This window comes from Bacillus sp. AFS015802, from assembly GCF_002561455.1.
Classification (GTDB): domain Bacteria; phylum Bacillota; class Bacilli; order Bacillales; family Bacillaceae_B; genus Rossellomorea.
On sequence record NZ_NTUP01000006.1, the window covers coordinates 1 to 46,623 of the forward strand.

The window sequence follows — 46,623 nt, forward strand, 5'->3', positions numbered from 1 at the left end:
TGAGACCCCACAGGGCTTTAGCCCGAGGAGGCTCACCGCCAGCCCCGCGGAAAGCGGGCACCTGGAGCGGAAATCAACCACTACTCACTACATACAAAAGCGACAATGTTTACGTAAACAGCCAAATGATAAATCCGAACGATTTCGATTTTCAAAAAAGAATGTCGAGTGATCGTTCGGATTTTCTTTTAATTTTTCGTTGTACTCTGGATAATATTCTACGGTAGGCAGTCATTTCAATGCTGAGTAGGGTACATCAAGGTAAATGAAAAGGAATAAAATGATGGGAAATGAAATGACCCAGCCTAGAATCGGATTCTTATGATGGATGATGAGTACAGTGAACATCATAAGATTGAAGAGGATATCCCAACCATAATGCCAACCGTTATGATATGTCATCATCCCGAGGACATGGGAGATCCCTTCTGTGAGTCCATAGACACCTGTCCAGAGGAGAATCCAATATAGCTTCCCTGAAGTAGAAGAAGGGAGCCTCCCTATAAAGATGGCGATTGTCACAGTATATTGAACCGCCATTTTGCTTAACGAAATGATGGTGTGATTTAAATGTAAAGAGTCTCCAAGAGGGGTGGCAGGACGGAATTCCCACATTGAATAATTAAATAGGAGAAACTGTGAAAGTAAATCCCCAATAATGAAAAACAATAAAGTGGGATAATAGCTGTAAAACTTCTTCCAATTTCCAAATCTCCACCCTAATATAACGTATATCAGCAAAAAAATTAGTATCATGTCATATCCTCATTCGTCCTTTTCCTTTAGTTTCGGGTTTAAGCTTCGTTTTATTCTGATGGATGAATACCTATTTTTAGAAGAATGGAAAAGAGGAAGGAGGGAAAAATAAGATCAGCAAAGGAGATGAGTTTTATATGAAGCGAAAAGCACAGTACGATGCAGCTGAGAAGAACAACCAAACTCCGCTTAAAAATAAGCAGGAGACTGAATTTTCGGCTGAATTCACTCAAGGTGAAGATCCGGCGAAAGGAAAGAATCGAAATTCTGCAAAAGGCAAAAAGGGCAGAAGTTGATGAAAGACAAAAAACAGTCCTATCGTGAAGAATTCGGTCAGGAATTCGGGGATGTCAATGCAGCCAAACTCCTCGAAGTGACACAAAAACAATCGAAAACAAAAGAAAAGAAGAAAAAATGTTAAGNNCTTAACATTTTTTCTTCTTTATCATTGAACAAGGTGACGTGCGAATTCAAATACGGTTGATTCCCCAGACGCCGGTTCAAAGTAGGCCAGTACGTATTGTTCCTGCCCATCTGTTGAACGAATCGTTTCAAGAAGGGTGTGCTTATACAGCTCTTTTTCATTCAGATTCAGATCTGAAAATGCTTCACCTGGGATGTGTGGGGAAGCCAAGAGGCTTTGATAGATGGAAGAACGTTCTTCCTTCGTAAGTTCGTGTGTCCACCACGGTTTTCTAGGCTTGTACCGTTGATTCTCTAAATAGTCGAGTTTCATCAGACCCTCGATTACTGAAATAGGGAAGCTTGTTTCAGTAGAAAGGAATTCAAAAAGGCGTCTGAATAAATCTTCTAATTGATGACCGATTCTTGACCACCCTCGGTTTTCCCAATAGGAGCCGAATGCCTGGAAGAAATCGAATGGCGTTTCGAAGCATTCGGTCACCAAATATTCAATCGTGCGATCCATGCGGTGATCGTTCCAATACTTCTCCAACACATCTTCCACCTGTTTGATCCGAACGATATCGTCGAAAGACAATACGTTATTCCCCAGAATCTCATAAGGGGAATGGTCCATATACGTATATTGATGATCATTGGCACGAATTCTTAATCCCGTCCCGCGAAGCATCTTGAGAAATCCTAATTGAAGCTCTTCAGGTCGCAGTTCAAATACGTCATTGAACGTTTTTCGGAATGATTGGTAATCCTCTTCAGGCAGCCCTGCGATTAAATCCAGATGCTGATCGATCTTTCCACCGTCTTTCACCATGGTGACGGTTCTTGTCAGCTTTTTATAATTTTGTTTCCTCATGACAAGGTCATTCGTTTCATCGTTGGTTGATTGAATGCCGATTTCAAAACGGAATAATCCCCGTGGGGCATGTTCGTTCAAGAATTCAATCACTTCGGGACGCATGATATCTGCCGTGATTTCAAATTGAAATACGGTACCTGGTACATGCTCGTCAATAAGGAATTGGAACATTTCCATTGCATAGCTTCGGCTTATATTGAAGGTGCGATCGACAAACTTAATGGTTTTCGCTCCATGTTTCATCAGGAATCGGATATCTTCTTTTACCTTTTCACGGTCAAAATAGCGTACACCTACTTCAATGGAAGAAAGGCAGAACTGACAACGGAAAGGACAGCCCCTGCTTGTCTCGATATAGGTCACCCTTTTCCCGAGCTGAGACAAATCTTCCTGAAAGCGGAAGGGGGAAGGGACATCCCTCAGATCGATCTTATTTTGTTGAGGCTTGATGACGGGCTTACCGTCTTCTATATAGGCGACTCCATGGACCTTGGACCAATCCTTATCACCATCAAGCTGATCTAACAATTGTTTGAAGGATTCCTCGCCTTCACCAATAACGATGAAGTCTACGTCTTCAAGTCTCTCCAGCCAATATGGAACATCATATGTTACTTCAGGACCTCCGAGGACGATCGTTATCCCCGGCATGATTTTCCGAAGGATCTTGATGACTTTGATGGTTTCTTCGATATTCCAAATGTAGCAGCTGAAGCCTATGATGTCAGGTTTTTTTGAGAATAAGTCCGTAGCGATGTTAAGGGTTGGGTCCTTAATGGTGTATTCTGCGAGCTCAATGTCATGTTCTGGCTCCGCATAAGCCTTTAAACAGCGAATGGCTAAATTCGTGTGAATGTATTTTGCATTTAACGTACTTAAGACGACTTTCTTCATTATAATCTCCTTTATATTAAACTCGTCTGACTATTTCAGCCGACCGAATTTTGGTGTCCATATTTTCATATGACATAAGTTGTTCGTACAACATAATAAACCAGCCTGATTATCATTTTATCTAAGCTTGAGGGAAAGCTCAATGTTTGTATAAAATGAATTTAAATTTATTGTAACTAATAGAAGGAATTTCAGGAAAAGTTACGAATAATATAAGATAATATAAGTTTTTTGAAAATTGTGTTGAATAAAAGTGCTTCTTTTCCTAAGAGAATAGATTTTCATGAAAAAGGGACTGACCCGTGTTTAATGGGGTCAGCCCTTTCTAGTGAGGTTTATCTTGTTTTCATTTCTCTTTTTGAGAGCAGTTTCTGTAATCTTGTTGATTTAAACTCGATGATCGGTTGAGTGATGCTTGTAAAGAATTTCGTCGAGAAGATCATCGTGAGTACAAAGGACACCCCGAGTAAAAGTACCAGGCTGGTGTCAGGATCAATCGTGTCCTTAAGGTGGCTTTCACGGAATAACCGTATGAGAAAACCATGGAGCAGGTAAACATAGAGCGTGTTTTTCCCCCATTTAGTGAAAAACTGCCTCTTTGTAGGCACAAAGGTAAAAAAGCTGAAAATCATCACGACATTTAATAAGTAAACAGCTGCCCTGACTACCATGCTGATGGCGCTGTTCCATTCGAAATCTCCATAAGGTTTGGAACCAAGAAGCCATTTGTCTGAGAATTCAGGGATAAAATACATGCCTAAAAATACAATGACAAATAATGAACCTGCCACGATACGGGCTTTACTCGTTTTGAAATATTCGAAGTGCTCCTTTTCCATGTAGTAACCCATCAGGAAAATAGGAAAGAACACAAATGTTCTGGACAAACTCAAATAATTTGAAATGACATCGGCAAATCCCACAAGCAATCCAAGGGAGAAAGCCACTGTCAAGCCGATACCAGGCTTGAATTTAAACCACTTGATGAATGCATAAAGCAATGCATTCCAACAGAACAGGCTGATGAGGAACCATAGGGACCAGTGTGGATTAAGTGGATCCACCTCGAATGTTGATTTTTGATATAGGAAATAGTAATACACCGTGTAAATCAATTGAAATACGATGTAAGGGAGTATCAGCTTCTTGGCGAGCTTTTGGATATACCCTTTTTTATAGAATCCCTTTGCGAAGAATCCTGCCACAAGGATGAAAGCCGGCATGTGGAAGGTGTAGATTGTTTTATACAATGAAAGGATAAAGGGATCGCTTTCAATATAAGACCTTATAATATGTCCAAATACCACTAAAAAAATCAAAATGAACTTGGCATTGTCGAAGTAATAGTCACGCTGTTTCATATCTTCACCATCTTTGAGAATAGTTTAATCCTAATTCATTCTTACCCTAGGATACAATGAGCAAAACATGATTTCACTGTTAATTATCACCAAAAGTATGGGAAGCTATGCGAATTCTATAGGGCCAGGGGCCAATGGTCGCCTTTTAAAATAGTAGGGGGATGAGGAAATGACTAATAGTAGTAAATTGCATGAAGAACGGAATAAGGAACAATGTCATCCCATAGATAGGGAAATTTGCTTAGCGTCACCCATGCCGATGCTCGTGATCAATAAAGAGTTGAAAATCGTCCATGCCAACGGTGAGGCATGTGAGACCCTGCAATCCGGTCATGAAGATGTTGTAGGCAAGCTGTTCAGTTCCTATTTCTCTTCTGTACCCGCTCCGATTGTCGCTCATTATAAAGAAGTAATGGAAACGGGGAAGACGCTTGAAGATGAAACCCTGATGAATGTTCATGACAAAAAAATCATCCATGTCGAACTATTGCTGAAAAAATCGACCATTTCACCTAATGCTTATTTATATTTCAAGGATGTAACGGAACTAAAGGAGAAAGAACGAAAAGATCATATGAATGTGCATCTGCTCTCGAATATATTTCAGAATGCTTCAGAGGGCATCGTCCTCTTCGATATCGAAGGAAACATCAATGATGTGAATCAGGCATTCAGTTTACAAGTGGGCCTCGATAAGGAAGAAATCACGACGAGGAATATCAGTTCTTTCATACCTGAGAACGCGCACTATAAAATTGATAAAATCAAAGAGTTGATTTCTCAAAACAAAAAAGCCCGTGGTGAAATCCCGATCAAGAAATCACATAATATTTCGATCGTGGAATTTACTACAAGCCCCTATGTCCACCACAAGCTTCACATGGCGATTCTCAGAGATGTAACGGAAAAGAGGCAGATGGAGATCCAGCTGAAACGAAACGAAGAATTGTTCAAGGGACTGTTTGAGGAAGCGATCGATGCCATTGTCTTATGGGATCAGGACGGCAGGGTCCTTAAAGCGAACTCCTCTGCTCTGAAAATTTTCGAATGCACACTTTCTGAGCTTCTTTCCAAAAAAATACGGGATTTTGTGTATCCTTTAGAAAGCCAAAAATTTGATTTGGTCATGGAACAATTGAATAGAAGCGGGGCTGTAAGGGATGAGGTATTGTTCCTCATGCCGAACAATCAGCTGAAACATTTGGAATTCACCTCCAAGCTTCATTCCGTTGATGGCTATAACATGACCATTTTCCGTAATGTCAGTGAGCGGTATCAAATGGAGAAGGAGCTGCGTGAAAGCGAGGAAAGGTTCCGCAAGATATTCGAAGGCTCATTGGACGGATTGCTTCTGACCAATCACAATTATGTGGTCGTGGATGCGAACCCCGAAGTGAGTCATATCATTCAGATGGAAAAAGACCAGCTCATAGGTAAAGATGTACGGGAAATATTGAATATTGAGCCCGGTGAGGAGACGTATGATGATTATTTGAAGCAATTAAAAGAGGAAGGACAGGCAACCTTTTTAAAAACGTTATCTTACAGGGACAAGGTTCAATATGTGGAGTTATCTTCGAAATATAATTTACTCTCTAACTTGAATTTGACCATCATCCGCGATATTACCGAACAAATTGAAATGCAGGAACAACTAAGAAAATCGGATACATTAAGTGTGGTAGGGGAGCTGGCCGCGGGGATCGCCCACGAGATCAGAAACCCGATGACCGCCTTGAAAGGTTTCATCCAGTTGCTTGAAAACAGTGTCGGCAAAGATCATGAAATGTACTTTAATGTGATCACTTCTGAATTCCAGCGTATTGAATCGATCATCACGGAGTTTCTCGTACTGGCAAAACCACAGGCAATCCAATATCAGGAAACGGATTTAATCAAGATCATGAAAGATACGGTCGAATTATTGAGTGCCCAGGCGGTCATGCATAACGTTCAGTACGAGGAGAGTTACGAGGAGAATCTTCCTACAATCGTCGCTGAGCCCAATCAGTTAAAACAGGTATTCATCAACGTCATCAAGAATGCGATTGAAGTGATGACAGGAGGAGGCGTCATTTCCATCAGCATCCGGGAGACATATGATGAAATGATCCATATCGAAATCAAAGACCAGGGAGGCGGGATCTCAAAGGATAAGATCAAGAAACTCGGGGAACCTTTTTACACAACGAAGGAAAGAGGGACTGGACTTGGTCTTATGGTAAGCTTTAAAATTATCAAAGAGCATAAAGGCAGTGTTCAGGTTGAGAGTATTGTTGGAGAGGGAACCATTTTCCACATCTATCTGCCTAAATCATAAAGGAGTCATGTATGATGACCATTCAAAGTATTGTGATGAAGAGTCCCATTGGGAATTTGAAGCTATCAGCGGATCGTACCCAATTACTTTCTGTACAGTTCGTGGAAGAAGAAGCCTGCACCAATACGGAACACCCCATCTTAATGATGGCGAAGGAACAGATGTGCGAGTTTTTTAAAGGGGAAAGGAAGGCATTTGATCTTCCTTTGAAGATAGAAGGAACAGCTTTTCAAAAGGAAGTATGGAATGCCCTTCAACGGATCCCGTACGGTGAAACCTGCTCTTATCAAGATTTGGCCCATGCGATCCAGAGGCCGAAAGCAGTGAGGGCTGTGGGACAGGCGAATAAAGCCAATCGTTTTCCCATCATCATCCCATGTCACCGCGTCATCGGGAAAAATAAGACGCTTACGGGTTATGCAGGTAAGCAAACAGACAAGAAAGAGACGTTACTGTCATTAGAAAAATAAGTGAAAACAGGCATCTCCCTCTTGGAGAGTGCCTGTTTTTTTCGTTTGTTATGAAAACAGGTTGAAGAAATCAGGTGAGTAAAAAAAGAATTCTGAAAATAGTCATTGATTTATCTAACTACTTAGATTACTATCTAATTAGATGATAATCTAAGTAGAGAGAGGAAGGAAGATGTTTGCAATTAAATAAGCAGGTAGCTTTTCATAAAACGATGGGTGATCCGACCCGAATCAAGATCGTCTATTTACTGGCTGAAGGGAGCTTGCACGTGGGAGCGATAGCGGGAAAGCTAGGACTCACTGCGCCCACCATCTCCCATCATCTTACGAAACTGAAAGAATGCAATCTTGTTTATTCACGGAGAGAGAAGAACACGATTTACTACCACCTAAATAAAAAAGTCTTGAGTCATCATGGGGATGTTCTTCATCAATTCGCTCATGAAGAGGAAGGGGAAAATGTGATGTCAGAGAAGTTATTGAAAGAAAAACAGAAGGTTAAAAATAATTTCCTGGAGAAGAATGGACGAATCAAAACGATTCCTTCTCAGCAAAAAAAGAAATTATTTATATTGGAACATATGGTGGAAGGGTTGAAGGTAGGAGAAAAGTATAAGGAAAAAGAGGTGAATGAATATATTCAACAATTTCATGCAGACTATGCCACCCTCAGAAGAGAATTTATCATTCATCAGTTCATGTATCGGGAAAACGGCATATACGAAGTAAACCCAAGGGAAATGTGGGCGTCATCAAAACTAAATGAATAAATCAAAAGAGGAGCAGGGAGCCTGCTCCTCTTTTGATTCTATCCGATTGCCTGTTGAATGCTTTCTTCAAAGTTTGGATACAGCACTCCATTTTCTGTGATGATACCCGTAATCAACTCATGAGAAGTAACATCGAAAGCCGGATTATAAACAGGGACATTTTCTGGTGCAATCAACGTTCCACCTAATGTGGTGATTTCTTCCCGGTTCCTTTCTTCAATCGGGATCTCATTTCCGCTCTGGATGGAAAGGTCGAAAGTAGAGGACGGAGCAGCCACATAAAAAGGGATATCGAAGTGCTTACACAGAATGGCAAGCATAGACGTTCCGATTTTATTGGCGGTGTCCCCATTGCGAGCGATGCGGTCCGCACCAACGATGACTGCTTCCACCCCTTTTTCTTTCATGGTATGAGCCGCCATGCTATCCGTGATGAGGGTGACATCCACCCCTGATTGCTGCAGTTCCCAAGCAGTCAGCCGTGCTCCTTGCAGGACGGGCCGTGTTTCACATGCGTAAACCTGAAACGCTTTTCCTTTTTCCCTTCCTAAATGAAACGGGGCCAATGCGGTTCCATATTTACTCGTGGCAATGGAACCGGCGTTACAAATGGTCATTACTTTTTGTTTTTCCTTCAATACGCTCAGTCCGTATTCTCCGATCAGACGGCATACTGCCTCATCTTCTGCATGAAGTTGGATCGCTGTATGAATCAAATTGGTTTTGGCTTCATTAATGGAAGAAATATGCTGCAATTCCGTCTCAAGCCGGTTCAAAGCCCAAACAAGGTTGACTGCTGTAGGGCGTGAACAGGAAAGGTATTTTTTGTCCCTTTGAAAAAGCTCCATGAATTCAGCTAACGTATTGACTTCATATCGGGAGGCTGCCTGGGCTAATCCATAAGCGGCCGTAATGCCGATAGCCGGAGCACCTCTCACCTTCAAAGTGATAATAGCATCATAATATTCTTCTATGGTCTCAAGTTTAATATATTCCACTATGTTAGGCAGTTTCTGTTGATCAAGAATAAGTAAATAATCTTCATGCCACTCCAGTGAAGTAGGAATTGTAAGGGTTTGTGCCATGATAGTCTCCTTTTATTCATTAAGAATGGGATTGCAATAGGGAAATGAGTTCTTTGATTGAATGTATTTCTTTACGTTTTATGATGAGTTCTTTCCCGAGGGCCAAGCATGTACGCTTGGCCTGTATTCTTTGTTGTTTATCAGCGATACTTTCTAAATCTTCAACATGGGCAAGGCCGATCGTCCTTCTGATGCATTCACAACCTGCAAAACCGATACTGTCCTGGAAGCTCTTCTCCAATACGTATTCCAGGTAGCCATCTACTTTCGTATAAGCATCTCCGCTTTCCTTCCAATGGTTAGAGAAGGTAGTGGAGAAGACGTTCCAGGTATTCTCGATATGATAAAGAATCGTTTCCTTCCGTTCACGATTTGAAACCGCCTGGAAAATTAGGTTACTGATGAATTGTCCAATGTCAAAGCCAATCGGTCCATAAAAGGCGAATTCAGGGTCGATCACTTTTGTTTGATTTTCATCCACAAAGATGCTTCCGGTATGAAGGTCCCCATGGAGCAGGGCTTCCCCTTCGGTCAGAAAGCTTTTCTTCAACTTTGCCACTTCGAGCTTTACAGTGAAATCATCCCACAATTGTTGAACATCCGAGGTTAACTCTTCCTCGAATTCATTGGTTTCACTGTTGAAAAAAGGATCAGTGAATACAAGATCTTCTGTGATTTTGCACAGCTCAGGGTTTGAGAATTCTTTCACGTATTCCTTTTTCTTAAAAGGATGAAGAGCATAATCCGATGTGAAGTACAGGGTATTGCCTAAAAATGTCCCAATGTCATGGGAGAGCTGTGGATAGTTTTCCCCTTTTATCAGGCCTGCCCTCGCTATCGTCAGTGCACTCAGATCTTCCATTACGGTGATCGCAAGTGCAGGATCAGAGTAATATACTTCAGGAACCAGGTCCCCTACAAAGGATCGTTGAAGTTTGAGTGCTTCCGCTTCGATTCTTGCCCGTTCGATGGTCAATGGCCAGCTTTCTCCAACAACCTTTGCATAAGGAAGTGCCTGCTTAATGATGATTCCTTTACCTGTTTCACCCTCTACTACATGAAATACAAGGTTCAGGTTACCATCACCGATTTCTTCACATGTCAGGAGTGTTCCATCTTCAAAAATTCTTAAACGAATGGCCAGCGCAATGGCCGACTGTTCAGTTAGTGGTTGGTACGTGTTCAGTTTAGTGATTGCCATTTTCGTTCCCCCTTTTCGTACACCCTTATGAGTACGGTGTTATGGAGGCTTTTCTGCGGCATAAGAAAAGCCTCTTTCCATGGTCGAAAGAGGCTTGAAGAGTATGTCTTCATCGCCTCTTATCTCTCAGAAAGAATATCTTTCTGTTGGAATTAGCACCGTGCCTTACTGGATTAGTCAATCCGGCGCTTACTGCGCCCCGTTTTACAACGGTATTATGGTCGGTTGCTGGGCTTCATAGGGCCAAATCCCTCAGCCAGCTCTTGATAAGAGTTGCGTACACTATTTAATTAAACTTTCAGAATGTTTCATTTGAATTGAATGGTACCATTGAAGTATTTTCCATGTCAACGGTTTTTGTGAAAAAATAGTATTCCTAATAAAAATCGGGTCTTCGATCCTGGAATATCGGTATCTGTTTCCGCACTTTTTCTACTTCATCTAAATTGACTTCAGCTGAAACCAATTCTTCGGTCTGAGAGCCCTTTGAAAGTATTTCCCCCCATGGACCAATGATGAGGGAACAACCGCCAAATTCATTGTTCGGGTCGCTGCCCACGCGGTTACAGGCAACTACGAAGCATTGATTTTCAATTGCCCGGGCCCGTAAGAGTGTCTGCCAGTGATCGATTCGTTCTGCTGGCCACTCGGCTACGACAAAAACCACCTTGGCTCCCATTAGTACATGCTTCCTGAACCATTCAGGAAAACGGATGTCGTAACAAATCAATCCCGCCATCTCCGTTTCATGAAGGGAGAACATGCCATCTTCTTGTCCAGGAAGTAAATAATGATGTTCATCCATCAATTTGAAAAGGTGTAGCTTAGAATACTGTTTGACCAATCTGCCATTGGAGTCCGCTACTAAAAGTGTATTGCTCACTCCATTCTGTGTTCTGTTTGCAACGGAACCACCTACAATGTGAATGGAATGCTTCTTTGACAGGGAGGTCAGGAAAGAAGAGGAATCCCTTGCTCCGTCATCGGCGATGATGTCCATTCGGGTAAGGTCATATCCGGTCGTCCAAAGCTCAGGCAGTACTAGCGTATCACAGCCGTCGTCGCTTGCTTTTTTTACCCATTGCTCTACTCTTTTTTTGTTTTCATCAGGATTGCCGAACGCTATATCCATTTGTGCGAGACCAATCTTGTGCATCATTTCTTTCACCTCATTATAGACTTTTGGAATATATTCCTTTACATTCTTTATTTTCCGTTATATCATTTGTGACTAGAATTTGAAAGTAATTAATTTTCAAAAAAAGGTAGTGGATGAGCATATGAAAACCTTTCGTAAAGCAACACGTTTAGATTTATTACCGGAACAATTTTTCGCATCCCTTGCAGGGACAGTGAATGCTGTTGTGAAAGACGGACATGATGTCATTAATCTGGGACAGGGAAATCCGGATCAGCCGACTCCGCCACATATTGTGGAGAAACTGACTGAAGCTGCTGCTTCCCCGTCCAATCATAAATATCCTCCCTTTCGCGGCTTATCGTCATTCAAAGAAGCGATTGCCGCCTTCTACCACAGGGAATACGGAGTAGAAGTCGATCCGGAGACAGAGGTTGCCGTGCTATTCGGGGGGAAGGCGGGGCTTGTGGAGATACCACAATGTTTATTGGACCCTGGTGATGGTGTATTCGTTCCTGATCCCGGTTATCCGGATTATTTATCCGGTGTAGCCTTAGCAGAAGCCCGCATGATCAAAATGCCCCTCCGTGAGGAAAATGGATTTCTCCCTGATTATCGGGAACAGTCACTTGAAGAACTGGAAAATGCCAAGTTAATGTTCCTTAACTACCCCAATAATCCTACTGGTGCGATTGCGACAAGTTCATTCTTTGAAGAAACAGTGGACCTTGCCAATCGCCACGATATATGTGTGGTGCATGACTTTGCTTATGGAGCGATCGGGTTCGATGGACAGAGGCCGATCAGCTTTTTGGAAACAGAAGGAGCCAAGGATGTCGGAATTGAAATTTATACGTTATCGAAAACGTATAACATGGCTGGCTGGAGAGTCGGATTTGCAGTGGGGAATAAGAGTGTCATAGAAGCGATCAACGTCCTCCAGGATCACCTGTATGTGAGCCTTTTCGGTGCCATCCAGGAAGCTGCGACCACCGCCCTGTTAAGCTCTCAGGACTGTGTAAAAGCATTAGTTGAAACGTATGAAGAAAGAAGAGACCTATTAATCTCCGGACTTCAGGATATTGGCTGGGATGTATCAGCTCCACAAGGCTCCTTCTTCGCCTGGCTGAAGGTGCCTGAAGGATTTACATCCGTGGAGTTCTCCACCTATCTGCTTGAAACAATCAAGGTCGCTGTTGCACCGGGTGTAGGCTTTGGAGAATTCGGAGAGGGATATGTACGTGTAGGGCTTTTAACCACAACTGAACGGATCAAAGAGGCGATTTCCCGGTTAGAAAGTTTAGAATTATTTCACAAAAGGGATTGACATCAGCTTGAATTGGTGCAATAATCCAACTGAATTAAAAATAATGAATTCTTATCAAGAGCAGGCGGAGGGACCAGCCCGATGAAGCCCGGCAACCGACTTATTTTAAGCACGGTGCTAATTCTTGCAGCTATATGGCTGACAGATAAGAAAGAGTGACGAAATCAAACCTCTTCTTATCTGGAAGAGGTTTTTTTGTTTGCTTGGGCTAATTGAATCAACTTGCGGCTAAGAGATTTTTTTCACAAGGAGGAATCTGACAATGAGTGAAGTGATAGCAACCTACCGACTAAAGGGAAAGAGTGGTTCGTTTGAGAAGAAGGCTGAGGGAATGGCCTTGGGACTCACAGTCGGGTCATGGACGGACTTGCCCCTATTAGAGCAGGAACAGTTGAAAAAGTACAAGGGAAGAGTCGTCGCCGTGAAGGAATGGGAAGACAAAGACGGGCATAGGGGCGAGGTGCAGATCGGGTATCCCGATCATAATTTTTCCAATGATATCCCGGCAATTCTTACAACCGTATTCGGGAAGCTTTCTCTCGATGGACAGGTGAAATTGGTAGATTTAGAGTTTTCGAAAGACTTAAAAAAGTATTATCCGGGTCCGCGATACGGAATCGAGGGGATCAGGGAGCTGACGGGGGTGCATGGAAGACCGCTGTTAATGAGCATCTTCAAAGGAGTGATCGGAAGGGATCTCACTTACCTGGAGAATCAGCTGCGAGCCCAGGCCGAGGGTGGAGTAGATGTAGTAAAAGACGATGAAATTTTATTTGATAGTGCACGGACACCCTTTTCCGAGAGGATCAGCTTAGGGAAAAAAGTGCTGAATGGAGTGTTTGAGGAAACGGGTAAGAGAACGCTTTATGCCGTAAATCTGACAGGCAGAACCTCACAATTGCGTGACAAAGCGAGAAGAGCAAGGGAGCTTGGAGCAGATGCTCTTTTATTCAATGTCTTCTCCTATGGTATCGATGTTCTTCAGGAATTGAGAGAGGATCCTGAGATTTCATTGCCGATCATGGCTCATCCTGCCTTTGCCGGGGCCAGTGCAGCATCTCCTGCATATGGTGTGAGCTATGCTTTATGGCTTGGGAAATTATTGCGGATGGCGGGAGCTGATTTCTCATTATTTCCTTCCCCATACGGTAGTGTCGCACTGGAAAAGAGCAGCGTTCTATCCATAAGCAGAGAGTTAACAAAGGATGATGATCATCTGAAGAGAACACTGCCAGTACCATCAGCAGGCATCCATCCCGCCCTTGTTCCGATACTGGTGAAAGATTTCGGTATCGACTGTGTCATCAATGCAGGGGGAGGCATCCACGGTCACCCTGACGGTGCAAGTGGAGGAGGTAGAGCATTCGTTCAAGCCATCGATGCCGTTTTACAAGGAACATCCCTGAGTGAGGCAGCCGGGAACCATGATGAACTTCAGAAAGCGCTGTCCCTGTGGGGAGAGGGGGTAAGGGTATAGTGGCTCACCCAATCATTTTCTGTGATTTTGATGGAACGATTACAGAAACGGATAATATCATCTCATTGATGAAAGCCTTTGCCCCTCCGGAATGGGAACAGGTTAAAGATGGCATCTTAGATCAGTCGATTTCCATTAAGGAAGGGGTAAGCAAGCTGTTTTCACTCATTCCTTCATCACAAAAAGATGAAATGATCCAGTATCTGTCAAATACAGCGGTCATACGTGAAGGGTTTAAGGAATTTGTGGACTATACAAAAGAACAGGGGATTCCCTTGTATATCGTGAGCGGGGGAATGGACTTCTTTGTTCAGCCTTTACTAAAGGAATATGGACCTTTTAACGGCATTTACTGTAATGAAGCAAGCTTTAACGATTCGACCGTCACGATCCATTGGCCACATCCATGTGATGATCACTGTGAAAATAACGGGTGTGGATGCTGTAAGCCCTCCATCCTGCGAACATTATCCCTAACAGAAGACAGTGAAGTGATTGTAATAGGGGACTCAGTTACAGATATTGAGATGGCAAAGCTTGGGGATACGGTGCTGGCAAGAGACTATCTTGCCAGGACGTGCGAAGAACAGGGGATCTCCTATCATCCCTTTGAAACTTTTTATGATTGTATAAACCTCATTGGAAAAGGAGTGACGACATGAATTCCTATCAAGCCGAATGGGAAGAGCTTGCTGATATCAAACGAGAATTAGCGGAGAGGGACTGGTTTATGGGGACGAGTGGAAACCTGGCGATCCGGGTGGATTCTTCCCCTGCTGCTTTCCTGGTCACGGCAAGTGGAAAGGATAAGCGCAAGCAAACAAAGGAAGATTTCCTCCTCGTCAATGACCAGGGTGAGGCCATCGGAGAAACCCATTTGAGGCCATCAGCTGAAACGCTTCTTCACAGTCATATATTCAAAGGGAGTTCAGCAGGGTGCAGCCTGCATGTCCATACGGTTGCCAATAATGTGATCAGTGAATTGTACGGGGATACGGGTGTCATCACATTTAAAAACCAGGAATTGATAAAAGCATGGGGTAAATGGGAAGAACATGATTCCCTATCCATCCCAATCATCCATAATCATGCACATATCCCAACCTTGGCAGATGCCTTTCACCCTTTCATTAAAGAGGACAAAGGGGCAGTTCTCATACGTAATCATGGGATCACTGTTTGGGGACGCACGGGATTTGAAGCCAAGAAACTTTTGGAAGCTTGTGAGTTTTTGTTCCAATATCAACTTACTCTTTTATCTTTGACCAATACGAAATCCATTCTTAAAGGAGGAGTCATAGTATGACAACGATTAAGATTCAGGGGAAAAATCAATTTATTGAAAATCAGGAAGAGGTAGTAAACTATTTAAATGAACAAGGAGTCATCTATGAACATTGGAATATCGAAAAGCTGAACGAAGGATTGAGGGACCGATATACTTTAACCGAAGAGGATAAAGCGGAAATCCTGTCAACCTTTAAAGAGGAGATAGAAGATATTTCAGAGAGGAGGGGTTATCAAGCATGGGATGTGATCTCCCTTTCCGACAGTACACCAAATCTTGAGGAACTATTAAAGAATTTCCAACAGGAGCATCATCACACCGATGATGAAGTCCGCTTTATCGTCAATGGACATGGAGTGTTCGTCATTCAAGGAAGTGACGGGGATTTCTTTGAGGTCCACCTGAACCCGGGTGACCTCATCTCAGTACCCGAAAATATCCGTCATTATTTCACCTTAAGCGATGATAAAAAGGTAGTCGCAGTACGCATTTTCGTCACCCAGGAAGGCTGGGTTCCAATCTATTAACCATCTGTCAGGATAGACAAAAGTAAAACTTTTGTCTATCCTTTTATTTTTGAGATGGGGGGATTTTGGCGAAAAATGTCTAATGCAGCAATAATACTAGTTATTTTGTCTTGTTTTGCGAATCTATTTACTTTTCTGATAATATTTGCAATAATGCTCAAGTAACGATTTTACTTAATAAAGACTTAGGAGCTTAAAAAAGGAGTTTAGTAGAAATGGGTCGTCTATTAAAACAAAAATGGCTATTATTGAAAATCAGTCACAAGCGCTCGGAAATGATATCACTGGGAGAAAAGTTGGGGTTGTGTGCCCAGGAAACAATCAAATGCAGCCAGCAATTGGATCAGCTTTTGAACGACTATGAAAAGTGCACGAATCATGATGTATCACCCCCTTTGCAAGAATCATCAAGCGAATTCGGGCAATACATTAAGAGCTTATTGAAACGAACTGCTTCCTGACCACTCACCAAGAATCCCTCATCATCCAGGCATAAGAGAGAAAGAATCTCCGTTCAATTCCACATTCACTTCTATACAAACAATCTAATTTGTCGTTACTTCAAAAGCAAAGGACGGTTCGTAAATAGCGAATCGTCCTTTGCTTTTAACCGTGGAGCAGTCTCTTTAGGTTGACAATGAAAGGATTTATTTGTATAATATTTTGAAACTGAGATATATATTTTTAAAGGAATGAGTCCGATGACTGAAAAACAAGATACAAAACAATCATTAAAGCTGTTCATTGTCCTGTCCAGAGCTTTTAAAGCCTTAAACGAAGAGATAAATAAAAACATTCAGGAAAACGGTTTAAACCCCACTGAATTTGCCGTTATGGAGCTTCTTTATCATAAGGGGGATCAGCCTCTCCAACAAATTGGAGGAAAGATCCTGTTAGCTTCGGGCAGCATTACCTACGTAGTGGATAAGTTGGAAAAGAAGGGATATCTTAAACGTGTTGCCTGTCCAAAGGACCGTCGCGTGACATACGCCCAGATCACGGAAGATGGCAGAGGGTTAATCGATGATATATTCCCGAACCATGAGAAACGGATACACGAATTAATGTCTGCATTATCTCCCGCTGAAAAAGATGAAACGATTCTAATGCTGAAAAAGCTTGGACTATCCATTAAAGATCTGTCCTATTAGGCTCTGCCCTTTTGCCCTGTCTGTAATAGATGGGGCTTTTATTTTTTGGCTCTTTTCGTAAAGATTGTTGTTTTGAACAATTTGTCTGTCTGGGCTCTGTCAACTGGTGTGTGCTGGATGGTGAGGGGAACTGCTTCGCTTGCAGCAAGCGTACGGCCGAGCCTCCTCAGCTTCGCTTCCGGGGTCTCTGCACGCCCGTTTTTCCGCAGGAGTCTACGCAGTTCCTCACACCATCAATAATAGATTATCGTGACAGAGCTGAGTAGTGATAATAACCTATCGATAGAACAGGAAATCTACTATAGAAGCAAATATCGATCGCTCAACACTTCAAAAAAAGCTGCGGTTAAAACGTGCAGGTATCAATATTTATCTATTTTCAAAAACTCACGCTTAGCACGTTGATTGGAGCGGAAGGTGCTCGACTCCTGCGGGAACAGCGGGAAAGTTGAGACCCCACAGGGCAAAGCCCGAGGAGGCTCAACTCACGCCCCGCGGAAAGCGAGCACCTGGAGCGGAAATCAACCAGCACTTTCCACTTGAAGCAACAAAGTTTACGAAAACAGCCTATTTTTTATAAAAGTCATTTATTATAAATTCGATACTTTTCATAAACAGGAGATTTAGAATAAGAAGTCGAATAACTATAATCGGGATGAATTTAAGAGGAGGCACAATTTATGAAGTTTGAGGAATTTACATATGAAAGACCCAATCTGGAAGAGATCAAGCCTGTTTTTGAGAAGGCCCTCCAGAAATTTAAAGCTGCTTCGGATGTCTCTATACAGGTGGAAGCCATCAAGGAAATCAATGACATTCGCCTTAACATCGATACGATGCAGAATATTTGCTATATCAGGCATTCCATCGACACAAATGATGCCTTTTATAAACAAGAACAGGAGTACATCGATGATATGATACCCGAGGTTTCCGGCATGGTGACAGAATACTATAAGGAACTGGTGAATTCCCGGTACCGTGAGGAATTAGAAGCTAAGTGGGGAAAACAGTTGTTTTCTCTTGCGGAGAGTGAGATCAAGACTTTTTCACCTGAAATCATCACTCTGCTTCAAAAAGAAAATAAGTTGTCATCTCAATATACCAAACTTATGGCTTCCGCGAAGATACCGTTTGAAGGCGAAGATCGGACATTGGCCCAAATGGGTCCATTTACTCAATCCGTTGATCGCGGGACAAGGAAAGACGCGGCACTTGCCACCGTGTCCTTTTTTGAAGAAAATCAAGAAGAATTAGATCGTTTATTCGATGAGTTAGTCAAGATCCGTCACCAGATTGCAACTACATTAGGGTATAAAAACTTTGTTGAATTAGGCTACTATCGTATGACGAGAACGGATTATACACCGGATATGGTAAAGGTATTCCGCGATCAGGTGAAAGAGCATATCGTCCCTCTTGCAACAGAGCTGAAGGAAAGGCAAGGGAAGCGGATTGGAATCGACTCCATGAAGTTTTATGATGAAGGATTCAAGTTCACATCAGGAAACGCAGCCCCAAAGGGAGATCCTCAGTGGATCATCGATAATGGCAAGAAAATGTATGAAGAGTTATCACCTGAAACAAAGGAATTCTTTGATTTCATGATTGAACGGAATCTCATGGATTTAGAAGCAAAGAAAGGAAAAGCTGGAGGAGGGTATTGCACATATATTGCAGGGTATGAAACGCCTTATATCTTCTCGAATTTTAATGGGACGTCCGGGGATATCGATGTATTGACCCATGAAGCGGGCCATGCATTCCAGGTTTATTCAAGCAGGGGATTTGATATCCCGGAATACATCTGGCCAACATACGAAGCGTGCGAGATTCATTCCATGAGTATGGAATTCTTCACTTGGCCCTGGATGAATTACTTCTTTAAAGAGGATACGGATAAATATCAATTCTCTCATTTGAGTGAAGCCCTGCAATTCCTTCCATATGGAGTGGCCGTAGATGAGTTCCAGCATTTTGTGTATGAGAATCCGGAGGCGACACCTGCTGAACGTAACGCAGCATGGAGGGAGATCGAGAAAGAGTACCTGCCCCATAAGGATTATGATCATGTTTCATATTTAGAAAATGGAGGGTTTTGGCAGCGTCAATCCCACATTTATAATTCACCATTTTACTATATTGATTATACACTGGCTCAGATCTGTGCATTTCAGTTCTGGAAGAAGATGAACGTTGATCGTGAAGAGGCATGGGATGATTATGTTGCCCTTTGTAAACTGGGTGGAAGCCGTTCGTTCACATCTCTTGTGGAAGCGGCGCACTTAGACTCACCATTCCGGGAGGGGACAGTCGAGAAAGTAATTGAACCAATTAGACAATGGTTAAATGGAATTGATGATACATCCCTATAAGAGAAGCCAGGCAGCCGCATGCATTGTGGCTGCTTGTTTTTTTTGCCCTGATATCCGAGGACGGAATCTCAAAGAATAATCTTCTTTTGCTTCTGATTTCCCCTGCTTGTACATAAGGTGAAGTAGAAGGTGTCAGAGGTGATGGAATGAAAAGAATGAGTGGGTCGTTTCAAATAGCTGCGGTTTATGTAGGAACTGTCATAGGAGCGGGATTTGCCACGGGGAGGGAAATTGTAGAGTTTTTCACCCGGTTTGGTTTTGTCGGGTTTATAGCCATTTTATTGAGTGGATATTTATTTATCACTATGGGAACCAAGATCATGCTCAAGTCCCATGATATTAAAGCGAAGTCTTTTGAAGAATTCAACGAATATTTATTTGGGAAATGGCTTGCGAGAATCATGAATATTGTGATGATGATCATGCTGATCGGGGTTTCGGCGGTCATGCTTTCAGGGGCAGGGGCGGTATTCGAGGAGCAGCTCCTATTATCCAGGCAGTTGGGCATATTGTTAACCATCGCTTTAGGTTTCTTTACGATGATGGTAGGGATCAAAGGTTTATTTGCTGTGAATACATTTGTCGTTCCCCTTATGATTATTTTTAATTTGTTCCTGATGGTTTATTCTGTTCGCCATGCTGAATTCTTAGATGCCTTTCTGATGATCCCCCATGCTGAAGATGGATGGAAATCGGTCGTGGCCCCATTTTCATACGTAGCCTTCAATCTCGCCATGGCACAGGCTGTTCTCGTACCAGTTGCCGGTGAAGTGAAAGATAGGGAAATCATTAAATATGGGGGATATCTTGGTGGGTTTTTTCTTACTCTTATTTTGATTTCCAGCCATATTACCCTGGTCATGATCCCAAATGTAACCCATTACCAGATTCCCATGGCTGTAGTGATGAAGTCATTTGTTTCCGGCTTCTACTTGGTGTATATCCTGATTATTTATGGGGAGATTTTCACTTCTGTCATTGGAGGCGTGTTCGGCCTCGAGAAGCAGTTAAGCAATTATTGGAAGGGCTCTTCAGTATTGACTTTTACCGGGATATTCCTGATGATTTATTCTTTAAGCTTTTTCGAATACAGCGAACTCTTATCTTATCTGTACCCTTTATTTGGTTACATGAGTTTGGTATTTATCATTCTTCTGTGGATGAAACCGAATAAATAATCCTGATAGAAGAGTAAAAATAGTGTCGGATGCCCATGTTAATAGGGACTAAATAATCAAAAGGAGTGGCAAATATGACACAATCCAAACACGAAAAAGAAAGACAGTGGAATGTAAGGAAAGAAGAGCAGCATCCCCATGGCAAAGTATCTTCATTCAAGGAACTGTCAGAAGGAAAAAAAGAAAAACAATAAAATAAAAACGGATGCCATGGCATCCGTTTTTATTTGGAATCATCGTGATGATAAGAATCTTGGGTTTTGTATTGTTCAGGAAAGTATTTATTCCGCACTTCATCCTTATCCCAATCCTTCTTCCCGCAAGCTGCAGCCAGTTCGTCGAGATGCCTCATGATGTACTGCATATCAAGATTCTGGAGGCTGTCATAGTCGATCCCTTCCAGAATATAATCCTTAAATGTCCACACCAGCCCCTTCGTTTCACCGCTATTATTTTCACTGATCATTCTCAGTGAACGCAGGATTTCCGCAATGATGGATATATCCTGTTTCCCGTAATGCCTTAATTGATAAAAGCTTTTGTATAAATAGTCGACAAAGGTAGGCTGTTCCAAAATGACACGCACATTGTTCTCATCATCTGTCAGATAAGAGCTCGGTAGTTTGTGTTTAGCAAGCTTTGAAAGGATGATCCCGATTTCTTCTATACAGTTCTTGGCTGTGTTGGGATCATTGATGGCAGGGGAAATGGCTCTCAGGGCTATTTCCACAAGCTTCCGGATCCCGAGTTCAATGTCTTCCATCGGCTCTTTATCAGGACCCACTACAAGGTACCCCAGGAAATCTTCTCCGTCAACGTCCTCATTTGTGGTCCACACCGTCATGACAGGCGTTCCCTCAAGTAAATATTCCCCCGGTGTTTTCACCATGCGAATGACGCACTTGTCCTTCACGGCTTTCTTGATCATCCCTTCTATATCAATCTGTTGCATGTACCCCGATTCTTCACTGTACACATTAATGGGTTCGGTTTCATCAAAGAAGGACTCATTGAATGTCGATGGTTCTTCTTGTATGGCATTTTTTCTGTATAAGTAGCTATGATCGATCTTATTATTCGTTTTAATGGTGATGTTATGGATTAAATTGCTTACCTTCACCCAATTGGACACATGGTGAACGAAATAAACGAATACAAATAAACAGATGATCGCCACTATGCCTGCAAACGCGGAGGAGATATATAATTCCTGACCGGATTCATCCTGGAGAAGGACCAGTAAGGTGATGCAATAGACCACACCGGACACAAAGATGGCAAGGACCCGTTGAGTCGGCCGATCGTTGATGAAGTTCTGTAAGGTCCTGGGTGAATATTGGGACAGAAACGTAGTAAGGACCACCATGATGGTTGAAAAGGTAATGGTCGTCATGGTCATGATGGATGATGCGATCGTGCTGATGATCGTCATGGATAAATTGAAATTTGAGAACAGTACCTTAGGGAATATTGGATAGTCATGCTGACTTAACCACCAATCGAAATAAAAGGTGGCGAGGGAAAGCAGTAAAGAGATAAGCGAGAACAGAAATGGAACAAACCAGAAGCTTTTTTTCGCTTTGTTCAGTATATGTATATTCAGATTCATGACAGGGCTCCACCTTACGAAACAGTATGCTATAAGAATAACCTCAAAGCCGTTACCGTAAACCTTTCTATTTAGTTACACATGAAAAAAGGAGGAGGGAGGTCCTCCACCTTGTTAGAAATGTTAGATGATATTTATGCTTCGACGATTTTATAATTTTTGTGGTTGACCACCGTCTTTTCTTCCAATTCAAGATCACGGTAATTCTTCATATAAGTTAAATCGACAATAACCGAATTTTCATTCACTTTTTCAACGATCCCTTTTAAACCTTGCTTAAATTCAATCACATTTCCGATTTCTGCTTTTTTCATCTAAGGTCGCTCCTTTTTGGCAAAATTCTACAAACAATTACTAATATTTTGACGTAAAGTCATGAAAAGGTAAAGAGTTTTCTAAAAATTCCATTTGAAAATTATCACTTGAGCTTATGATCACTTTGAAACTACAATAGAAGAAGTGAGGATGGAGGTTTAGTTATGAGTGAATCAGAGATTCTTGAACAGCTTCAATTATTGCGTACAAAAGAAGTAGAGGAAATAAGGGTGTTGAAAGAAGACTTTCTTGCCTTTCGATCCGTACTGGTGAAACAGGATGATTTTAAACAGTTCCGTGGAATAGCCCAGCAGGGTGGGAATGTCCTCTTTCGATATCTTGATACACCGAGAAGCTGACAGTGGGGGAGAAAATCCTCCACTTTTTTAAACCTTTGTTCCGAGGGGATCATGGATCACGGCCGCCTCGCTAATATTCATTATATGAAGTGGCCCCTTCATTTAGTATTGAAGGGTGAACGGCCGGTGGTAAGCATTACCTGCTGAAATTCTGCTCATTCATTGTTATCTTATGGGGGAGCACTATTTAGGAGGTAGAAATATGATTAAGAAAAGCTTGATGATAGGAATTGCAGCACTTTCTTTTGTTACATTCTCTACTCAAACATTTGCTGCAGGGGCAGTACACACTGTAGAAAAGGGTGAGTCCCTATGGGATATCGGTAAGGAGAAATCTGTATCCGTCATTCAACTAAAGAAAAAAAACGATCTGAAATCCAATGAAATCTACCCGGGTCAAACAATAAAGATCCCTGAAAATAATATAACGCCTGAAGATCGGGAGCTACTTGCGAAGCTTGTACATGCAGAAGCCAAAGGTGAACCATATGCAGGTAAAGTCGCTGTCGCAACGGTTGTATTAAACAGAGTGGATTCCGCCGAATTCCCTGATACTATCAAGGATGTAGTCTATCAGGTTTCAAATGGCTATTATGCTTTTTCACCAGTGCAAAATGGAGAAATCAATCAGGAACCCTCACAGGAAGCAAAGGATGCTGTTCAAGAAGCGCTTGCTTTCAGGGGGCAGGGAAAAGGCTCTCTCTTTTTCTATAATCCTGTCACATCTACAAGCGACTGGATCACAAGCAGAGATACCCTACTGACGATTGGAAAACACCGCTTTGCAAAATAATGGATCAGCATCAGATTAGTCACAATAAATGAGCGCTCGTACACTTTTTCCTTTTCTCTATGCGGGTTTAATAGTAAAATAGAGAAAAGAAAAAGAGGTGATGTTGATGAATGGGACCATAGTGGCTCAAATAGAAGTGGTACGGTGGAAGATGATAGAGTCCGGCATTCGCTTTGGGCTTAGCAGTCCGACCACCATTCAATTGAGTAAAGAACTGGATGCCTTGATCAATATTCATCAGCGTAATGATTCAAAAAAAACAACTCACAGTAAAATCATTCAATAAATAAGAAGGGTTAACCTCTGGAATCTTCTCTCTTATAAAGAGAGAATTTCAAGAAGGTTAACCCTTCTCTACATATAAAGAAGATTGAGTATTGATTGAAAAGGGTACCCTTCTATAGAAGCAATTGATAGCGATCAAGGGAGATGAAAAGATTGAAGAATTCTATTGTGTGTATTACAGGTGGAGCGAATGGAATAGGGAAAACCCTCGTGGAGGAATTTGCCAAACATGGCGCAACTGTTGAATTTATGGATATGGATGGGAAGAAAGGAAGAGAGCACTCCCAAAGGCTCAATGCAGAAGGATATACGACCAGGTTCCATGAAGTGAATGTGGGTGTACCACAGGAGGTAAAAGACGTTTTCAATAGAATAAAGGAAGATCATGGAGTGTTGGATGTGCTGATTAATAACGCAGGTGTATCCAGATTCATGTCCTTCTGGGAAATGGAGCCCGATGATTGGAACGACATTCTATCATCGAACTTAAGCAGTGTATTTTATTGCAGCCGGGAAGCGGCCGAGTTAATGAAAGATCGGGGAGGCTGCATCATTAACATGGCTTCCACCAGGGCTTCCATGTCTGAACCTGATACAGAAGCCTACTCTGCTACAAAAGGGGGAATTGTCAGCCTGACGCATTCACTGGCCATCACCCTGAGTGAAGCTGGGATCCGGGTCAACTCCATCAGTCCGGGGTGGATTCAAACGGAAGATTATGACTCATTGAGAGACATCGACCATCGTCAGCATCCTTCGGGCAGGGTAGGGAAGCCGGAAGACATTGCGAGAGCATGTTTATTCCTTTCTCACCCTGACAATGATTTCATAACGGGGGAAAATCTCGTTGTTGATGGCGGGATGACACGGAAGATGATCTATGAGCATTAATGGGTGCTGTCCCGGGGTTCACGTTACCGGAATCTATCCCTTTCGTAATACGAGAATATTGATGAATCCGATGATTAGAACAAATAGCAAGCTGATGAACATGTCTGCTTCATCCTCCCATCCTCTTTTTTTCTAGGATATGGGAGGGTTGTGGAAAGAGTTCAGGATTTTTGATAAGGATTTGTAAAGATCTATTTTTATGGCAGGAAAAGGGGTCGATCACACACCGTGCTGGTGAGAGTGATCGGCTTTTTTATATAAAAAGGGATAATTTAACAACATGATATGGTAGAATAAGTGTGAAGTATTGTTTGAAAATTAAAATTATATAGTTAACGTGAATGAGGGGGAAAAAGGATGAATCGATTGGATTCAATAAAGAGAGAAATGAATAAAGTATTAGTGGGGAAGGACAAAGAAATCGACCTCTTGCTGATCGCGTTGCTTCAGGAAGGACATGTCCTATTGGAGAGTGTGCCGGGTACAGGTAAGACTTTGCTCGCGAAAACGTTCAGTCATTGTATTGACGGTGGATTCAAAAGGATCCAATTCACTCCTGACGTGTTACCGAGTGATGTGACAGGCATACAATTTTTCAATCCGAAAACACAGGAATTCGAGTTAAGGACAGGCCCCGTTGTCACGAATGTGTTACTGGCCGATGAAATTAACCGGGCCACTCCGAGAACGCAGGCAAGCTTACTGGAAGTGATGGAAGAAAAGCAAATCACCATCGACGGGGAAACCGTCCCATTAGAGCCGCCATTTATAGTCGTTGCCACTCAGAATCCCATTGAATCCCAACAAGGGACATTTCCACTGCCTGCCGCACAGCTGGACCGTTTTTTGTTGAAGATTCCGTTTACGTATCCTACTTTTGATGAAGAGAGAGGAATATTAAACCGCTTTAAATCAACGGAGCCTTTGAATACAGTCAATAAAGTATTAAGCTTGGATGAATTACAATCTTTGTCCCGTCTTGTCAAAGAAGTACATATCTCGGAGGATATTGAAACCTATATCCTTCAAATTACGAGGGGTACAAGAGAACATGAATGGGTTGAGGTGGGTGCAAGTCCACGAGCCAGCCTGGCGCTTCTCAAGGCTTCCCAGGCACAGGCATTTATAGAAGGCAGGGATTTTGTGAGACCACAGGATATCGTGTCGGTTGCCCCTTATGTGTTGCAACATCGAATTCAATTGACGATTGAGTCGTCCTTAACAAGGACATCTGAAGAAGTCATCGAGCAAATAGTGAACACGGCTATGACTCCTGTTGAAGCGAGGCAAGCTTAGTGAATTGGAAGAGAGATATAATCGAAGATCCCTATATATCCTTGACGCTTGTCGTCCTTGTCATAGTCGGAGCAGCAAGTTTTTATGTGCAATCCTATGTCGGATTAGGTATTTTCTTATTGATGATCCTTTATTTCAGGGTGCATCAATGGTATCTGTCGAAGGTTGGAGAAGGCATCAGCGTTGGGAAGACGATGAGGAGATTAAGGCTGCATTGTGATGAGGAACAAAAGTGGGAATTTCAAATCCATAATAAAGGAATGTCCATTTTTGGTGCGACTTTAAAAATCACGTTTAAAGATATAGTCATTCCCACCATGCACACCTATACGACAGGCGTGGAGGACAGCATAGAGGTGTCTATTCCATTTTCCATCCGAAAAAATGATGAAGGAACCATCTCTATACCCGTTATAGGAAAAAGGAGGGGGTTATGCAGGATTACCAAGATGCAGATAGAAATCCCTCATTTATTTGGAAGCGGAAAAGTTCTTTTGGATTTAGTGGATAATGTCCCGTCTACCATTATTGTATTTCCTGATACTTCCCCTGTTAAAATGGAAGAACAAAAGCTCACATGGAAGCAGGGGGATGTCCCCATTCAACATTCATTATTTCATGATGTTTTCCACCAGATCGGGACCAGGGATTACGTTCAAGGGGACCGGTTCCAGGATGTTCATTGGAAGGCGACTGCCCGGACCGGGAGCCTTCAAACAAAAATTTATGCGCCTGCAACCCAAAAAGAGTGGATGATAGCGATCAACGTTTCCGATCGCTATGCCATTACAAATCAATTGGAAGAGATCATTATGTATGCTTCTTATATGATGAAACTTGCAGTAGAACAAAATATCACTTTCTCCCTTGTCTTAAACGTGAGGTCGCAGGGGTTGACCCCTTATTATTACCTGCCGCCGGGAACGGGAAGGGTGCCCAGGCAAAAGGGAATGGAGCTGCTTTCTACGCTATCCACGGATGAATTTACGATCCCATTCCATATTGTCCTTAAGCATTTATCCCTTCGCAGATTAGTTCCTTCTGTTTTTATTACAGCAGGTATAATGGGAAAACAAGAAGAAGCGTTATTGTCAAATATAGAGAAGCAGAACATACAAGTCTATAAGTTGAGATTAGAACAAAAACAAGGAGTCGTCACATTATGGAATTCTTCGCTGAAAGTTCCTTCCTGACCAAACATAAACAAATGCTCCTGGTGAAGTGGGGGCTATTAATCGGTATTGATATTTTATTCGCCTTATTGACCATGACATTCTTATTTTCAAAAGGTGTAATGTTAAACAGCTATGTCCCTTCTCTTTTTATGACATTTATCATCGTGATGGCGTTTCTGACATTAAGCGTGTTAAAACAATCGTTATATAAACTACTAATAGCACCACTCATCATTTCACTTGGCTTAAGTATCTACTTCTTTTCAAGCGCCTGGTGGGCGATATTGGCAGTTTTGGTTTTTTTACATTGGAGGATCACGGCCCATACCCAGAATGATGATTCATCCATTGAAGTGAGCAGTGGGTCCACTCTGATATTTTTAGTTATTGCGTCGGGTTCGTTATTGAGCGGGTCATTAAGGGATTTGGGTAATACGTATATCATCTATGGCCTGTTATTTGTTTTACTCTCTATCATCATCACGTTCACCCCGATGCAAAGAATGCTCAGTGAAGTGGGTAACGGTTCCAAAAAAGTACTCTTGAAACCTATTGGCCTGTGGTTATTGGTAACTTTGGCATGCGGTTTACTGGCAGTCATCAGCTCATTTGTAAGCAAGGGGATCTATTGGGGAGCAGAAAAGATATTCTGGGTGTTCTCGTTCTTGGTAGATCCGATTTATAATCTGCTAATCAAGATACAAGAATTTATCAGTGGCTGGGATGACCCTCAAAAGGGGGAAGGGAATGATGTTCAAAAGCAGGATTTTGGTGAATCTCAAACGTACGAGTTTAGTCAGGGGTTATCATTTTCATGGGTCAATGAAGTTCTATTGGGTTTGTTTGTTATAGCAGTCATCATTTACTTGGTAAGGAAACGAAAGTCTTCCCTGCAGTTAACAGTTGATGAAGGGAGTTCTCCTGCATTCAGTACTCAAAAAATCATGGATACTAACGATGATGAAGAAAAGGATGAATACTCCTATTCACAAGCACGGGACGCAATCCGGCTAGCGATGGAGAGTCTCGAGGAGGAAGCCTACAGGTATGAAGCCGGCAGACTCCCGAATGAGAATGTTCAGATATGGTTCAACAGAATCGGACTAGGTGGGTCTGAAGCATTTTTCTCTCTTTATGAACGTGTTAGATACGGGCAATTCGTTCCAAGTCAGGAAGAAGTCAGTGACTTCACCAGGCAAATAGAAGTCCATATGGGTGAATTGAAAGATCGGAAAGAAAAATAGAAGAAGCCAATGCTTACAGGCGCCGCTTACCTGTCTAGCATTGGCTTCTTTAATTTTTGTTGTGTAGGGTATGATATATGAAAGGAGGGGACGTCTATGTTATTTGAATTACGGGATGTGCACTTTAAAGATATTTTACATATTAAGGGGATGGACATATCTGAGCACAAGACGACCTGCCTGGTCGGGGAAAGTGGTGCCGGTAAATCCACGCTGTTGAAATTATTGAATAAAATGAATATACCAGACAGCGGACAGGTCTATTATAAGGAAAATCCCTTAGTGGGTACCGACCCTGTGAAACATAGGAGAGAGGCGGTCATGATTTCACAGGCACCTCTCCTGTTCGGTGAAACGGTGGAAGAGAATCTTCAGAAAGGGCTGATTTTTTCAGAAAAGCCCCTGGCAGGTCGCGAGGAGCTCATGAAGGTCCTGACCATTGTCAAGCTGGATAAGCCTTTGGATGCTTCTGCAGAACAGCTGTCTGGAGGAGAGAGACAGCGTTTGTCCCTCGGCAGGGTGCTATTGATGAAGCCTGCTGTCTATTTATTGGACGAGCCTACTTCGGCTTTGGATGAAGAAACTGAGATCGAAGTGATGAAAAGTTTTATTGAGTGTGCAAAAGGACACGGGGGGACCATCATCATGGTGACCCATTCTACAAATGTGGCAGAGCAATATGGTGAAGAAATCATTACCATTTCCAAATAAGGGGGGAATGAAGGTGGATAAAGGAATCATCGACATAGAATTATGGAGGTTTATTGCAGCATATGTTTTTGTCCTTCTCTTGTTATTCATCGTGAAATGGAGGGGGATATCCAGGGAAAAGCAGATCATCCTCGCTTCCTTCCGGATGACCGTTCAACTAATCCTCGCAGGTTACATCCTTACATATATCTTTGATCATCCGAGCCCATGGCTTACCTTGAGTATCATATTGATAATGGAGGCATTTGCGATCAGGAATATATTCAAGCAGGTTAAGTATGACATGGATCCTAAACTGAAAGGGATCGCGTCCTTATCTTTATTCATAGGGACACTGATCAGTTTGTTCTATTTCAATATGGTTGTCATCCATTTCTCCCCGTGGTTTGATCCAAGATATTTCATTCCGATCGCGGGGATGATCGTTGGGAACTCCATGACGGGTATCACACTGGGAATTAACACACTATTGGGTGGATTAAAAGATCAACGAGATAAAGTGGAGGGGGCCTTGATGCTGGGGGCAACCCCGAAAGCAGCATCCAAGACCTATGTGGATAATGCGTTTGATTCTGCCATCCTGCCTACCCTTAATAATATGCTGGGTATGGGCATCATTTTTTTACCCGGGATGATGACAGGGCAAATTCTTTCGGGAATCAGTCCTTTGGTGGCCATTGAATACCAGATTGCGATCCTGTTAGGGATAGTCGGGAGTGTTGCGTTGACGGTGGTCCTGTTTATTTTATTAGGATATAAGCAATTATTTACAAAAGATGCCCAATTGAATATCTAATCCCGTTTATATAGAGCTTCCCCGTTCTAATCTAGTTTCTAAGGCATATGATAGAGAAAGAATGATAGGAAGGGGAGAGTTCTATATGAAGTACGAAACAGAGCAGGCCCTGCGTGTGAAAAGCCTGGTCATGGATGTAATGGAAGAGTTAATGAAGGATGAAGGGGAAAGAAGCGCCCAGGAATTGAAGCAGCTCTCAGAATTATTTTCCAGATGTATCTGTGATTTGGTGAATGTGTATACAAACACCTCGGAAGATCATGAGATGACGTTAAAAGGAACCGTGATCAAAGCCAAAATCGGCTATAATCTAATGAAACCCTCATCAAAAATGGTAGGAAAAGAATAGTATGTCAAGGAAGAAACTGACTCATACTAAAGATTCCATCCCTTTATTGGATTGGTGTCTGCTATGGTCGGTTTTTTGTTTGTCACTGACAAAAAATCAGCAAATTTTACATAAATAGGTTCATAACAGTGGCAAATTAATGAAATACTAAAAAAATCAAGCTTTACAATTGTGTATCTCTTCATTGCATGCTATTCTTTTTTATTGAACAGCTTTATAGGAACAATGGATTAATCACTAGAAATAGTTGACGTTTTCTTCATAATCCATTACTTTTATGAAGCAACCAAAAACAAGATAAATTAAGGAGTCGATTCACATGGCACAAAAAACATTTACAGTTACAGCTGAAACAGGAATTCATGCTCGTCCGGCAACTCTACTAGTTCAAACGGCAAGCAAATTCGACAGCGATGTACATCTAGAATACAAAGAAAAGAAAGTTAACTTAAAATCAATCATGGGTGTTATGTCTTTAGGTGTTGGTAAGGGTGCAGAAATCACAATCATTACTGAAGGTAGTGACGAAGAGGAAGCGTTAAACAGCTTACAAGAAACATTGAACAAAGAAGGTTTAGCTGAGTAATGTCAAGTCTCTTAAAAGGAATTGCGGCATCAAATGGTATCGCCATCGCGAAAGCGTATCGCTTAGTTGAACCTGACCTAAGCTTTGAAAAGAAAAACGTAGACAATGCTGAACAGGAAGTAACACGCTTCCAGGAAGCCATTGCCACGTCTAAATCGGAGCTTGAAGCGATCCGTGATAAAGCGAGAGTTGATTTAGGGGAAGACAAAGCCCAAATCTTTGAAGCGCATCTTCTTGTCTTAAGCGATCCAGAACTACTTACACCAATTGAAGACAAAGTCAAATCAGAAAATGTAAACGCTGAATTCGCCCTTAAAGAAACAGCGGATATGTTCGTTTCCATGTTTGAATCAATGGATAATGAATACATGAAAGAACGTGCGGCAGATATTCGCGACGTGACAAAACGTATTCTTTCACACTTGTTGGGTGTACAAATTGCGAACCCTAGCATGGTGACTGAAGAGGTTATTGTGATTGCAGAGGACCTTACTCCTTCTGACACGGCGCAATTGAACCGTGAATTTGTAAAAGGATTCACAACTGATATCGGTGGAAGAACGTCTCACTCGGCCATCATGGCCCGTTCAATGGAGATTCCGGCTGTAGTGGGGACAAAATCCATTACTTCCTCTGTTGAAAATGGTGACATGATCATCGTTGACGGATTAAATGGAGAAGTACATATTAATCCGACTCCGGAAGTGATCGAACAGTATAAAAAAGAGCATGCCCGTTATGAAGAACAAAAAGCCGAATGGGCAAAGCTTGTAAACGAACCGACGGTATCCAAGGATGGGGAGCATGTTGAACTTGCTGCCAACATCGGGACACCTAAAGATCTTGAAGGGGTGAAGAATCACGGCGGTGAAGGTGTAGGTCTGTATCGTACAGAATTCCTATACATGGGTCGTGACGAATTACCTTCTGAAGACGAACAATTTGAGGCTTATAAGGCTGTATTAGAGGGTATGGAAGGGAAACCTGTAGTGGTCCGGACTCTAGATATAGGTGGAGATAAGGAACTTCCTTACCTGAATCTGCCTAAAGAAATGAACCCGTTCCTTGGGTATCGTGCGATCCGTCTTTGTTTGGATGAGCAGGATATTTTCCGTACTCAGCTTAGAGCGCTATTAAAGGCAAGTCCGTTTGGAAACCTGAAAGTCATGTTCCCGATGATTTCAAACCTTCAAGAGTTCAGAGAAGCGAAAGCCATCCTTGAAGAAGAGAAAAAAGCTCTTCTTGAAAATGGGACAAACGTAGCGGATCATATTGAAGTGGGAATCATGGTCGAGATTCCTTCAACTGCTGTCATGGCAGATGTATTTGCCAAGGAAGTTGATTTCTTCTCGATCGGAACCAATGATCTGATTCAGTACACAATGGCTGCCGACCGCATGAACGAGCGTGTTTCCTACTTATATCAACCGTATAATCCTGCCATTTTACGCCTTGTGAAAATGGTGATTGACGCGGCTCATAAAGAAGGGAAATGGGCAGGTATGTGTGGAGAAATGGCTGGAGATGAGATTGCAGTACCGATCCTTCTTGGATTAGGCCTGGATGAGTTCTCTATGAGTGCTACATCCATTTTACGCGCACGTTCTCAAATCCGTCAGTTGAACCGTGCTGAAATGAAGGATCTTGCTGAACAGGCACTGCAATTAGACACCAATGATGCAGTCATTTCACTCGTGAAAAAAGCTACATCAATGGAGTAATTTTATGTTTATATGGTGGAAATGAGGGTAATATATTTGTGAAGAATAAGGCACACCCTTTGGGCCTATTCATTCTCATTTCCCCCTTTTTAGTGGATTGAAGGAACGTATGGTTCTTTCAATCCCTTTTTCTTTTTCACCGGATACATCCAGTGAATGTTTAAAGGGGTTCTGCCATTCCATTAACACCCCGTAGTCACAGGATTCTTCATCCTCAAGATACCCTTTGACTGCTGTTAAGGGTGTACGTCCTGTCTGAAGAAGGAATGTAATGACGGGATCCTTATACTCTCCGCTCGTCAATTTCTCTATATATTCTTCAATGGAGAAATGTTTGGCCACTTTATGATAGGTGGGAATCCGACCTCCTCCAAGCAGCCTGTCCAATTGTAAATGAACCACAATCTCGAAACTTGCGTTCATCAGAACCTTCCCAAGCTTAAATCCCCTAAACTCAGGGTCGATACATAAATCCACCACATACAATGTATCTCCATTTTCATTGTGAGTCCTTATGTATCCATGGTCAGTTATATCTTCCCACGTATGCTGCGGTTTTAATGGATCGAAGTCGACGATTAAACTGGTCATACTACCAGCAAATTTCCCGTCTATTTCCACACATAATGCACCAAGAGGAAAATGAATGAGATGATGGGCAAGCTGGTCTTTGTTCCACAACAGCTCTGATGGGAAAGGCGGTGGAAAAGCACACCTTTGGAGAGATATCAGATCATTGAAATCTTCTTTGCTGTAATTTCGGATGACAGCTTTATGAATATGGCTGTTTCTGAAGACATATTGTTCTTTCATATACATGTTAGAACCTCTTCTCTCAGAATTCACTTGTTCATTATACGTTATGAAAGCGCTTTTTTAAAGTGTTTTACTGAAATAACTTTTACTCTAAAGAAAAAAATAAAATTTTTAAAAAGATCGGTTTATCATTTTGAAAAGCGGGTATTCTATAACTAAGCATGAAATTGGAGATTAATTTCTCACTAACACCCCCTTTTCCTTTTTTTGAACTAGCCCAGTTAACTGTGCTAGTTCTTTTTTTTGTCTGAAAATAAGTCGATTGAATAGCACTCAAGGAGAAGATGAATAATAAAGGTATGCTCATCCATCAAAAGGATAAGCAGTACATTAAAGGGGTGCTGAACAGTGGCAAAACGGACAAAAAAGAATGATCCTCAACAGAAAAATAAAAAAGGCTTCGATTCTTCCAAGATCAATGCGGAATTTGCCAATGAGATAGGAAGCGCGGCAACAAATAAAATCCACAACGACAAAGCAAAAAAAGAAAAAGCATCTAAAAACAACGGTGAATATAAAGGGTAAAGAAGAAAAAAAGGGACGGACCTTGCTTAGCAAGGTCCGTCCCTCTTGTCAGGGTTGAATGAAGGATTCGATACGGTCAAGACCTTCTGAGAGCTCTTCAAGAGAGCAGGCATAGGATAAGCGGAAGTATCCTTCGCCGAGTGGGGAGAAGGCATCCCCGGGAACGACAGCGACCTTTTTCTCTTGGGCGAGGGCCAACGAAAAATCAAAGGAACTCAAAAGAATCCGATCCGGAATCTTCACGAAAAAGTAGAAGGCACCATCAGGTTTGACAATTCCTTCAAATCCCATCCCCACCAAACGGTCGTATACAAAGTCCCTTCGTTTTTTATATTCTTTCTTCATGTCTACCGCATCATCTTTTCCAATCGTAAGAGCTTCATACGCTGCTTTTTGTGAGACGGAAGAAGCACAGGATACATTGTACTGATGAACCTTCAGAAGATGTTTGGAGATCGATTCCGGAGCGAACACGAGCCCGATCCTCCAACCGGTCATGCTATGTGATTTCGATAAACCATTGACGACGATGGTTTGTTCCCTTAAATATTCAGCAATTGAATGGTGGGATCCGTCAAAGGTAAGTTCACTATAAATCTCATCAGCAAGCACAAAGATCTTTCTGTTTCTAAGCAAGTCGGCAATCTCTTTTAACTCATCTTTAGATAGGCTTACCCCGGTTGGATTGGATGGATAAGGCAATATGACACATTTTGTTGAAGGCGTTAAGCTCTTTTCAATAAGAGAGGCATCCAGTTTAAACTCATTTTGTGTGATATCGATATGTACGGGATTAGCACCACAAAGTGTAATGATCGGCTCATAGCCAGGGTATACGGGGCCCGGGATCAGGCAGTCATCGCCTTCAGAGAGGATGGTTCTAAGGATGACATCGATCCCTTGAGAGGCGCCATTTGTGACTATGACTTCATTTGCAGGGTTATAATGAAGATTATATTTTTCTTTTACATAGGAAGACGCTGCTTCCCGTAATTCAGGAAATCCTGCATTATGGGTATAGGAAGTGAAGTCATCATCAATGGCAGCCTTACCCGCTTCTTTAATATGTTGAGGGGTAGTGAAATCAGGCTGACCGATCGTAAGGGAAATCATTCCGTCTATCCCTGCCACCATGTTGAAAAACTTTCGTATACCTGAAATCTGGATATCCTTGACACGAGGGTTAATATACTGTTCCAATACGTACACCTACTTTAACAATTTGATTCATATTTTACCATTAATCCTCTCTTTTACGTAGTGATTTTGTTTGGATACGGGTGAAAAAGGGAAATGAAAAAAATAAAAATGTCAGTTAGGGAGAGCCGTATGATTCGAACGAGTATAGTCATGGAAAACGGGGAGATCGAACAGGATGTTCCCTTGTCCAGAATTAAAGAAAAACGTGTTAAATGGTACTGGGTGGACTTTTCGGAACCGACCCCCAAGGATATTCGGTTACTGAAACTTTATTTCCGCTTCCATCCACTTGCGATAGAGGATTGCCTGGACGATTTCAGCCAGCGTCCCAAGCTCGATTTTTATGATCAGTACATATTTGTCCTTCTGCACGCCATTCATCAGGAAACGCTGAATTCCCATGAAGTGAATATGTTTGTGAACTCCAGTTTTATCGTCACCTTTCATAAACAGCCTGTCCGGGAATTAAATCACCTATGGGATAAGGTCCACCAGGAGGGCGATCAACTCAGTCCTTTTAAAATCATGCATGGAATCGTTGACAGGTTGGTGGATGATTATTTTCCCCTTGTATATCGCATCGAAGATCGGCTTAATACAATTGAAGATCATACAAATGAAGAAGCGGATAGTGATTTGATGGATGAACTATTCGATATTCGCCATGATATGTCCAAGTTACGGAGAACCCTCGTCCCCATGCGTGATTTATTATACAGAATCAGTAATTCCGGCAGATTGAACGCATTGAAAGAAGAGCAGCTCTATTTCAATGATGTGTACGATCACTTAATCAAACTTGTCGAGATGCTTGAATCATACCGGGAATTCTCATCCGATATACGGGATAATTATTTATCCATTAACTCGGATAAAATGAATAACATCATGATGACCCTGACCGTCATTACGACGATTTTCATGCCTCTTACCTTTATTGCAGGTTTATATGGGATGAACTTTGTTTACATGCCTGAGTTGGATGAGAGAAGCGGGTACTTCATCGTTCTCGGGGTTATGGGCGCGATTGCACTGGTTATGTTCGGTTTCTTTATGAAGATCGGCTGGCTCAGGTTCAGCTCGAAAAAAAGAAGGAGAAAGCGAAGGCTCCTTCGCTTGAAATGAATAAGGCAAAAAGCAGTGACTTCATTGGAAGCCACTGCTTTTTTTTAAATATTATCCGTCCTTAAGCCAGCCTTTTTCAACGCCAGTTTCAATCCATTCACATATTTGTGCATGTATTTGAGGGGAGATGCCTTTTATCCATGCATTGCGGTTTAATACCTGATGTGCATGAATCTCATGCTCCAACCATGATCTTCCTTCGGTCGAAATATTCAAAAGAAGGGGTTGAATATGATCAATGATCGTAGCATAAAGGGCTTCATTGGTCTTTCCTTCTTCAAATTCCTCCCATAGGGAACGGTATTGATCACTTATCTTTTCAGGGAGCAACCCAAAGATCCGATCGGCTGCAAGATTTTCCCGTTCGATCTTGTCTTTATATCCTTCTGCATCGAAAGCGTATGTATCACCTGCATCTATCTCCACAATATCATGCAGAAGCAGCATCCGGATGGAGGTGAAAAGGTCTGTTTCCTTCTTTCTTTCATACACTTCAAATAAGGTCATGGCCATCAAACACACATGCCAGGAATGTTCGCCACTATTTTCTCTTCGGCTTCCGTCACTTACGTACGTTCGGCGCTCGATGGTCTTTAATTTGTCCACTTCTTTTATGAAATTCATCATTTCAGCTAACAAGGCACACCCTCCAAGATTCACTTTCTTTATGTATTCATTATGAGTACAGCTAAGGAATACTGCAACTGATTCATGAGAGATTTCACATGTAATTGCGTTAAAATTGTAGATTTTTTCGTGAAAAAACGTTATATTGGTTGAGGACAATAGAAGAAGAATTGGGAGTATATTTTATTTCCCGAGAGGTTCTAGCACAACCCTCTATAAAAAACTAAGGAAAACGGCATCCTTAGGTGTCGTTATTTTTTTGTTGGTGGCAATTGAAAGCCTATATTATAGAGTCCTACAGAATCTCTTTCTTCTTTTCATGGCAAACGAGCCTGCAGAAAAGAAAGGAGAACCTTTTATGAACACAGAGAAAGCGTTAGTCGTATTCAGCGGAGGTCAAGATAGTACAACGTGTTTATTTTGGGCAAAGAAAGCATTCAAAGAAGTGGAAGCAGTGACATTTAACTATGGTCAGAGACATGTGGCAGAGCTTGATTGCGCAAAAGAGATTGCGGAAGATCTGAACGTACCTCACCATGTATTGGATATGAGTTTATTGAACCAGCTGGCACCAAGTGCATTAACACGGGCTGATGAAGAAATCACCCATGAGGATGGTGAATTGCCTTCGACTTTTGTTCCGGGAAGAAATCTATTATTCTTGTCGTTTGCAGGGGTACTCGCAAAGCAGATTGGAGCGAAGCACATCGTCACGGGAGTATGTGAAACAGATTTCAGCGGGTATCCGGACTGCCGCGATATTTTTGTGAAATCGTTGAACGTTTCCCTGAATCTATCCATGGACGATCAGTTTGTGATCCATACCCCTCTCATGTGGATCAATAAAGCCCAAACGTGGGAAATGGCCGATAGCTTAGGGGCCTTCCAGTATGTAAGGGAAAACACCCTCACTTGTTATAATGGAATAAAAGGCAGTGGGTGTGGAGAATGTCCCGCTTGTGAACTCAGGCAGAAGGGATTAGAAGATTACGTAAATAAAAGATCAGGAGGAGAGGGCCGATGATTCAACAGATTTATCCTACCCCCGACCATCCTTATGAGTTTGAGTTAAATAAAGACATGCATTTCGCCGCAGCGCACTACATTCCCCACCCGGATGCAGGAAGCTGTCAGGAGATCCATGGTCATACGTATTTCGCAAACATTACAATCGGGGGAGATCAGCTCGACGATTCAGGATTCCTAATAAATTTCCAACATATAAAAAAGTTGATCCATAAACGGTTTGATCATACATTGATGAACAATGATGAAAGATTTTCCTCAGCGGGGGGCAATGTGTTTCCAACTACTGAAGTTGTGGCAAAGGTGATGTGGGAGATCATCCAGGCGCATTTAGATACACTTCCTCACCGTCCTAAATGCCTTCAAGTATTTTTGAGAGAAACACCTACAAGTTATTGTCTATACAGACCAAAGGGGAAGAAGTCATGAGGAAAATCCCCGTTTTAGAAGTGTTTGGCCCTACCATACAAGGGGAAGGGATGGTCATCGGTCAAAAGACAATGTTTGTTCGGACTGCCGGATGTGATTACAGCTGTGCATGGTGTGACTCTGCCTTTACATGGGATGGCTCTGCCAAAGAGGATATCGTGCTTATGTCAGCTCGTGAAGTATGGAATAGATTACGGGAAGTGGGAGGGGAGAGATTCTCTCACGTAACGATTTCCGGAGGGAACCCTGCTTTATTAGCTCACATGAAGGAGTTCATCGACATCTTGAATGATAATGGTATCGATTCTGCCCTTGAGACGCAAGGGAGCCGGTGGCAGGATTGGTTTTATGATATTAGTGATCTGACCCTTTCCCCAAAGCCGCCAAGTTCAGGAATGGAGACCGATTTTGAAAAGCTTGATGAGATCGTGCATCGATTAACTGAAAATCGCTCACAATTCAGCCTGAAGGTGGTAGTCTTTGACGATCAGGATTTAGAATATGCCACAGGTATCCATCAACGCTATCCTGGTGTCCCATTTTATATTCAAACAGGTAATCCGTCTGTTTCTGAAGGGGACACAGTCAAGCTGGTTTCAGATTTACTGATGGACTATGAAACACTCATTGAAAAAGTGTGTGAAAGAGAAGATTTAAATCATGTTCGTGTACTTCCTCAGCTACATACTCTTGTATGGGGGAATAAGCGGGGAGTATAAGATGAAAAGCGATTGATGGATTCTACTATTCAATCGCTTTTCTTTTTTTGTGTGACATGTTAAGAACGGGAGCCTTCATCTTCTTGGTTCCTGCTCTTTTGCCCTTCTATATAAGAGAGCTCATCAGGTTCGTCCTTACCCTCCACATTCTTTCCAAGGGCAATCAAGGGAATGTTGTTCTGGGCAGGAAGGATGTGGTCACTGATCTCGTCAAAATCAGGCAGTCTTTTGCTTTCGAAATCTGGTCTATCCGTCATATCATCACCTCCTTCCCTTAGTATGTATAGTGATTTTCATTCTACTCACCCGGAGTCCAATCGTGTCAAAGGTCGTCTTCCTATCATAGGGATCCGACTTTTTTCAAAGGGGTGTGTAAAGAAGGTCCGTAATTGTCGATATAAGGAGGGAGGGCAATAATGTAGGGAAGGGCGAAGAATATTGAATCAATCTAATGGAATACTTTTGGAAAGCGGAACAAATGAACTTGAAATCGTTGAATTCGAGGTTCAAAACAATAAATTCGGTATTAATGTCATAAAAGTGAAGGAAATCATTCAGCCGACAGCGGTCATACCGATTCCTCATTCACACCCCCATGTAAAGGGGCTCGTTCAATTAAGAGGAGAGGTGCTCCCCGTTGTGGATATGGCAAGGGTACTTGGTGCGGAAGAAGAGGAAACAGCAAAATCCAAGTACATTGTTGCCGAATTCAATCAGCAGAAGGTTATTTTTCATGTCCATAACGTCACGCGGATCCATCGGATTTCATGGAATCAAATTGAAAAACCTTCTGAAATGTATTCAGGGGTTCACTCAGGGATCATAGGGGTGATCAAAAGGGAGGAATCCATGATTCTTCTGTTGGATTTTGAGAGCATCATGCTTGAGATCAACCCTGAAACAGGTATCCGCGTAGATCAAGTGAAAAAATTAGGTCCGAGGGAGAGAAGGAATAAAAGAATCGTTGCCGCAGAGGATTCACCTTTACTCAGGAAGCTTCTGAATGACACCCTGAGAGAAGCGGGATATGAGGACGTGGAATTTTTTGAAAATGGGGCAGATGCCTTCCGTTATTTAGAATCCCTTGCAGAGGGAGATCTGGAACTGAATGAAAATGTACATCTTGTTCTGACGGATATTGAAATGCCACAAATGGATGGCCATCATTTGACCAGACGAATCAAAGATCATGCCAAGCTTAAAACTCTCCCTGTCATCATTTTTTCATCTCTTATCACGAATGATTTGAAACATAAAGGGGAAATGGTAGGGGCGGAAGCTCAAATCAGCAAACCGGAGATCGCGCAGTTGATTTTAAAAATCGATCAGTATGTTCTTTAATGGTCCTATGAGTAAAACAAAAAAGGGGTTTTGACCATGGTCAAAACCCTTTAGAAGATATATGCGTTACTGTACTAAAATCATCGGGTATCAAAAGAAGCTGTCCCCTAATTTTTTGAATACGGGCTTTTGATAATGACTTTTTCCGGTCTTTCGAATCTGGTCGTTATGATCCGACATTCCTGTATACCGTTCCAAGATCCCTTTAGCCTGCTGCAATCCCATTTTACATTTCGGGTTTCTTGACCCCTGATCGAGTGAGCCAAGATGTGGAAGCTCTTTGAAATCCTCTTTGGATGGTGGGAGATGAAAGGTATATTCTCCACAATCAATCAAGACATCGGATTGCTGTTGACTATTCTTTGGATTGTTGGAGAAATGAAGCCCGACTTTCTTCGCCTTGCCTTCTTTGATCATTTTCATTAAGGCTCGTTTTTTTAATGAATATAAGTATTTTGGGTTACCTGCTGTTTTCGCATGACGATTCACAGTGAAAATAGCTTGAGAGAGGGTAATGACGGATGTGGAAGAAGGGGTGGATTTACTAGTGTTTCTCAAGTTATTGGCTCCTTTCTAATGTAATCACCTCTATTATACCCCCTTTTCCTATGTTTGGAAAGGTACCGGGGGGAGTTTATTGATAAAGGTAATGAATTGTGTAAATATTCTTCTGATTTGATAAGTCGGGGTATCTGGGGGGAACCTCATAAAGGCTCAACCTGAACAATGTAGGGGTTACATTATTAGGTGAGCCTTTTGATTATCGACCGGGGTATATATTGATATTCTCCGTCACGTTATACGGTGAAGATTGATATCCGTTAAAACCATAGGGTTGTGGGTATCCACCAGGATAAGGGTACCCTCCGTAAGGCGGATATGGCGGCGGGTAGCAGGCTGGGCCGTAGCATGGTCTGTTGAAAAGAAAAGGACTGATGGCCAATCCTGCTAAACCGCCGGCTAAGAATGGTAATCCAAAGAATGGGAAGAAACGCTGGTCGCCTCCTCTATAGGGTGCATAGCTTCGATATGGATAATATGCGTGTTGATACATAAATGAAAAAACCTCCTCTCTCTATTTAGTCTATGGTTCATACTCAGCCTGTGCGCCTGTCTCATATAGATTGGGCGGAGGAACTGGATGGGTCCGACATCAGGTAAGGGGAGTAGAGATAACAGATAATATTCTTACAAGAATGTAGGAAAATCATGGATGGAATAGTAAAATGGAATCAGGACGCATGATGCAGATAAAATCAAAAGCATAAAAGGATGACGGATCCATGAAATGGACAGATAGTACCACCACCATCAGTCAAGATCAAAAGTTCGTCGACACTGTGGTGAAGGAATTAATTTTAGATCATATTCACGATATGATTTTCATTATGAAAGTCGAAGAGGGAAATAAATTCAAATATGTATATGTAAATGAATCAGCTAAAAGATATACGACGATCCGACAGGAGGATATGGGCCGATTGTTGGAGGATGTGATGCCGGTAGAATTGGCCGTGGACTTAAAGGGGAAGTATTCGGAACTGGTCGTAACGGGTGAACGCATCAGCTATCAGGATTCATTTTATGTGAACGGAGATAAGGTGATAAATGAATCGATCCTGACACCGATTAAAAATGAAAATGGACAAGTAGATTACGTTGTTTCCATCACGAGAGATATTACACCATCCATTGAGGAAAAGAAAAAATTGGTGAAAGCGAAGGAACGATACAAATCAATCATTGAACATAATCTTGATGCCATCTTCATTCTGGACTCACAAGGTATCATCCGGGAGTCGAATGGAGCAGGCTGTTCTCTTTCGGGATATTCAAAATCAGCACTGGCCAATTTGAATATATATGATCTATTCCACCCCCAAAATAAGAATGTGTTAGGAGATTCCCTTTATCAAACATTACTGGGTAATCCATCTTCGATTGAATATTGTATCTTAATAAATGAAGCGGGTGAAGAAAAAATTACTCAATTGAAAATGGTCCCCATCGTGGTAAAGGAAAAGTGTGACGGGTGCTATATCATCGCAAAAGACATCACGGCGCATCATCAACAAAATGAAATGATCAATTATATGGCTTTGCATGATCAATTGACGGGTCTATTGAACAGGAAGGCATTGGATGATCATATTCCATTAATCATTCACAATATGGAAGAGAGGGGAGTGGAGCTCTCCCTTTTATACCTCGATCTGGATCGGTTTAAATTTGTGAATGACACATTGGGCTTAAAGGGAGGGGATCGATTCCTGAAAAAGATAACGGAGCGCCTGGTCACCCTGACAAATGAGGAGTGCTTACTGTACAGACAGGGTGGGGACGAATTTATCTTCCTTTTGAAGAATTGCAGCTTTGAAGATACGAAGACAAAGGCAATAGAAATCCTGGCATTATTTATCGATCCTTTTACAATGGAGAAACAGGAATTTTATATTTCTCCTTCCATCGGCATCAGCCGCTATCCTGCAGACGGCTATGACTCCAATTCCCTCATTCAAAAAGCCGCACAGGCACTGTTTGAGGTAAAAGAAAAAGGAAGGGCGCATTATCGCTTTTACCAAACCCATATGAAATCAAGTTTTCCAAATTATATCATTATGGAATCGCATTTGAGAAAAGCAATAGAAAAGGGCGAGTTGTACGTGCATTATCAACCCCAGGTCAATTTATCGACGGGAACAATCGACAGCTTCGAGGCATTAATCCGGTGGAATAATCGGAAGTTTGGCTTCGTTTCTCCTGCCCAGTTCATACCCCTGGCAGAAGAAACGGGGCTGATTCATCAAATCGGCGAATGGGTATTGGAGCAGGTATGTATCCAATTGCAAAAATGGAGAACCAAAGGATACAGGTCTGTGCGGGTGGCAGTCAACATTTCCCCCAAGCAATTCCTGCAGGAGCAATTAGTGGACACAATCGATTTCTATTTATCCACGTATATGATACCCGCTTCCTGCATAGAAATTGAAATTACGGAGGGAGCCATGCAGGACACCCAGCAAACCTTGAAAATGCTGAAAAAGCTAAAAGATCTTGGCGTGTACATTTCTGTTGACGATTTTGGCACAGGTTACTCTTCTCTTCATTATTTAAAGCGGTTTCCCATCGACATCCTGAAGATCGATCAATCCTTTGTCAAGGAGATTGGAATGAATCAGAAGGACTCTGCCATAACGACAACCATCATCCATCTGGCCCATAGTCTGGGGCTTGAGGTCATTGCAGAGGGAGTCGAGCGGGAAGGTCAGGTCGATTTTTTGAAAGAGGCGAACTGTCAGAAAGCTCAGGGTTACTTCTTTAGTAAGCCGATTGGCCCTAAAGAGATCGAGCAGCAGCAATTTGTCCTTATGTAATTGGAAGGGTGCCGCAGAACAGAAACTTTTTGTTGACTCAAAGGGTGATCCGGCTAAATGTTTGACAGAGTAATTCCTATGACTTATTTTAAAGTGAGGAGTGTAATAGGTTCATAGAAGGATAGAGTAAGGACATTTTCCTGTGATGAACCACAGTTCCGAATGCTTTTTGAAGGAGAGGGATTATGAAAAAGACAAAACGTATGGAAATCCTCTTTCTCCCTACCGAAAGAGGAACGGTTAAAGTGTATGTATTCGGCTTTAAATCTCCTCGATCTTTAGGACAGGTAGTTGTTTCATATAATGATGTTTCAGTTGAAGCAAAAGGATATAAGAGAAATAAAACCATTATTAAAGCGCTCGCTCAATTACACGATCTCATCGTGAATAATCCGGATGGTTAGCCTTTCAGACTGATTTTTAAGAAAATNNATTTTCTTAAAAATCAGTCTTTTTTTACGAATAAAATGGCTGTGATGCATCTTTATATGATAAAATATGAGTGAGTATTCATTCATTACTAGGGGGAGTTACATATGGGAGAAGAGCAAGTTGTAATTGTAACGGGCGGTTCGAATGGTATGGGGAAATATATGGCAAAGCACTTCGTAGAAACCGGTGCAAGCGTCGTCGTAACCGGGAGGAATGAGGAAAGGCTTCAATCCGTGAAGGAAGAGTTTTCATCCCTAAAAGGAAAGATCGAAGTATTTCAAATGGATGTAAGGGAACAGGAGCATGTAAAAGCGATGGTTGAATTCACGGCAGAAAAATTCGGCAAAATCGATGTACTCATCAACAATGCAGCTGGAAACTTCATATGTCCTGCAGAAAAGCTTACTCCAAATGGATGGAAGTCCGTCATCGATATCGTCCTGAATGGAACATTTCTATGTTCGCATGCCGTCGGTAACTATTGGATCGAACATAATCAAAAGGGATCCATCATTAATATGGTTGCCACTTACGCCTGGAATGCCGGTGCAGGTGTCGCACATTCGGCAGCGGCAAAAGCCGGGGTTTTATCGTTGACAAGAACCCTTGCTGTTGAATGGGGGCATAAATACGGTATTCGTACGAATGCGATTGCCCCTGGACCTATCGAACGGACCGGTGGGGCAGAGAAGCTTTGGATCTCGGTGGAAGCAGCCAAAAGAACCATCGACAGTGTACCATTAAAACGTTTGGGGACGCCTGAAGAAATTGCTGGCCTTGCCTTTTTTATAGCCTCTGATAAAGCGGCCTACATTAACGGAGAATGCATCACCATGGATGGGGGTCAATGGCTGAACCAATTTCCTTTTTGATTAAAATGAGTACCGAGGACGAGTTTTCTTAAGAAGCTTTCCCCGTTCCTGTCCAAGAGGCAGGACAGGGAAGGCTTTTTGGTTTTTCTCTTTCTGTTCCGGTGAATAGTTGTGTTATAATTATGCAAAAAACATGAGTGATGGTGGGGGAGTGCGAATGGATGCATTAGAGATATTGACCAATATAGAGAACGTGATTCCGTACTTTCAACCGATTTTCAGTGCAGACGAACATAAAATCGTCGGATATGAGGTGTTGGGGAGACTGATGACCGGGGATGGCGTGGCAGAAAGTCTCGGTCCATTTTTCGGGGATGAGGAGATACCCGAAGAATATAAACTTGAAGTGGATGAGCGTGTCACCCGTCTGGCCCTGGAGAAATTTATAGAAGAGAACCAAGAGGGTTACATATTCCTAAACCGTGATGCAAGATTACTTATGCTTGACCACGGAGAATCCTTTCTTGAACTTCTTCTGGAGTATGAAAAGAAAGGGTTGGATTTAAACCTGACGGTAATCGAACTGTCTGAAAAATCGTTTGTGGGGGACTTTGATCAACTGGTTCACCTTCTCCTGTATTACAAAACCTATGGCATAAAAATTGCCATCGATAATATTGGAGGGAACAGCGGCCAATTGGACCGGCTTTCACACTATTCCCCGGACATTTTGAAAGTGGATTTATATCAACTCCGTAATGATGCGGGAAATAAAGTATATAAAGATATTTTATACAGTTTATCGATGCTTGCCAGAAAAATCGGGGCATCCCTTTTGTTCGAAAATATCGAGATCAATTATCAGCTCCAGTTTGCCTGGTTGAATGGCGGCCGGTACTATCAGGGCTTTTATCTAAAGCACCCCTCAGACACCTTCCTGAAGCCGGATGTATTAAAGGAGAAGTTGAAAGAAAAATGTCAGGACTATATACGATATGAAAAGAAGCATCTGGAAGCAGGCTACGAATTTGCAGAAGTCCTTCATAAAGAAATCAGTCAGACGTTGATGTTGACCAAGAAGCAAACGGTGGATTATGATGATCTTCTTTTTGAGATCGCCAAGCATTTTACGGATAAATGCTTTCGGTTATATATGTGCGATGAAAATGGGTTCCAAGTCACGAGTAACGTGGTGAAATCCGGTGATAAATGGATGATCGAACCAAATTACAAAGGAAAGAATTGGAGCTGGCGTCCCTACTTCCTGGAACATATTATCCGTATGAGAATCGATAAAAAAGGTTTACTTTCTGATATATACAGTGACATCGATTCAGGTGAATCGATCCGCACGTATTCCTATCCATTCGGAAATGGACTTTATCTCTTCATGGATCTCTCCTATGAATTTCTATTTGAAGAGGAAGGATTGCTTTTTTAGGATGCTTGCCGGGCCTGAGCGAGCCGCCT

The 46,623-nt window shown here is 42.1% G+C and carries 50 protein-coding genes, 1 pseudogene and 3 riboswitches; of the genes and pseudogenes, 37 read left to right on the forward strand and 14 right to left on the reverse strand.

Annotated features, from left to right (window positions below; translation table 11 throughout):
* Nucleotides 1-231 precede the first annotated feature (231 nt).
* Nucleotides 232-756 (reverse strand): hypothetical protein, encoded by a 525-nt coding sequence (locus CN378_RS03980; RefSeq protein WP_098350641.1) that lies wholly within the window; start codon nt 754-756, stop codon nt 232-234.
* Nucleotides 757-893: 137 nt separating this feature from the next.
* On the opposite strand from CN378_RS03980, the gene CN378_RS22520 reads away from it, so the two are divergent.
* Nucleotides 894-1,052, forward strand: coding sequence for a hypothetical protein (locus tag CN378_RS22520; protein ID WP_098350642.1), 159 nt, complete (start codon nt 894-896; stop codon nt 1,050-1,052).
* Entirely contained in the window at nt 1,052-1,177 is a 126-nt protein-coding gene (locus tag CN378_RS22840; protein WP_257140988.1) for a hypothetical protein, read from the forward strand. Before CN378_RS22520 ends, CN378_RS22840 begins: the two co-directional genes overlap by 1 nt.
* Nucleotides 1,178-1,201: 24 nt before the next feature.
* On the opposite strand, the gene CN378_RS03990 is transcribed toward CN378_RS22840, so the two are convergent.
* Both CN378_RS03990 and CN378_RS03995 read right to left on the reverse strand, forming a co-directional pair.
* Complete coding sequence (locus CN378_RS03990) at nt 1,202-2,929, reverse strand: B12-binding domain-containing radical SAM protein (protein ID WP_098350643.1); 1,728 nt, start codon at nt 2,927-2,929, stop codon at nt 1,202-1,204.
* A gap of 335 nt (nt 2,930-3,264) precedes the next feature.
* Nucleotides 3,265-4,290, reverse strand: coding sequence for an acyltransferase family protein (locus tag CN378_RS03995; RefSeq protein WP_098350644.1), 1,026 nt, complete (start codon nt 4,288-4,290; stop codon nt 3,265-3,267).
* 169 nt (nt 4,291-4,459) lie between these two features.
* On the opposite strand from CN378_RS03995, the gene CN378_RS04000 reads away from it, so the two are divergent.
* The 3 genes from CN378_RS04000 (at nt 4,460) to CN378_RS04010 (ending at nt 7,850) form a co-directional block, all read left to right on the forward strand.
* Complete coding sequence (locus CN378_RS04000; RefSeq protein ID WP_098350645.1) at nt 4,460-6,610, forward strand: PAS domain S-box protein; 2,151 nt, start codon at nt 4,460-4,462, stop codon at nt 6,608-6,610.
* A gap of 14 nt (nt 6,611-6,624) precedes the next feature.
* Nucleotides 6,625-7,080, forward strand: coding sequence for a methylated-DNA--[protein]-cysteine S-methyltransferase (locus CN378_RS04005; RefSeq protein WP_098350646.1), 456 nt, complete (start codon nt 6,625-6,627; stop codon nt 7,078-7,080).
* A gap of 176 nt (nt 7,081-7,256) precedes the next feature.
* Complete coding sequence (locus CN378_RS04010; RefSeq protein ID WP_098350647.1) at nt 7,257-7,850, forward strand: DUF2087 domain-containing protein; 594 nt, start codon at nt 7,257-7,259, stop codon at nt 7,848-7,850.
* Between the two features lie 38 nt (nt 7,851-7,888).
* On the opposite strand, the gene mtnA is transcribed toward CN378_RS04010, so the two are convergent.
* The 3 genes from mtnA to CN378_RS04025 all read right to left on the reverse strand — a co-directional run bounded on the left by mtnA (nt 7,889) and on the right by CN378_RS04025 (nt 11,295).
* Complete coding sequence (mtnA, locus tag CN378_RS04015) at nt 7,889-8,935, reverse strand: S-methyl-5-thioribose-1-phosphate isomerase (RefSeq protein WP_098350648.1); 1,047 nt, start codon at nt 8,933-8,935, stop codon at nt 7,889-7,891.
* Between the two features lie 19 nt (nt 8,936-8,954).
* Complete coding sequence (gene mtnK, locus CN378_RS04020) at nt 8,955-10,136, reverse strand: S-methyl-5-thioribose kinase (RefSeq protein WP_098350649.1); 1,182 nt, start codon at nt 10,134-10,136, stop codon at nt 8,955-8,957.
* A 116-nt stretch (nt 10,137-10,252) separates the two neighbouring features.
* A riboswitch (SAM riboswitch) is annotated at nt 10,253-10,409 on the reverse strand.
* A gap of 103 nt (nt 10,410-10,512) precedes the next feature.
* Nucleotides 10,513-11,295, reverse strand: coding sequence for a carbon-nitrogen family hydrolase (locus tag CN378_RS04025; protein ID WP_098350650.1), 783 nt, complete (start codon nt 11,293-11,295; stop codon nt 10,513-10,515).
* A gap of 121 nt (nt 11,296-11,416) precedes the next feature.
* Between CN378_RS04025 and CN378_RS04030 the strand changes: the two genes are divergently transcribed.
* The 10 genes from CN378_RS04030 to CN378_RS22845 all read left to right on the forward strand — a co-directional run bounded on the left by CN378_RS04030 (nt 11,417) and on the right by CN378_RS22845 (nt 20,791).
* Complete coding sequence (locus CN378_RS04030; RefSeq protein ID WP_098350651.1) at nt 11,417-12,601, forward strand: pyridoxal phosphate-dependent aminotransferase; 1,185 nt, start codon at nt 11,417-11,419, stop codon at nt 12,599-12,601.
* A 48-nt stretch (nt 12,602-12,649) separates the two neighbouring features.
* Nucleotides 12,650-12,753, forward strand: a riboswitch (SAM riboswitch).
* Between the two features lie 110 nt (nt 12,754-12,863).
* Nucleotides 12,864-14,078: a 2,3-diketo-5-methylthiopentyl-1-phosphate enolase gene (locus CN378_RS04035; RefSeq protein ID WP_098350652.1), complete on the forward strand. Its 1,215-nt coding sequence runs from the start codon at nt 12,864-12,866 to the stop codon at nt 14,076-14,078.
* On the forward strand, nt 14,078-14,740 hold the full coding sequence (locus CN378_RS04040) for a 2-hydroxy-3-keto-5-methylthiopentenyl-1-phosphate phosphatase (protein ID WP_098350653.1): 663 nt from the start codon (nt 14,078-14,080) through the stop codon (nt 14,738-14,740). Before CN378_RS04035 ends, CN378_RS04040 begins: the two co-directional genes overlap by 1 nt.
* Nucleotides 14,737-15,384, forward strand: a complete 648-nt coding sequence (locus CN378_RS04045) for a methylthioribulose 1-phosphate dehydratase (RefSeq protein WP_098350654.1) — start codon at nt 14,737-14,739, stop codon at nt 15,382-15,384. Before CN378_RS04040 ends, CN378_RS04045 begins: the two co-directional genes overlap by 4 nt.
* Nucleotides 15,381-15,893, forward strand: a complete 513-nt coding sequence (locus CN378_RS04050; protein ID WP_098350655.1) for a 1,2-dihydroxy-3-keto-5-methylthiopentene dioxygenase — start codon at nt 15,381-15,383, stop codon at nt 15,891-15,893. Before CN378_RS04045 ends, CN378_RS04050 begins: the two co-directional genes overlap by 4 nt.
* A gap of 215 nt (nt 15,894-16,108) precedes the next feature.
* A complete protein-coding gene (locus CN378_RS04055) occupies nt 16,109-16,354 on the forward strand; it encodes an aspartyl-phosphate phosphatase Spo0E family protein (protein ID WP_098350656.1) in 246 nt (81 codons plus the stop codon).
* Nucleotides 16,355-16,585: 231 nt separating this feature from the next.
* Nucleotides 16,586-17,044 (forward strand): MarR family winged helix-turn-helix transcriptional regulator, encoded by a 459-nt coding sequence (locus tag CN378_RS04060; RefSeq protein WP_483295050.1) that lies wholly within the window; start codon nt 16,586-16,588, stop codon nt 17,042-17,044.
* Nucleotides 17,045-17,724: 680 nt separating this feature from the next.
* Nucleotides 17,725-19,419, forward strand: coding sequence for a M3 family oligoendopeptidase (locus CN378_RS04065; RefSeq protein ID WP_098350658.1), 1,695 nt, complete (start codon nt 17,725-17,727; stop codon nt 19,417-19,419).
* 146 nt (nt 19,420-19,565) lie between these two features.
* On the forward strand, nt 19,566-20,597 hold the full coding sequence (locus CN378_RS04070) for a YkvI family membrane protein (protein WP_098350659.1): 1,032 nt from the start codon (nt 19,566-19,568) through the stop codon (nt 20,595-20,597).
* 74 nt (nt 20,598-20,671) lie between these two features.
* Complete coding sequence (locus CN378_RS22845) at nt 20,672-20,791, forward strand: DUF6254 family protein (protein ID WP_219169248.1); 120 nt, start codon at nt 20,672-20,674, stop codon at nt 20,789-20,791.
* Nucleotides 20,792-20,820: 29 nt separating this feature from the next.
* On the opposite strand, the gene CN378_RS04075 is transcribed toward CN378_RS22845, so the two are convergent.
* Complete coding sequence (locus CN378_RS04075; protein ID WP_098350660.1) at nt 20,821-22,206, reverse strand: DUF2254 domain-containing protein; 1,386 nt, start codon at nt 22,204-22,206, stop codon at nt 20,821-20,823.
* A gap of 134 nt (nt 22,207-22,340) precedes the next feature.
* Nucleotides 22,341-22,520 carry a YkvS family protein gene (locus tag CN378_RS04080; protein WP_098350661.1) on the reverse strand — a complete coding sequence of 60 codons (180 nt, stop codon included), beginning with the start codon at nt 22,518-22,520 and terminating at the stop codon, nt 22,341-22,343.
* Between the two features lie 165 nt (nt 22,521-22,685).
* On the opposite strand from CN378_RS04080, the gene CN378_RS04085 reads away from it, so the two are divergent.
* From CN378_RS04085 to ptsP, 12 genes are all read left to right on the forward strand, one after another.
* The gene (locus CN378_RS04085; protein WP_098350662.1) at nt 22,686-22,880 is read left to right on the forward strand and encodes a hypothetical protein; all 195 of its coding nucleotides are present in this window, start codon (nt 22,686-22,688) and stop codon (nt 22,878-22,880) included.
* Between the two features lie 202 nt (nt 22,881-23,082).
* The gene (locus CN378_RS04090; RefSeq protein ID WP_306471838.1) at nt 23,083-23,673 is read left to right on the forward strand and encodes a cell wall hydrolase; all 591 of its coding nucleotides are present in this window, start codon (nt 23,083-23,085) and stop codon (nt 23,671-23,673) included.
* Nucleotides 23,674-23,779: 106 nt separating this feature from the next.
* Nucleotides 23,780-23,959, forward strand: coding sequence for an aspartyl-phosphate phosphatase Spo0E family protein (locus CN378_RS04095; protein ID WP_257140989.1), 180 nt, complete (start codon nt 23,780-23,782; stop codon nt 23,957-23,959).
* Between the two features lie 143 nt (nt 23,960-24,102).
* On the forward strand, nt 24,103-24,849 hold the full coding sequence (locus CN378_RS04100) for an SDR family NAD(P)-dependent oxidoreductase (protein WP_098350664.1): 747 nt from the start codon (nt 24,103-24,105) through the stop codon (nt 24,847-24,849).
* A gap of 357 nt (nt 24,850-25,206) precedes the next feature.
* Entirely contained in the window at nt 25,207-26,145 is a 939-nt protein-coding gene (locus CN378_RS04105; protein ID WP_098350665.1) for an AAA family ATPase, read from the forward strand.
* The gene (locus CN378_RS04110; protein ID WP_098350666.1) at nt 26,145-27,338 is read left to right on the forward strand and encodes a DUF58 domain-containing protein; all 1,194 of its coding nucleotides are present in this window, start codon (nt 26,145-26,147) and stop codon (nt 27,336-27,338) included. Before CN378_RS04105 ends, CN378_RS04110 begins: the two co-directional genes overlap by 1 nt.
* Entirely contained in the window at nt 27,308-28,564 is a 1,257-nt protein-coding gene (locus tag CN378_RS04115; RefSeq protein WP_098350667.1) for a hypothetical protein, read from the forward strand. Before CN378_RS04110 ends, CN378_RS04115 begins: the two co-directional genes overlap by 31 nt.
* 96 nt (nt 28,565-28,660) lie before the next feature.
* The gene (locus tag CN378_RS04120; protein WP_098350668.1) at nt 28,661-29,275 is read left to right on the forward strand and encodes an ABC transporter ATP-binding protein; all 615 of its coding nucleotides are present in this window, start codon (nt 28,661-28,663) and stop codon (nt 29,273-29,275) included.
* Nucleotides 29,276-29,288: 13 nt separating this feature from the next.
* The gene (locus CN378_RS04125; RefSeq protein ID WP_257140992.1) at nt 29,289-30,071 is read left to right on the forward strand and encodes an ABC transporter permease; all 783 of its coding nucleotides are present in this window, start codon (nt 29,289-29,291) and stop codon (nt 30,069-30,071) included.
* Nucleotides 30,072-30,156: 85 nt separating this feature from the next.
* Complete coding sequence (locus CN378_RS04130; protein ID WP_098350669.1) at nt 30,157-30,420, forward strand: hypothetical protein; 264 nt, start codon at nt 30,157-30,159, stop codon at nt 30,418-30,420.
* 319 nt (nt 30,421-30,739) lie between these two features.
* Entirely contained in the window at nt 30,740-31,006 is a 267-nt protein-coding gene (locus CN378_RS04135) for a phosphocarrier protein HPr (RefSeq protein ID WP_034756145.1), read from the forward strand.
* A complete protein-coding gene (ptsP, locus tag CN378_RS04140; protein WP_098350670.1) occupies nt 31,006-32,727 on the forward strand; it encodes a phosphoenolpyruvate--protein phosphotransferase in 1,722 nt (573 codons plus the stop codon). The genes CN378_RS04135 and ptsP overlap by 1 nt, the downstream gene beginning before the upstream one ends.
* A 75-nt stretch (nt 32,728-32,802) precedes the next feature.
* Here ptsP and CN378_RS04145 read toward each other — a convergent pair whose 3' ends face one another.
* A complete protein-coding gene (locus tag CN378_RS04145) occupies nt 32,803-33,546 on the reverse strand; it encodes a GNAT family N-acetyltransferase (protein ID WP_098350671.1) in 744 nt (247 codons plus the stop codon).
* A 345-nt stretch (nt 33,547-33,891) separates the two neighbouring features.
* On the opposite strand from CN378_RS04145, the gene CN378_RS22525 reads away from it, so the two are divergent.
* On the forward strand, nt 33,892-34,068 hold the full coding sequence (locus CN378_RS22525; protein ID WP_179884807.1) for a hypothetical protein: 177 nt from the start codon (nt 33,892-33,894) through the stop codon (nt 34,066-34,068).
* A 48-nt stretch (nt 34,069-34,116) separates the two neighbouring features.
* Here the strand turns inward: CN378_RS22525 and CN378_RS04150 are convergent, their stop codons facing one another.
* Nucleotides 34,117-35,268 (reverse strand): aminotransferase A, encoded by a 1,152-nt coding sequence (locus tag CN378_RS04150; RefSeq protein WP_098350672.1) that lies wholly within the window; start codon nt 35,266-35,268, stop codon nt 34,117-34,119.
* 129 nt (nt 35,269-35,397) lie between these two features.
* Here CN378_RS04150 and corA point away from each other — a divergent pair, with 129 nt between their 5' ends.
* Entirely contained in the window at nt 35,398-36,393 is a 996-nt protein-coding gene (gene corA, locus CN378_RS04155) for a magnesium/cobalt transporter CorA (protein ID WP_098350673.1), read from the forward strand.
* A 51-nt stretch (nt 36,394-36,444) separates the two neighbouring features.
* Here the strand turns inward: corA and CN378_RS04160 are convergent, their stop codons facing one another.
* Nucleotides 36,445-37,032, reverse strand: coding sequence for an HD domain-containing protein (locus CN378_RS04160; RefSeq protein ID WP_257140993.1), 588 nt, complete (start codon nt 37,030-37,032; stop codon nt 36,445-36,447).
* A gap of 176 nt (nt 37,033-37,208) precedes the next feature.
* Nucleotides 37,209-37,253, forward strand: a riboswitch (PreQ1 riboswitch).
* Between the two features lie 125 nt (nt 37,254-37,378).
* Here CN378_RS04160 and queC point away from each other — a divergent pair.
* From queC to queE, 3 genes are read left to right on the forward strand one after another with little or no spacing between them, the layout of a single operon-like run.
* On the forward strand, nt 37,379-38,044 hold the full coding sequence (gene queC / locus CN378_RS04165) for a 7-cyano-7-deazaguanine synthase QueC (RefSeq protein ID WP_098350686.1): 666 nt from the start codon (nt 37,379-37,381) through the stop codon (nt 38,042-38,044).
* Nucleotides 38,041-38,475, forward strand: coding sequence for a 6-carboxytetrahydropterin synthase (locus CN378_RS04170; protein WP_098350674.1), 435 nt, complete (start codon nt 38,041-38,043; stop codon nt 38,473-38,475). Before queC ends, CN378_RS04170 begins: the two co-directional genes overlap by 4 nt.
* Complete coding sequence (gene queE, locus CN378_RS04175; protein ID WP_098350675.1) at nt 38,472-39,194, forward strand: 7-carboxy-7-deazaguanine synthase QueE; 723 nt, start codon at nt 38,472-38,474, stop codon at nt 39,192-39,194. Before CN378_RS04170 ends, queE begins: the two co-directional genes overlap by 4 nt.
* A gap of 59 nt (nt 39,195-39,253) precedes the next feature.
* Here the strand turns inward: queE and CN378_RS04180 are convergent, their stop codons facing one another.
* On the reverse strand, nt 39,254-39,451 hold the full coding sequence (locus CN378_RS04180; protein WP_098350676.1) for a hypothetical protein: 198 nt from the start codon (nt 39,449-39,451) through the stop codon (nt 39,254-39,256).
* A gap of 181 nt (nt 39,452-39,632) precedes the next feature.
* Between CN378_RS04180 and CN378_RS04185 the strand changes: the two genes are divergently transcribed.
* The gene (locus CN378_RS04185) at nt 39,633-40,535 is read left to right on the forward strand and encodes a chemotaxis protein (RefSeq protein ID WP_098350677.1); all 903 of its coding nucleotides are present in this window, start codon (nt 39,633-39,635) and stop codon (nt 40,533-40,535) included.
* Nucleotides 40,536-40,625: 90 nt separating this feature from the next.
* On the opposite strand, the gene CN378_RS04190 is transcribed toward CN378_RS04185, so the two are convergent.
* Both CN378_RS04190 and CN378_RS04195 read right to left on the reverse strand, forming a co-directional pair.
* The gene (locus tag CN378_RS04190) at nt 40,626-41,093 is read right to left on the reverse strand and encodes a YkyB family protein (protein ID WP_098350678.1); all 468 of its coding nucleotides are present in this window, start codon (nt 41,091-41,093) and stop codon (nt 40,626-40,628) included.
* A gap of 271 nt (nt 41,094-41,364) precedes the next feature.
* Nucleotides 41,365-41,589: pseudogene (locus CN378_RS04195) on the reverse strand (hypothetical protein); the annotation flags it as partial.
* Between the two features lie 229 nt (nt 41,590-41,818).
* On the opposite strand from CN378_RS04195, the gene CN378_RS04200 reads away from it, so the two are divergent.
* The 4 genes from CN378_RS04200 (at nt 41,819) to CN378_RS04215 (ending at nt 46,594) form a co-directional block, all read left to right on the forward strand.
* Nucleotides 41,819-43,909 (forward strand): sensor domain-containing protein, encoded by a 2,091-nt coding sequence (locus tag CN378_RS04200; protein ID WP_098350679.1) that lies wholly within the window; start codon nt 41,819-41,821, stop codon nt 43,907-43,909.
* 185 nt (nt 43,910-44,094) lie between these two features.
* The gene (locus CN378_RS04205; RefSeq protein WP_098350680.1) at nt 44,095-44,313 is read left to right on the forward strand and encodes a hypothetical protein; all 219 of its coding nucleotides are present in this window, start codon (nt 44,095-44,097) and stop codon (nt 44,311-44,313) included.
* A gap of 132 nt (nt 44,314-44,445) precedes the next feature.
* Nucleotides 44,446-45,213: a 2,4-dienoyl-CoA reductase gene (fadH, locus tag CN378_RS04210; RefSeq protein WP_098350681.1), complete on the forward strand. Its 768-nt coding sequence runs from the start codon at nt 44,446-44,448 to the stop codon at nt 45,211-45,213.
* Between the two features lie 157 nt (nt 45,214-45,370).
* Nucleotides 45,371-46,594, forward strand: a complete 1,224-nt coding sequence (locus tag CN378_RS04215; protein ID WP_098350682.1) for an EAL domain-containing protein — start codon at nt 45,371-45,373, stop codon at nt 46,592-46,594.
* The last annotated feature ends 29 nt before the right edge of the window (nt 46,595-46,623 follow it).

Coding starts and splice junctions, on each gene's coding strand:
- CN378_RS04135 (WP_034756145.1), top strand. CDS start 30,740: ATGGCACAAAAAACATTTACAGTTACAGCTGAAACAGGAATTCATGCT.
- CN378_RS04095 (WP_257140989.1), top strand. CDS start 23,780: ATGAATGGGACCATAGTGGCTCAAATAGAAGTGGTACGGTGGAAGATG.
- CN378_RS04035 (WP_098350652.1), top strand. CDS start 12,864: ATGAGTGAAGTGATAGCAACCTACCGACTAAAGGGAAAGAGTGGTTCG.
- CN378_RS03980 (WP_098350641.1), bottom strand. CDS start 756: ATGATACTAATTTTTTTGCTGATATACGTTATATTAGGGTGGAGATTT.
- CN378_RS04055 (WP_098350656.1), top strand. CDS start 16,109: ATGGGTCGTCTATTAAAACAAAAATGGCTATTATTGAAAATCAGTCAC.
- CN378_RS04115 (WP_098350667.1), top strand. CDS start 27,308: ATGGAATTCTTCGCTGAAAGTTCCTTCCTGACCAAACATAAACAAATG.
- CN378_RS03990 (WP_098350643.1), bottom strand. CDS start 2,929: ATGAAGAAAGTCGTCTTAAGTACGTTAAATGCAAAATACATTCACACG.
- CN378_RS04105 (WP_098350665.1), top strand. CDS start 25,207: ATGAATCGATTGGATTCAATAAAGAGAGAAATGAATAAAGTATTAGTG.
- CN378_RS03995 (WP_098350644.1), bottom strand. CDS start 4,290: ATGAAACAGCGTGACTATTACTTCGACAATGCCAAGTTCATTTTGATT.
- CN378_RS22520 (WP_098350642.1), top strand. CDS start 894: ATGAAGCGAAAAGCACAGTACGATGCAGCTGAGAAGAACAACCAAACT.
- queC (WP_098350686.1), top strand. CDS start 37,379: ATGAACACAGAGAAAGCGTTAGTCGTATTCAGCGGAGGTCAAGATAGT.
- CN378_RS22840 (WP_257140988.1), top strand. CDS start 1,052: ATGAAAGACAAAAAACAGTCCTATCGTGAAGAATTCGGTCAGGAATTC.
- CN378_RS04070 (WP_098350659.1), top strand. CDS start 19,566: ATGAAAAGAATGAGTGGGTCGTTTCAAATAGCTGCGGTTTATGTAGGA.
- fadH (WP_098350681.1), top strand. CDS start 44,446: ATGGGAGAAGAGCAAGTTGTAATTGTAACGGGCGGTTCGAATGGTATG.
- CN378_RS04085 (WP_098350662.1), top strand. CDS start 22,686: ATGAGTGAATCAGAGATTCTTGAACAGCTTCAATTATTGCGTACAAAA.
- CN378_RS04000 (WP_098350645.1), top strand. CDS start 4,460: ATGACTAATAGTAGTAAATTGCATGAAGAACGGAATAAGGAACAATGT.
- CN378_RS04065 (WP_098350658.1), top strand. CDS start 17,725: ATGAAGTTTGAGGAATTTACATATGAAAGACCCAATCTGGAAGAGATC.
- CN378_RS04075 (WP_098350660.1), bottom strand. CDS start 22,206: ATGAATCTGAATATACATATACTGAACAAAGCGAAAAAAAGCTTCTGG.
- CN378_RS04205 (WP_098350680.1), top strand. CDS start 44,095: ATGAAAAAGACAAAACGTATGGAAATCCTCTTTCTCCCTACCGAAAGA.
- CN378_RS04200 (WP_098350679.1), top strand. CDS start 41,819: ATGAAATGGACAGATAGTACCACCACCATCAGTCAAGATCAAAAGTTC.
- queE (WP_098350675.1), top strand. CDS start 38,472: ATGAGGAAAATCCCCGTTTTAGAAGTGTTTGGCCCTACCATACAAGGG.
- mtnA (WP_098350648.1), bottom strand. CDS start 8,935: ATGGCACAAACCCTTACAATTCCTACTTCACTGGAGTGGCATGAAGAT.
- CN378_RS22845 (WP_219169248.1), top strand. CDS start 20,672: ATGACACAATCCAAACACGAAAAAGAAAGACAGTGGAATGTAAGGAAA.
- CN378_RS04130 (WP_098350669.1), top strand. CDS start 30,157: ATGAAGTACGAAACAGAGCAGGCCCTGCGTGTGAAAAGCCTGGTCATG.
- CN378_RS04215 (WP_098350682.1), top strand. CDS start 45,371: ATGGATGCATTAGAGATATTGACCAATATAGAGAACGTGATTCCGTAC.
- CN378_RS04005 (WP_098350646.1), top strand. CDS start 6,625: ATGACCATTCAAAGTATTGTGATGAAGAGTCCCATTGGGAATTTGAAG.
- CN378_RS04170 (WP_098350674.1), top strand. CDS start 38,041: ATGATTCAACAGATTTATCCTACCCCCGACCATCCTTATGAGTTTGAG.
- CN378_RS04050 (WP_098350655.1), top strand. CDS start 15,381: ATGACAACGATTAAGATTCAGGGGAAAAATCAATTTATTGAAAATCAG.
- CN378_RS04180 (WP_098350676.1), bottom strand. CDS start 39,451: ATGACGGATAGACCAGATTTCGAAAGCAAAAGACTGCCTGATTTTGAC.
- CN378_RS04045 (WP_098350654.1), top strand. CDS start 14,737: ATGAATTCCTATCAAGCCGAATGGGAAGAGCTTGCTGATATCAAACGA.
- CN378_RS04080 (WP_098350661.1), bottom strand. CDS start 22,520: ATGAAAAAAGCAGAAATCGGAAATGTGATTGAATTTAAGCAAGGTTTA.
- CN378_RS04060 (WP_483295050.1), top strand. CDS start 16,586: ATGAGTCCGATGACTGAAAAACAAGATACAAAACAATCATTAAAGCTG.
- corA (WP_098350673.1), top strand. CDS start 35,398: ATGATTCGAACGAGTATAGTCATGGAAAACGGGGAGATCGAACAGGAT.
- mtnK (WP_098350649.1), bottom strand. CDS start 10,136: ATGGCAATCACTAAACTGAACACGTACCAACCACTAACTGAACAGTCG.
- CN378_RS04145 (WP_098350671.1), bottom strand. CDS start 33,546: ATGTATATGAAAGAACAATATGTCTTCAGAAACAGCCATATTCATAAA.
- ptsP (WP_098350670.1), top strand. CDS start 31,006: ATGTCAAGTCTCTTAAAAGGAATTGCGGCATCAAATGGTATCGCCATC.
- CN378_RS04025 (WP_098350650.1), bottom strand. CDS start 11,295: ATGATGCACAAGATTGGTCTCGCACAAATGGATATAGCGTTCGGCAAT.
- CN378_RS04030 (WP_098350651.1), top strand. CDS start 11,417: ATGAAAACCTTTCGTAAAGCAACACGTTTAGATTTATTACCGGAACAA.
- CN378_RS04100 (WP_098350664.1), top strand. CDS start 24,103: ATGAAAAGATTGAAGAATTCTATTGTGTGTATTACAGGTGGAGCGAAT.
- CN378_RS04090 (WP_306471838.1), top strand. CDS start 23,083: ATGATTAAGAAAAGCTTGATGATAGGAATTGCAGCACTTTCTTTTGTT.
- CN378_RS04120 (WP_098350668.1), top strand. CDS start 28,661: ATGTTATTTGAATTACGGGATGTGCACTTTAAAGATATTTTACATATT.